The organism is Geobacillus sp. G4 (genome assembly GCF_040327975.1).
Taxonomy (GTDB): domain Bacteria; phylum Bacillota; class Bacilli; order Bacillales; family Anoxybacillaceae; genus Geobacillus; species Geobacillus thermoleovorans.
On the sequence record NZ_JBEPJY010000013.1, the window covers coordinates 1 to 57,671 of the forward strand.

General features: G+C 46.7%; 44 protein-coding genes (1 of these 44 running past the window's edge). 38 read left to right on the forward strand and 6 right to left on the reverse strand.

The window, feature by feature from the left end; genetic code table 11:
• Positions 1 to 47: 47 nt before the first annotated feature.
• From ABS784_RS13540 to ABS784_RS13560, 5 genes are all read right to left on the reverse strand, one after another.
• Positions 48 to 329, reverse strand: a complete 282-nt coding sequence (locus ABS784_RS13540) for a carbon-nitrogen hydrolase family protein (protein ID WP_352512832.1) — start codon at positions 327 to 329, stop codon at positions 48 to 50.
• 1 nt (position 330) lies between these two features.
• A complete protein-coding gene (locus tag ABS784_RS13545; RefSeq protein WP_023633841.1) occupies positions 331 to 1,704 on the reverse strand; it encodes a purine-cytosine permease family protein in 1,374 nt (457 codons plus the stop codon).
• 78 nt (positions 1,705 to 1,782) lie between these two features.
• Positions 1,783 to 3,243 (reverse strand): aldehyde dehydrogenase family protein, encoded by a 1,461-nt coding sequence (locus ABS784_RS13550; protein ID WP_352512834.1) that lies wholly within the window; start codon positions 3,241 to 3,243, stop codon positions 1,783 to 1,785.
• A 32-nt stretch (positions 3,244 to 3,275) separates the two neighbouring features.
• Entirely contained in the window at positions 3,276 to 4,250 is a 975-nt protein-coding gene (speB, locus tag ABS784_RS13555) for an agmatinase (RefSeq protein ID WP_023633843.1), read from the reverse strand.
• 210 nt (positions 4,251 to 4,460) lie between these two features.
• Positions 4,461 to 5,855, reverse strand: coding sequence for a sigma-54 interaction domain-containing protein (locus ABS784_RS13560; protein ID WP_023633844.1), 1,395 nt, complete (start codon positions 5,853 to 5,855; stop codon positions 4,461 to 4,463).
• A 166-nt stretch (positions 5,856 to 6,021) separates the two neighbouring features.
• Here ABS784_RS13560 and gabT point away from each other — a divergent pair, with 166 nt between their 5' ends.
• The 4 genes from gabT to ABS784_RS13580 all read left to right on the forward strand — a co-directional run bounded on the left by gabT (position 6,022) and on the right by ABS784_RS13580 (position 12,180).
• Complete coding sequence (gene gabT, locus ABS784_RS13565; RefSeq protein WP_047757952.1) at positions 6,022 to 7,368, forward strand: 4-aminobutyrate--2-oxoglutarate transaminase; 1,347 nt, start codon at positions 6,022 to 6,024, stop codon at positions 7,366 to 7,368.
• Positions 7,369 to 7,763: 395 nt separating this feature from the next.
• Entirely contained in the window at positions 7,764 to 9,083 is a 1,320-nt protein-coding gene (locus ABS784_RS13570) for an aspartate aminotransferase family protein (RefSeq protein WP_128082646.1), read from the forward strand.
• A gap of 146 nt (positions 9,084 to 9,229) precedes the next feature.
• The gene (locus tag ABS784_RS13575; protein WP_352512837.1) at positions 9,230 to 10,648 is read left to right on the forward strand and encodes a sodium:solute symporter family protein; all 1,419 of its coding nucleotides are present in this window, start codon (positions 9,230 to 9,232) and stop codon (positions 10,646 to 10,648) included.
• 104 nt (positions 10,649 to 10,752) lie between these two features.
• The gene (locus ABS784_RS13580; RefSeq protein WP_068895162.1) at positions 10,753 to 12,180 is read left to right on the forward strand and encodes an aldehyde dehydrogenase family protein; all 1,428 of its coding nucleotides are present in this window, start codon (positions 10,753 to 10,755) and stop codon (positions 12,178 to 12,180) included.
• Between the two features lie 95 nt (positions 12,181 to 12,275).
• On the opposite strand, the gene ABS784_RS13585 is transcribed toward ABS784_RS13580, so the two are convergent.
• Positions 12,276 to 13,733, reverse strand: coding sequence for an ArnT family glycosyltransferase (locus ABS784_RS13585; protein ID WP_014195991.1), 1,458 nt, complete (start codon positions 13,731 to 13,733; stop codon positions 12,276 to 12,278).
• A gap of 188 nt (positions 13,734 to 13,921) precedes the next feature.
• Here ABS784_RS13585 and ABS784_RS13590 point away from each other — a divergent pair, with 188 nt between their 5' ends.
• The 34 genes from ABS784_RS13590 to ABS784_RS13755 all read left to right on the forward strand — a co-directional run.
• Complete coding sequence (locus tag ABS784_RS13590) at positions 13,922 to 14,686, forward strand: enoyl-CoA hydratase (RefSeq protein WP_011231403.1); 765 nt, start codon at positions 13,922 to 13,924, stop codon at positions 14,684 to 14,686.
• Between the two features lie 335 nt (positions 14,687 to 15,021).
• A complete protein-coding gene (locus ABS784_RS13595; protein ID WP_352512838.1) occupies positions 15,022 to 16,029 on the forward strand; it encodes a substrate-binding domain-containing protein in 1,008 nt (335 codons plus the stop codon).
• A gap of 33 nt (positions 16,030 to 16,062) precedes the next feature.
• Positions 16,063 to 17,838 (forward strand): cache domain-containing sensor histidine kinase, encoded by a 1,776-nt coding sequence (locus ABS784_RS13600; RefSeq protein ID WP_352512879.1) that lies wholly within the window; start codon positions 16,063 to 16,065, stop codon positions 17,836 to 17,838.
• Between the two features lie 153 nt (positions 17,839 to 17,991).
• Positions 17,992 to 19,200, forward strand: coding sequence for a response regulator transcription factor (locus ABS784_RS13605; protein ID WP_138187012.1), 1,209 nt, complete (start codon positions 17,992 to 17,994; stop codon positions 19,198 to 19,200).
• Positions 19,201 to 19,378: 178 nt separating this feature from the next.
• On the forward strand, positions 19,379 to 20,458 hold the full coding sequence (chvE, locus tag ABS784_RS13610) for a multiple monosaccharide ABC transporter substrate-binding protein (RefSeq protein WP_138187010.1): 1,080 nt from the start codon (positions 19,379 to 19,381) through the stop codon (positions 20,456 to 20,458).
• Positions 20,459 to 20,529: 71 nt separating this feature from the next.
• On the forward strand, positions 20,530 to 22,071 hold the full coding sequence (mmsA, locus tag ABS784_RS13615) for a multiple monosaccharide ABC transporter ATP-binding protein (protein WP_352512841.1): 1,542 nt from the start codon (positions 20,530 to 20,532) through the stop codon (positions 22,069 to 22,071).
• Position 22,072: 1 nt separating this feature from the next.
• Positions 22,073 to 23,296 (forward strand): multiple monosaccharide ABC transporter permease, encoded by a 1,224-nt coding sequence (gene mmsB, locus ABS784_RS13620; RefSeq protein WP_407067059.1) that lies wholly within the window; start codon positions 22,073 to 22,075, stop codon positions 23,294 to 23,296.
• Between the two features lie 303 nt (positions 23,297 to 23,599).
• Complete coding sequence (locus tag ABS784_RS13625) at positions 23,600 to 24,694, forward strand: GntR family transcriptional regulator (RefSeq protein WP_352512843.1); 1,095 nt, start codon at positions 23,600 to 23,602, stop codon at positions 24,692 to 24,694.
• Positions 24,695 to 24,788: 94 nt separating this feature from the next.
• A complete protein-coding gene (gene araD, locus ABS784_RS13630; protein WP_044731465.1) occupies positions 24,789 to 25,475 on the forward strand; it encodes an L-ribulose-5-phosphate 4-epimerase in 687 nt (228 codons plus the stop codon).
• 16 nt (positions 25,476 to 25,491) lie between these two features.
• Complete coding sequence (locus tag ABS784_RS13635) at positions 25,492 to 27,186, forward strand: ribulokinase (protein WP_013145166.1); 1,695 nt, start codon at positions 25,492 to 25,494, stop codon at positions 27,184 to 27,186.
• A 16-nt stretch (positions 27,187 to 27,202) separates the two neighbouring features.
• Entirely contained in the window at positions 27,203 to 28,693 is a 1,491-nt protein-coding gene (araA, locus tag ABS784_RS13640) for an L-arabinose isomerase (protein WP_352512845.1), read from the forward strand.
• Between the two features lie 462 nt (positions 28,694 to 29,155).
• The gene (locus ABS784_RS13645) at positions 29,156 to 30,466 is read left to right on the forward strand and encodes an ABC transporter substrate-binding protein (protein WP_020279027.1); all 1,311 of its coding nucleotides are present in this window, start codon (positions 29,156 to 29,158) and stop codon (positions 30,464 to 30,466) included.
• Between the two features lie 147 nt (positions 30,467 to 30,613).
• Positions 30,614 to 31,522: a carbohydrate ABC transporter permease gene (locus tag ABS784_RS13650; RefSeq protein ID WP_031212609.1), complete on the forward strand. Its 909-nt coding sequence runs from the start codon at positions 30,614 to 30,616 to the stop codon at positions 31,520 to 31,522.
• 3 nt (positions 31,523 to 31,525) lie between these two features.
• Entirely contained in the window at positions 31,526 to 32,371 is an 846-nt protein-coding gene (locus tag ABS784_RS13655) for a carbohydrate ABC transporter permease (protein ID WP_020279025.1), read from the forward strand.
• Positions 32,372 to 32,397: 26 nt separating this feature from the next.
• Positions 32,398 to 33,906 carry an arabinosylfuranosidase ArfA gene (gene arfA, locus ABS784_RS13660; RefSeq protein WP_352512847.1) on the forward strand — a complete coding sequence of 503 codons (1,509 nt, stop codon included), beginning with the start codon at positions 32,398 to 32,400 and terminating at the stop codon, positions 33,904 to 33,906.
• Positions 33,907 to 33,968: 62 nt separating this feature from the next.
• A complete protein-coding gene (locus ABS784_RS13665) occupies positions 33,969 to 34,964 on the forward strand; it encodes a Gfo/Idh/MocA family protein (RefSeq protein WP_352512849.1) in 996 nt (331 codons plus the stop codon).
• Positions 34,965 to 34,980: 16 nt separating this feature from the next.
• Entirely contained in the window at positions 34,981 to 36,033 is a 1,053-nt protein-coding gene (locus tag ABS784_RS13670; protein ID WP_352512851.1) for an aldose epimerase family protein, read from the forward strand.
• 4 nt (positions 36,034 to 36,037) lie between these two features.
• The gene (locus ABS784_RS13675; protein ID WP_352512853.1) at positions 36,038 to 36,859 is read left to right on the forward strand and encodes an HAD-IIA family hydrolase; all 822 of its coding nucleotides are present in this window, start codon (positions 36,038 to 36,040) and stop codon (positions 36,857 to 36,859) included.
• The gene (locus ABS784_RS13680; RefSeq protein ID WP_352512855.1) at positions 36,856 to 38,070 is read left to right on the forward strand and encodes a sn-glycerol-1-phosphate dehydrogenase; all 1,215 of its coding nucleotides are present in this window, start codon (positions 36,856 to 36,858) and stop codon (positions 38,068 to 38,070) included. The genes ABS784_RS13675 and ABS784_RS13680 overlap by 4 nt, the downstream gene beginning before the upstream one ends.
• Entirely contained in the window at positions 38,067 to 40,007 is a 1,941-nt protein-coding gene (locus ABS784_RS13685) for a glycoside hydrolase family 127 protein (RefSeq protein ID WP_352512857.1), read from the forward strand. Before ABS784_RS13680 ends, ABS784_RS13685 begins: the two co-directional genes overlap by 4 nt.
• Positions 40,008 to 40,226: 219 nt before the next feature.
• The gene (locus ABS784_RS13690) at positions 40,227 to 41,948 is read left to right on the forward strand and encodes a sensor histidine kinase (RefSeq protein WP_021321570.1); all 1,722 of its coding nucleotides are present in this window, start codon (positions 40,227 to 40,229) and stop codon (positions 41,946 to 41,948) included.
• A complete protein-coding gene (locus tag ABS784_RS13695; protein WP_020279017.1) occupies positions 41,948 to 42,727 on the forward strand; it encodes a response regulator transcription factor in 780 nt (259 codons plus the stop codon). Before ABS784_RS13690 ends, ABS784_RS13695 begins: the two co-directional genes overlap by 1 nt.
• A 104-nt stretch (positions 42,728 to 42,831) precedes the next feature.
• Positions 42,832 to 44,157, forward strand: a complete 1,326-nt coding sequence (locus ABS784_RS13700; RefSeq protein WP_013145179.1) for an extracellular solute-binding protein — start codon at positions 42,832 to 42,834, stop codon at positions 44,155 to 44,157.
• A gap of 62 nt (positions 44,158 to 44,219) precedes the next feature.
• Positions 44,220 to 45,089: a carbohydrate ABC transporter permease gene (locus ABS784_RS13705; RefSeq protein ID WP_013145180.1), complete on the forward strand. Its 870-nt coding sequence runs from the start codon at positions 44,220 to 44,222 to the stop codon at positions 45,087 to 45,089.
• A 14-nt stretch (positions 45,090 to 45,103) separates the two neighbouring features.
• Positions 45,104 to 45,970 carry a carbohydrate ABC transporter permease gene (locus ABS784_RS13710; protein ID WP_015374982.1) on the forward strand — a complete coding sequence of 289 codons (867 nt, stop codon included), beginning with the start codon at positions 45,104 to 45,106 and terminating at the stop codon, positions 45,968 to 45,970.
• 115 nt (positions 45,971 to 46,085) lie between these two features.
• Positions 46,086 to 47,132 carry an aldose epimerase family protein gene (locus tag ABS784_RS13715; RefSeq protein WP_352512860.1) on the forward strand — a complete coding sequence of 349 codons (1,047 nt, stop codon included), beginning with the start codon at positions 46,086 to 46,088 and terminating at the stop codon, positions 47,130 to 47,132.
• A 23-nt stretch (positions 47,133 to 47,155) separates the two neighbouring features.
• Positions 47,156 to 47,770 (forward strand): polysaccharide deacetylase family protein, encoded by a 615-nt coding sequence (locus tag ABS784_RS13720; protein ID WP_352512862.1) that lies wholly within the window; start codon positions 47,156 to 47,158, stop codon positions 47,768 to 47,770.
• Between the two features lie 72 nt (positions 47,771 to 47,842).
• Positions 47,843 to 49,960 (forward strand): glycoside hydrolase family 52 protein, encoded by a 2,118-nt coding sequence (locus tag ABS784_RS13725; protein WP_352512864.1) that lies wholly within the window; start codon positions 47,843 to 47,845, stop codon positions 49,958 to 49,960.
• 2 nt (positions 49,961 to 49,962) lie between these two features.
• Positions 49,963 to 50,958 (forward strand): endo-1,4-beta-xylanase, encoded by a 996-nt coding sequence (locus tag ABS784_RS13730; protein WP_352512865.1) that lies wholly within the window; start codon positions 49,963 to 49,965, stop codon positions 50,956 to 50,958.
• Positions 50,959 to 51,443: 485 nt separating this feature from the next.
• Positions 51,444 to 53,093, forward strand: coding sequence for an extracellular solute-binding protein (locus ABS784_RS13735; protein ID WP_352512867.1), 1,650 nt, complete (start codon positions 51,444 to 51,446; stop codon positions 53,091 to 53,093).
• Positions 53,094 to 53,201: 108 nt separating this feature from the next.
• The gene (locus tag ABS784_RS13740) at positions 53,202 to 54,149 is read left to right on the forward strand and encodes an ABC transporter permease (RefSeq protein WP_352512869.1); all 948 of its coding nucleotides are present in this window, start codon (positions 53,202 to 53,204) and stop codon (positions 54,147 to 54,149) included.
• Positions 54,150 to 54,164: 15 nt separating this feature from the next.
• A complete protein-coding gene (locus tag ABS784_RS13745) occupies positions 54,165 to 55,055 on the forward strand; it encodes a carbohydrate ABC transporter permease (RefSeq protein ID WP_015374977.1) in 891 nt (296 codons plus the stop codon).
• Positions 55,056 to 55,072: 17 nt separating this feature from the next.
• Complete coding sequence (locus ABS784_RS13750) at positions 55,073 to 57,112, forward strand: alpha-glucuronidase family glycosyl hydrolase (RefSeq protein ID WP_352512871.1); 2,040 nt, start codon at positions 55,073 to 55,075, stop codon at positions 57,110 to 57,112.
• 15 nt (positions 57,113 to 57,127) lie between these two features.
• Positions 57,128 to 57,671, forward strand: the 5' portion of a protein-coding gene (locus ABS784_RS13755; protein ID WP_352512873.1) for a GH39 family glycosyl hydrolase. 968 nt of this gene lie beyond the right edge of the window; 544 of the gene's 1,512 nt are visible here — the first part of the coding sequence; it begins with the start codon at positions 57,128 to 57,130; its stop codon lies beyond the right edge, outside the window.

The window sequence follows — 57,671 nt, forward strand, 5'->3', positions numbered from 1 at the left end:
TCCGTATCGCGTAAGGGGTACCCTGTTTGTCTCTCTAACCATGGAAATTATTGTAATGAAAAATGCTCATCTACAGTATACAATTGAAATTTTTGAGCAAGTTGGCTCATGTGTTGGAACGTAGAGCCGTCCCATGTCTGGGCCGCCTCTTTTAGCATTTCTGACAGTACGTAACCAGTGGTGCAAAGTTCTGGGAACAGAAGAAGGCGGACATTAGGGAACTTTCGTTTGCACTCATTGATGATAGCTTCCATTTTGGCCAAGTTGGCGCCAATGTCGCCGTTCGCCGGCGTCATCTGCGCCAACGCGATGTCAAACGATCTGTTCATATCATCCCTCCAAGTGAGTGGGAGATTCAAGCTCGACCGTATTCGTGCTCGCAGATATTTGTTTTGTCCATTTCATCAACCCCCAATAAACAGCTCCCGATAAAAGAAACGTTAGCATGGTGGAGCCGACGGCAAGCGGATGAATGTACGTAAAATAATAGGCGAAGACAGCTCCAACGATATAGGTGATGTAGGCGGCGATGTTGACTCCTTTTTGATAACGATATTGACCTTTTGTATCGTACAAAATATCTTCCGCGTCGTATACCCCTTTTTTGATAAAAAAGTAATCAACGAGCACAATCGCAAACACAGGAATGAACAACGTGGCAATCAGCATAATGAAGTTAAAGAAGTGGGACATCAGTACTTCTTTCAGCAAGGCGCCAAGCGTGCAAATCACTCCCATGATCAATGTCGGTTTCCAAAAGCCTGCGCGCGGGAAGACGTTCATAAACGACATCGTGGCGCTATATAATGCCATGACATTGGTCGAGAGTACAGAAAAGAAAACGACGATGGATGCGATCAATCCAAACCCGTAAGCCGCAAGGAGAATGGTGGGATCATAAGTCCGTTCCATGTCCGAGGCAATGCTAAAGCCGCTGACGACGGCCCCAAGTCCCATCGCGACAATGGAAGCGACAAGATAGCCAAAATACGTTCCCCAAAACCCGCTTGTTTCTGAGCGGCAGTTGCGGTTGAAATCGCAAACCGTCGACATCCAAGAAAAAGCGGTGGCGACGACGATATCAAAGGCAAGGATCGTACTGATGGATGGATGCTCGCTCAATTTCATTTCTACTAGTGTAGAAATGTCGTAAGTCGTAAAAATTTTGTAAAAAACAAGGAAAGATAAAATCAACATGGCGATCGATATATATTTTTCAATTCGTTCCACCCCTCGGTGGCCAAAAATCGTAATGATCACAACAAGAAGTTCCGTCAAGATCACAAATAGATTAATATTGCTGTATCCAGTGGTGTAATGGACGGCATAATTCAGACTAAGGCCAGCCATATAGGCTTGAATCCAGCTCCAGCCGATTAAAATGATGGTGTTGACAAGGGCGGGAAGGATGGCTCCTTTTTGTCCAAAGGCCGCTCTTGTTATCACCATTGTAGGGAGCCCGGTGCGGATGCCGATGTTTCCGGTAAGGGCGAGCGGAATGGCGCCGATCGCCGAACCGACAATAATCGCCAGCATGGCGTTGGAGAAGGAAATGTCAGGAACAAACATCATTCCCGTCATTACTGTAGTAATCACAACATTTGCCGCAATCCAAAGAGTAAACGTGCTAAAGAAGTTCATGCTCCGTTCGTTCATCGGGGTCGGCCGAATATCATCATGACCCAACCGTTCTGTCCATTTCATGAGGATCATTCCTCCTTGATTTTTTATTTTAAATATTCAGAACAATTCACTTACACTGATTTCGTCCTAAGGACGAAATCAGGAGTACGACGAATACCATCCGAGTTGTTTGCCATGTTGGCTGATGTTGACATGTTTTGTTTCGGTAAAAGCAGCGAATCCTTGCGGCCCAAGCTCCCGGCCGATTCCGCTTTGTTTAAATCCTCCCCAAGGGGCATCGACATAAGGAGTGTGATAGCTGTTAATCCAAATCGTTCCTGCTCTCAATTTTCCGGCGATTTGTTCCGCCCGTTCGAGATCTCGGCTGAATATGCCAGCTGCTAGTCCGTATATCGTATCGTTCGCCAGGCCGATGGCTTCTTCGTCATGTTCAAACGGTTGTACGGTAATGACAGGACCAAAGATTTCTTCTTGTACGAGGCGCATGTCTTGACGGACATGGGCGAAAACGGCAGGGGTGAGATAATACCCCCGTTCTTTGATTCGTTCTCCTCCCTGTAGCAGCACTGCCCCCTCCTGCAAGCCGATCTGGATATATGTTTCCACTTTTTCTAAATGTGAGGAGCTGATTAATGGTCCCATCTCAGTGTTTTCCTCGAAAGGATCTCCAATATGGAGGGAAGCCAGCCTTTTGATCAACTGATCGATAAACGAATCATAAACGCGTCGTTGAACAAGAATTCGCGAAGCAGCCACACACACTTCTCCTTGATTGAGAAAGGAAGCAAACAGTGCCCACTCGATGGTGCTCGTAAGATCCGCGTCGTCAAAAATGAGCAGTGGGGATTTTCCACCGAGTTCCAAAGACACTCGCTTCAAACGACGAGCGCATTGTTCGTAAATCCATCGTCCGGTTTCCGTTCCGCCGGTAAACGATATTTTTTCCACATCAGGATGTGTCACCAATGTTTCTCCAACGGGCGAACCGCCTCCAGGAACAAGATTAAACACGCCCGGCGGGAGACCGATGGAATCGATCAGCTTTGTGAGTTCTAGCAAAGATAATGGCGTTAATTCTGATGGTTTGAACACAATTGTATTCCCCGCCGCAAGTGCAGGGGCGATCTTCCATATTCCTAATAATAGAGGAAAATTCCAAGGAACAATCAGCGCGCATACCCCGATTGGCGCCTCGATCACTTTACTTGTGGTGCCATCGGCTCTTCTCTTTTCCTGAACGGTTCGTTGCTCAACGAAATCGGCATAGTAACGAAGACAGTGGATCGAATCGCTGACATCGAGGCGCGACTCGCGAATCGGTTTCCCCGTATTCAACGTCTCGATCGAAGCGAATGTTTCGGCGCTTTTTTCCAACAGATCAGCCAGTTGCCGAAGTGCGGCAGTTCTTCTTGCCGGATTGGATGGCCAATCGGTGTATCGAAAGGCATGACGGGCTGCTTGGATCGCTTCTACGGCTTGTTGTTGGGATGCTTCATTGATTTCTATGATGACTTCCTCATTCGAGGGATTGATCATTGCTCTTTTTTCTCCTTCTCCTTTGCACCATTTTCCGTTGATATACACATGGTCCCGAGACATCGAAAGCCGCTCCTTTTTGTTTGTGAGTGTTTTTAGGGTGTTGTCGTTGCCGACAGGTTTTTCAGCTGCAATCGTTTTTTCTTTAACGCAACGAGTGTGATCATCTCATAGATAATGGAGGAAGCCAGTACAGCGGTAATTTCTCCGCTGTCGTAAGCAGGCAACACTTCGACAAGGTCAAATCCGACAATATTTAACCCGTCAAGCCCCCTTACGTATTCGAGTGCTTCATAGCTGGTCGGTCCGCCTACTTCCGGTGTGCCAGTACCCGGGGCAAAAGCAGGATCGACAAAGTCTATATCGTAGGAAATGAAAACGGGTTTGTCCCCGACGCGTTGATGGATGCGGCGCATTACTTCCGAAAAGCCCATTTGCCGGACCTCTTTCATCGGAATGACTTCAAAACCAAGCCGTCGTGCGTCCTCGATATCATCGGCACTGTAAAGCGGTCCGCGCATCCCGATTTGAATGGAATGATCTACATCGAGCAGCCCTTCCTCGACAGCGCGGCGGAACGGCGTGCCATGCATATATTTTTCTCCATAGTAATGGTCCCAAGTGTCGCTGTGAGAGTCAAAATGAACGAGTGCGACTGGTCCAAAGCGTTCGCAAAAAGCCCGCAAGTGTCCCAATGTAATGGAGTGATCGCCGCCCATCAGAATCGGAACGATATCTTTCTTCAACAATGGTCGCAGCTCTTCGACGATACGATCATACGTGCGCAACGCATTTCCGGGAATGACATCAATATCCCCGTAATCGACACCCGAACAATAGGCAAAAATATCAATATCCATGTCCGGGTTGTAAGGGCGAAGCAGGACAGAAAAATTGCGAATGTGTTGCGGACCGTACCGTTGTCCGATGCGATTCGAGGCTGCAGTGTCGAATGGAACACCGAGCACGACAAAATCAACGTTATCTGTCGTTTTGATCTGTTCTAACCGCATAAAGGTTCGAACTCCGCAAAAGCGGGGAGACTGAGATGAATCTTTTGGTTGATACATGCCAAAAACCCCCTTAAGAAATGAAAATGTTCTGAATAGATTTAGATGCAAAAAGCGTGCCAAAAAAGAGGAGATGTTGGGCAAAGAAAACATTTGTGAATAGGACTGCTTCCTTCTCTGTTCGTAAAATGAATTGTTTTGCCATCTTCTATTTCTCGTTGATTGATGCAAAAATGAATTGAATATAAAAAAATAATTCAAAAATGGATTTTAATCCATTTTTGAATTAATGCGATACTTTTTTAGCTTTCGTACGACCGTCGGCTGGCTGATGCCAAGATAATCAGCCATCTCGTATGTTGTTTTGCACTGTTTGGCTGCACGCAGGAGCCATTGCCGTTCCACTTGTTCAATGGCTTCTTTTAATGTCGACGGTTCGTTCCGTTTTTCCAACGATTGATGGGTTGTGATCACCTCTGGATGTTTCTGGATCGAAAAAGGGAGATATTCCGGATAAATGGCTTTTGTTTCGGAAGTAATGACCAATCGTTCGATCATATTTTCCAACTCTCGCACGTTGCCAGGCCAGTCATAATGGACGAGATGGTCCACAATGGATGGATGGAGATATTTATCCATATGGTATTTTTTATTAAACTTTTCTAAAAAGTATTGCGCTAACATAAAAATATCTTCTTTTCTCTCGCGTAAAGAAGGAACATAAATCGGGATCACATGCAAACGATAAAATAAATCTTGGCGGAACTTCCCTTGCTTCACCATCTCTTCTAGATTCTGATTCGTCGAGGCGATCAGGCGAAAATCGACCGTTCGTTCTTTAATGCCCCCAACGCGTGTGACTTTTTTCTCTTGTAAAACTTTTAGCAGTTTCGCTTGCATCGAAAAGGGAAGCTCGCCAATTTCATCAAGGAAGAGAGTTCCTTTGTCGGCCAGTTCGATCAGCCCCGGTTTTCCTGTTTTTTGCGCACCGGTAAAGGATCCCTTTTCATAGCCGAACATTTCCGATTCAAACAACGATTCAGGAATGGCGCTGCAGTTTACTTCGATAAACGGTTCATTTCGCCGCGGGCTATTGAGGTGAAGTGAACGGGCGAATACGTTTTTTCCGACTCCAGACTCGCCGAGGAAAAGAACAGTCGCATCCGATTGGGCCACGCGGTGCACGAGCTTCCAAATTCGTTCCATCTCCTTGCTTTGAATGACAATATTTTCTGGTTTCAATTCCCCTATTTCGATTTGATAATGTTCCATCTGCTTTCTCAGCTTTTCATAGTCTTCTTTCAAGCGTTCCAACTCTGTTAAATCATGGGAAAAACTGATGACCCGAACAAGGTGGTTCTGTTGGTCAAATACAGGCACGCCTGTTGCCATGACAACCCGTCCGGTTGCGGTTTGCTGCATCAATTGGACCTCTTTTTTCTCCCGTAATACTCTAGCTGTAACCGAAGGGCAAAAGACGTTTTCTTTTTCTAATTGATAGACCGATTTTCCGACTAAATAAGAAACATCTTTCCCATAAATGGACAAGCAATTCGGGCTGGCGCGAAGAACAATGCCGTTTTCGTCTGCAATCACAATATTGTCATGCGATGATTTCAATATCGCGTCTAACTCGAATTCCAAGACGTCGGTTGCACGCTGCATGGCTTTTCCCTCCTAGTAGTCTGTCAGCGCTTCTATTACTAACTTTATCAAAGAAGTGAAAAAATCCTCTTTCCTTGTCATATGATTTTCCATGAAGTTTTTGGCATGTTTTTTGCATCTCTAAAAAGATGGATCACGATGCACAATGGGACGGAGGGAGAAAAAGATGAAGACAGAAACAAAGAAATATATCCAAGTAAAAACAGCGATTCCGGGACCAAAAGCAAAGGAGCTATTAAGAAAAAAAGAACAGAATGTTCCGCGGGGGCCGTTTAACACCGTACCGACGTTTGCGGTAAAAGGAGAGGGAGCGCTCTTAACCGATGTGGATGGAAATACGTTTATCGACTTGGCCGGGGCGATTGGAAGCCTCAATGTCGGCCATTGCCCGCCGAAAGTGGTGGAAGCGATCCAAAAACAAGCGGAGCAGTATATTCATCCGTGTTTCCATGTCATGATGTATGAGCCATATATTGAGTTGGCCGAGACATTAAACCACATCACGCCAGGCGCTCATCATAAAAAGACCTTTTTCTTGAACAGCGGGGCAGAAGCGGTCGAAAATGCCGTCAAAATTGCTCGAAAGTATACAGGGAGAAAAGCCATTCTCTCTTTTGAAAGAGGGTTTCACGGACGGACCTTGCTGGCGATGTCGCTCACGAGCAAAGTGAAGCCATATAAATTCGGATTCGGCCCCTTTGCGCCAGATACGTACAAAATGCCGTATCCCTATTATTACCGAAAGCCAGCGGGCATGACCAACGAGGAATTGGACGCCGAGCTTTTGCGGCGGCTTGAGGACTTTTTTCTCTCGGAAGTTCCGGCAGAAGAAGTAGCCGCAATCATTATGGAGCCTGTGCAAGGGGAGGGCGGGTTTATTGTTCCGTCGAAAACATTTGTTCAAGGGGTCAAACAAATTTGTGAAAAATACGGGATTTTGTTTATCGCCGATGAGATCCAGACCGGGTTTGGACGAACGGGGAAGATGTTCGCCATTGAACATTTTGACGTTGTGCCCGATTTAATGACCATGTCGAAGTCCATCGGGGCAGGTGTGCCGATCAGTGCGGTGACGGGAAGAGCGGAAGTCATGGATGCACCCAACCCAGGAGAAATCGGCGGGACATACGGGGGCAGCCCGCTTGGTTGCGTGGCTGCTTTGGAAGTGATTCGTATGTTGCAACAAGAACAGTTGGTTGAACGGGCCAATGTCATTGGACAAATAGCCATCAATCGGTTCAGACGGCTGCAGGAGAAATATGAGACGGTCGGGGATGTACGGGGGCTTGGGGCCATGGTGGCCATCGAATTTGTCACCGATGCAAAGACAAAAGCGCCGAATAAGGAATTAACGGCCGCCATTTTGCGAGAATGCCATCAACGTGGTGTCATCGTCATGAGTGCGGGCCTATACAGCAATGTCATTCGTCTATTAACGCCGCTTGTCATCACAGACGAACAGCTGGAGGAAGCATTGGATGTCATCGAAGAGGTCATTGCTGAATTGGCATGATAAGTGATTCCTGACCAAACTACTCATGAAAACTTCGCGATGCAGTCGAAAAAGGTGATGGCGACATCCTGTTTTTTGGACCGTGCCACCTTTTTGTGGTGCGGTTTTTTAATTTGAAAACCATCTCTTTGCTACGAGGAAATGTTTCTTGGAAGAAGAACCATCTGTGTTAATTCAAGAATGAATTTTTTGATTCAAAAATGAATGATATCGGGGATGGTAAACAAAGTCATGATAGGAGTCTAAAACAGAAGAATAAGTTGGAGGTTAATGCGAGGTATTGGCTAAAAATATAGAATAGTTTAAATGATGGCACAAAAATTGCGTCTTTGTGTTTTCGATGAACAAACATGTCTGAACCAAAGGAGGAGTTGTGCGTGACACAGAGCAACTGGATGCCTCTCTTTCACAAAATGCCCGACCTGCTCGCGCCAACGATGGCGAAAGACCATCCGAATCTGCCGGTTGTCAAGGAAGAAGGATGCTACTATTACGGATTAGATGGAAAAAAATACCTTGATTTTACTTCCGGTATTGCCGTGGCCAATACGGGTCATCGCCATCCAAAAGTCGTGCAGGCCATCAAAGAGGCCGCAGACCGCCTGATGCACGGGCCGAGCGGCGTCATCATGTATGAATCAATTCTGCGTTTGGCCGAAGAGCTGATGAAAATTTTGCCGGAAGGACTTGACTGCTTCTTTTTTGCCAACAGTGGAACAGAAGCGATCGAAGGTGCGATCAAATTAGCGAAACACGTGACGCGAAGGCCATACGTCATTTCATTTACCGGATGCTTTCATGGCCGTTCATTAGGGGCGCTTAGTGTCAGCACATCGAAAAGCAAATATCGGAAGTACCTGCAGCCAAACGGGTTGACGTATCAACTTCCATATGCCAATCCAAAGGATTGTCCGGCTGAGGAGGATCCAGATGTGTACTTTGCCAATAAGCTTGAAAACGACGTGGCTTCTTTGTTTGCCCATCAAGTGACTCCGGAAGAAGTGGCATGCATGATTGTAGAGCCGGTGTTGGGAGAAGGAGGATATATTGTGCCTCCCAAAGGGTGGCTTCACAAGATGAGGGAAATTTGTGATCGCTATGAAATTTTGCTTATTTTCGATGAAGTACAGACAGGTTTTGGTCGTACTGGCGAGTGGTTTGCCGCTCAAACATTCGGTGTCACTCCAGACATTATGGCAATTGCGAAGGGCATTGCTTCCGGTCTTCCATTAAGTGCAACAGTGGCTTCGAAAGAATTAATGAAACAGTGGCCGCTCGGCAGCCATGGGACAACCTTTGGCGGCAACCCCATCGCATGCGAGGCGGCGCTGGCGACTTTAGAAGTATTTAGGGAAGAAAAATTGTTGGAAAATTGCAGGGAAGTTGGGGAATACGCGCGAAAAAAACTGGAAGTTTTAAAAAGGAAGCATCCCGTCATTGGAGACGTGCGTTCGATCGGTCTGATGATCGGCATCGAGATCGTCCATCCGCATACTGGCGAACCGAATGGGGAGGGAGTGATGAATATTTTGAATCGTTGCCTGCAAAAAGGTGTTCTTTTCTATCTATGCGGCAATCAAGGAGAAGTGATTCGCATGATCCCACCGCTGATCGTGACAAAAGAACAGATTGACGAAGGATTAAGCATGCTCGACGAGGCGTTGACCGAATATGAAGCGGAAATCGGTGTGCATTCGTTCGCTTCTGGAAAATGAAAAAAGAGGGGGCACATGTCGATTGCAATTTGGAAATTGGGTGTATTCAGGAACCGATGTCGTGTCTCGTTGAAGGAATGTCTGCCTTTATGAAAGGATCTCGAAGGAGATCGATTTCTGAATTATAAGAGGATGGGGGAATGGTTATGAACGCACTGGATACTGGGGTTCTCTTATGTTATTTTCTCGTATTGATCGTCGCAGGGATTTTGGGGGCGAAGCGGGCGAAAACCGCCGAAGATTTTGCGTTGGCAGGCCGAAATCTCGGACTATTTGTCTATCTTGGATGTCTGTCTGCTGTGATTTTGGGCGGCGCTTCAACGATTGGGACGGCGAAGTTAGGGTATCAATTTGGGATTTCGGGTATGTGGTTTGTTTTTATGATTGGCTTGGGCATTGCTGTGCTCGGTCTGTTTTTTACAAACCAAATTTACGGCGCCCATGTGACCACGATCAGCGAACTGCTTGGCCGCCGTTACAATCAGAAAACGCGTTTGATCAGCGCGTTGGTTGCCGCGATTTATACGCTGATGGTTTCGGTGACACAAGTCATTGGGATGGGCACAATCATTCATGCTGTTTTAGGTTGGAGCATGACCGTTTCGATGTTAGTCGGCGGGGGGATCGTGCTGTTTTACACGATTCTCGGGGGCATGTGGAGCGTTACGATGACGGACATCATTCAGTTTATCGTCATGACAGTCGGCATTTTCTTCGTAATGTTGCCAATGAGTTTGTCCCATGTCGGCGGATGGACATCGCTTTTGGAGCGATTGCCAGCGTCGCATTTTGATCTGACGTCCATGGGATGGGCAAATATTTTCCAATACTTCTTGCTCTATACGTTAGGAATGGTGGTATCACAAGATATTTGGCAACGGGTGTTTACGGCCAGAACACCGAACATTGCCCGAGGCGGCGCAATATATGCTGGTCTCTACAGCGTTGCTTATGCCGTAGCGTTAAGCGTCATTGGCATGTGCGGGGTGATTGTTTTTCCGAATATGAACGATCCGCAAAACGTATTTGCCAACATGTCATTAGAGATTTTGCCACACGGCTTGTTAGGGCTCATTTTGGCCAGCGTATGTTCTGCTCTCATGTCAACGGCCTCCGGAACATTGCTTGCCTCGTCTACTCTGTTATCGCATGATATTTTGAAGCAATATTGGCTCAAAAATATGAGCGATCGACAGTTTGTCCTTTTGTCCAGAATGATGACGCTAGCGGTTGGGATTGTCGCCATTATCTTTGCTATTTGGATTCAGGATGTTCTTGTCGCATTGGATGTAGCCTATGCCATTTTGTCAGGCGCCATTTTCGTACCAGTGGTTCTCGGTTTCTTTTGGAAGCGAGCAACAGCGAAAGCTGGTTTTTATTCCATCGTGATTAGTTCCGTCGTTGTGCTGGCTGGTTTAACGGTGGAGGGATTGAGTTCGACCAATCCGATTATGTATGGAATTGGGGTGAGTATCGTTTCTATTGTGGTTTTTTCTTACCTCTTTCCATCCTCCAATTTGAAAGAGGGGAATAAAATGATAGAGGATCAGCAACATGCCCTATAAACGGATCAGAAAAGAGGATTCTAGCAAATTTGTGGCGAAATAAAAAATGTATTGACACAGGCAATGTTTGGGTTGCGAATACTAGTTAGGGAAAGGATGAGAACATGGCGGAAAGAAAAAAACTATACATCAACGGCGAATGGCGGGAAGCCAAGTCGTACACTGAGCTGAAATCGCCATACTCACGCGAGACGATTGCCGAAATTCCGACAGCGACAGAAGAAGAAGTCGATGAAGCCATTGCCGCGGCATACGCCGCGCGGCAAACGATGACTGCCATGCCAGCGCATGAACGAGCCGCCATTTTAGAGCGGGTCGTCGAGCAGCTGAAAGAGCGGCAGGAAGAAGCGGCGAAGTTGATCGCCTTGGAAGCAGCCAAACCGATCACCACGGCGAAAGGGGAAGTCGCCCGCACGATCCAAACGTACAAATTCGCCGCCGAAGAAGCCAAACGCATTCATGGGGAAACACTGCCGCTCGACGCCGCGCCGGGTGGGGAAAATCGCATCGCCTTGACGGTCCGCGAGCCGATCGGCGTCATCGGGGCGATTACGCCGTTTAACTTCCCGATGAACTTGGTCGCCCATAAACTTGGCCCGGCCATCGCCTCGGGCAACACAGTTGTGTTAAAACCAGCCAGCCAAACGCCGCTGTCCGCCTATTTTATCGCCGAATTGTTCGAAAAAGCCGGTTTGCCGAAAGGGGCGCTCAACGTCGTCACCGGAAGCGGCCGCACGGTCGGCGACAAAATCGTCACCGACCCGCGCATCAGCATGATCACCTTCACCGGCAGCCCGGAAGTCGGCATCGCGATCCGCAATAAAGCAGGCTTAAAGCGGGTGACGTTGGAGCTTGGCTCCAACTCGGCCGTGATCGTCGACGAGCAGGTCGATCTTGACCGCATCATCCCGCGCTGCGTATTTGGCGCGTTCACGTTCCAAGGACAAGTATGTATTTCGCTCCAGCGCGTCTATGTCCATGAAAAGCGCTATGACGAGTTCGTCGAAAAATTTGTCGCCGCCGCGAAACAGTTGAAAACAGGCGACCCGTTGGATCCAACCACCGATGTATCCGCCTTGATTACGCCAAACGATGTCGACCGGGCGCTCTCTTGGATCGAAGAGGCAAAACAAGGCGGCGCAAACGTCGTCCTCGGCGGCGAGCGCGACGGCAATATCTTGCTTCCGACGGTCATTGTGGACGCCGAACCGACGATGAAAGTGTCTTGCCAAGAAGTGTTCGCCCCGATCGTCTTGATCAACCGCGTCCGTTCGATCGATGAAGCCATTGAACTTGTCAATGACTCGCGCTACGGCTTGCAGGCGGGCATCTACACCGACAACGTCCATACCGCGTGGAAAGCGGCGAAACAACTGCACGTTGGCGGCGTGTTGATTAACGACATCCCAACGTTCCGCGTTGACCATATGCCGTACGGCGGCGTGAAAGAAAGCGGGTTTGGCCGCGAAGGGATTCGCTATGCGATCGAGGAAATGACGGAGTTGAAATTGATTATTTTTAACCAGAATTAAGCGGGATGAGAAGAGATTGGAGTAAAGTTTGTTCCTAAAATTCTAGAAGAATAGTTGCGCAGCCTTGGAGAGAGTGGCACTCCAAGGCTGTATGTTTAAGCGTGCTTTTCCAAAATATATCCCCAACGGTTCGAGGCGAGAACAGACAGGTGGTATTTATGCTCGAGCTGTTTGCTGAACCATGCTTTTTTCACGAGAAGCAGGCTTCGGCTTGTATGCAAGAACGTTTTCAGCCCTCCGTGCCGAGGTTTGAGGTCATTCGCAAGCTCTGCTGTCAAGACCGCATTTTGCGGCCAGCGACCCTTCTCGTGCAACGGATGGTACATAAACAGTTCGTATCCATGAACAGGCATTTGGGCGGTCTGCTGAAGCAATGCCAGTTCGAAATTTGGCTTGGGATGATGGATATAATGTTGAATATTCGTTTCGTAAAACGATGCGACGAACAACAGTCCAGTCAGCAACACTCCCCGCGCTCCCCACGTTCCTTTTCTCCATAATTGACTTGCGCAAATGCCAATCAACATGCAAAGCGGCGGATAGACAGGGAGGATGTACCATCTGATTTTCGTCTTAGCTATGGTAAACATGAGAAGCGGGACGCAAATCCAAAGCAAAATCCCGATCACATCTTCTTTCAATCGATGGTCTGTTCCTTCAAACGCTAAAAGACGAACGCCTTGCATGTAACTGATGACCATGATTCCGACCAAGAGCGCCAGCCACCAAAAGAAAAAATGAACAAGAATGATGCCGTAGTAGGTTTCATCGCCGATATGACCTTCAATGGGCCGAGTGGAGCGCAACAACAAGTCATATCCGATCATTTGTTTAAAAAAACTGAATCCATCATAGTGATAGCGGGCAAAAGCCCAAGCGAGCACAGGAACAACGAAGGTGAGCGCTGCCCTCCACCATGCGCGCCAGCGTCCTGACTCCCACTGCCTAGTGATGAGAAAATATAAGACCATGATCAACAGAATGTTCCCCGCATGCCAACTTTTCGTTAAAAAAGCAAGTGAACAGGCAAGGCCCGCTGCATACAACCATCGCGTCTGCCGTCTGGCGGCCAGCAAAGAAAGGATGGATAACGTAAAGAAGAATACAAAGAGCGAATCCGCATCTCCTGTGCGAGCGCAATGGTTGAGAAGATATTGGGTGCTAGTAGACAAGGCAAGCAATGAGACGATCGCGGCCATGCTTCCAAACCGTTTTTTCACAAATAGCGCAATGGCAACGGCCGTGAGCGTAGCGCAAATGCCAGACATCAGCCGCAAACCAAGCGCGTTCATCCCAACGAGTTTATAGCCAATCATGATCGCCCAGTAGCTAACAGGAGGCTTTAAATTCCAGTAATCAGGATGCCCAAGGTATGTGTTGACGATCAAGTTTCCATGCCTCAGCATTTCGTATGCATTGACGCCATGACGCGCTTCGTCCCAGCTTGAAATCGGGAATGTTCCTAGATGATAAAAGACGTTGTAGACCATCATCGAGAAGATCAAAGCCGCCGCTGCATAAAACGAGATGTTTCGTACACTTGGATTTCTCATGCGATCCACTCCTTTATCGGCACGCTGTGCTTCGAAAAAAAGCAACACCGACATAGAAGCTATTACAAGTAGATGAAGATGTCAAGCATGGATGTGTTGGAGAACATGATATTTTTGCCGCCAACAAGGAAAAAACAATCTTCATGGCGAATGAAAAGAAATGAATCATCATTCAGAGGAGGAGAGCCATGGAAACGGTTGTGCTGACATTTGACCAAAACAAAGCGATATTGGAACTGAACCGCCCGCAGGCGTTAAATGCTATGGATGTGCAAATGCTAACGGAACTCGTCGACGCGCTGCGGAAAATCAAGGAAAGTGATGCTTCCGTTGTCGTCATCCGCGGCAAAGGGAGAGGATTTTCTGCGGGTGGCGACATTAAGACAATGCTGGCGGTTGATGACCCGAGCCAATTTCAAACCGTGATGAAAACGATTCAGGAGATGATCATGCTCTTGTATACGATGCCGAAAATCACCGTTTCGCTCATCCATGGCCCAGCGGCCGGCCTTGGGTTCAGCTTTGCCTTGGCGAGCGATTACCTCATCGCCACGAAAGAAGCGCGCTTGGCGATGAATTTCATCGGCATCGGCCTCATCCCAGACGGCGGCGGGCATTTCTTCTTGGCCCAGCGGGTCGGCACGGCGAAAGCCAAACAGATCATTTGGGAAGGAAAACCGATGAGCGCGGACGAAGCGCAGCAGCTCGGGCTGATTGACTTCATCGTCGAAGATGAACAACAGGCGGAACAAGCAATCGCTTCCTTGCAAGAAAAACCGCTTCAAGCCATGATCGCCACGAAAATGTTGTACGTCGAACAAACAAAAGAAGATTTGCTTCGCGTGCTCGAACTCGAAACCGACGCCCAACAGCGCATGCGGCAAACCGAAGACCACCGCGAAGGCGTCCGCGCCTTTTTAGAAAAGCGGAAGCCGGTGTTTCGGGGGAGGTAGGAAAAGACAAAAAAGCAGGAAATGCCCCTCTGTTTTTTTAGTCTAAAGGGGCTGACCCAAAAGGCCGTCTGTCTTCAGGATAGACACAAAATATAGTGGGGAAGAAGCGGTTAGTTCATAGCGGTTAGTTCGTAGACGAAAGGGGGTGTCCGATCTTTTGGGCCCCCCATTTTTATGTATAATCTAACTCTCAATTGATGGATGTCAAATTGATTTGAATGACTAGTGTAAATCGTGGTAAATTGTTGTATATCAATTTTATTGATACGTACAATTACAGCGATTAAGATATCATTTGTATAAAAAATAGAACGCCAAAGGCGAGGGGATAAGCAATGAAAATAAGAACTTTAATTGCAATGTATGCATGTTTGTTATCCATCTTTATCGCGTATGCCTACTACTATCAACAAGATATATCCCGCATTCGTTCTCTTCAGGATGAGATTTCTTCTCTCCACGGCAAACCTGATGAAAAATATGTCATGGTCACCTTCCAATCAGGCATGGATTATTGGAAACGGTGCCTCAAAGGGTTTGAAGATGCGGCGGAATCATTAAATGTTTCTGTCGAATATCGTGGAGCAACTCAATATGACGTCAATGAACAAGTGACGGTGCTCGAACAAGTGATTGCAAGGAAACCCGCAGGGATCGCTATTTCGGCCATTAATCCGACTGCGCTGACGAAGACCATCAATAAAGCGGTGGAGGAAGGGATTCCGGTTGTATTATTTGACTCGAACGCTTCGGGAAGCAAGGCGTTTTCATTTCTAGGGACGAACAATTATAGCGCTGGGGTAACGGCAGCTCACGAAATGGCCAAATTGTTGAAAAGTGAAGGGAAAGTGGCGGTCATTACCTCCCCTCATCAGCTCAATCACCAAGAGAGAACGAGAGGATTTGTCGAAACAATTTACCAAAAGTATCCTCGCATGCAAGTCGTGGCTGTAAAAAACGGAAAAGGTGATGCTTTGGCTTCTAAACAAGCGGCGATGGAGGTCTTAAATGATTATCCAGATGTGCAAGGCATTTTTGCTACGGAAGCAAATGGGGGAGTCGGCATGGCGGAAGCGGTGGCAGAGTTGAATAAGAAATATGTCAAACTAATTAGTTTTGATACGGAAAAACAAACGTTGGATTTGGTGAAGGAAGGTGTCATTGACGCGACATTGGCGCAAGGGACATGGAATATGGGATATTGGTCATTGCAATTTTTATTTCATCTCCATCATCATCTTACATCTCCATCACGCTCAGGGGATGCGCTCTTGCCTGCGTATGTCGATACAGGCATTACGGTTGTTACACGGGATAATGTCGACCATTTTTATGCCAAATGACTACGAAGAAATGAGTGATCAACGTTGTCAAGGATGAAACATTGGCGGATCAGCCATTGGCCGATACGATACAAATTTGTTTCGTTGTTGCTGGCTTCGATGATTGTACCTGCGCTTGGTTTAGGGAGTTTGGTAGGGTGGGCGGTTGACCGAATCGTTGAGCGTCAAGTCAATGAAAATACATTGCAATTGATCGGTCAAGTCAACCAGACGTTGGAGTTTTATGCCAATAACATGCAAAATGTAACGTATTTGATTGCTTTTAATCCGCAGGTAAGGTCGTTTTTGAATCGTGCAACGCCTCGCGATGATTATGAGATGCGTCAATTTTTGCAAGGTATTACTACGTTGTATCCTGAAATTGCAGGAGTTTTAGTTGTGAATGAATATGGCGATTATATCAGCAACGAAATGTATACTCGTTCTTCTGATCCGTTGACAGAGGAAACATGGTATCGTGAGGCGGTGAAAAATAAAGGGATTTTCACCATGATCGGTCATCCTGTCGGGCGGCATGTGATTTCTCATGCCCATTATACAAGCGAAGAAGTTGTATCCGCGGTGCGAGCTATTGTGGACCCTGAGACGCAAAAGGTAAGAGGAGTTGTTCTGATTGATTTAAAATTACGGGTCATTGCGGAAACGGTGAAAAACATCCATCTGGGGAAATGGGGATATTTGATGGTTGTAGATGAAAAAGGGAAAAGCATCTATACGCCGAGCCGCTCGGTGCTGACCGCTGTTCCATTGCATCGGATCAAAGGGGACAGCGGTACATTTTCCCAAAACATCCATGGACAACACGTTCAGTTTATTTATCAGCGCTCCCCCTTTACCCACTGGACAACGATCGGAGTGTTTCCTAGCGATGAATCAGCGTTAGAAGTGAAGGAAACCCATTTTTATATTATCAGCTTTATTTTTTTCGTTTGCTTTATCGCGATCGGTGCCTCTTACTATTTTTCTTTTTCCTTATCGCGGCCGATCAGCCGATTGACGATGTTGATGAAAAAAGCACAAGCTGGTGATTTGACGGTCCGTTATGATGAGGAGCGGATGGATGAAATCGGAATGCTGGGACGAAGCTTTAACCATATGTTAGATCAAATTCAGCGTTTTATTGCTCTGGCTGAATGGCAGGAGCGGCAGCGATGGGAGGCGGAACTGAGGGAATTGCAAGCGCAGATTAAGCCGCACTTCTTGTACAATACGTTGGACACAATCCAATGGATGGCTCGTAAAAAGGGGGCGGATGATGTGGCCGAAGTGGTCGGGGCGCTGGCCAAGCTGTTTCGCATCGGGTTGAGCAAGGGAAAGGAGATGATTTTGTTGGCTGAGGAGATTGAACATGTGAAAAGTTATTTGCACATCCAAGAAGTTCGTTATAAAGACAAGTTGCATTACACCTTTGACATACCAGAAGATTTGCAGAAATTCTATGTGTTAAAGTTGCTGTTGCAACCGATTGTCGAGAATGCCCTTTATCATGGCATCAAACAGCGGAGAGGACCAGGACATATTTGGATTCAAGCGCGAGAACATGAAGGAGTGATGTATATTTGTGTGAAAGACGATGGCGTCGGAATGACGACAGAGCAGCTGAAAGATTTACGGGAAAGTTTGGATATTGACTTTACATCAGGAGATCAAGAAGGCAGAATGAAAAAAGTAAAAGGATATGGAATGGTCAATGTTCAAGCTCGGTTGCAGCTGACTTTTGGTCCGTCTTACCGGCTTCATATCGATAGCGAGGAAGGGAAAGGAACGGTCGTGACCATTGTGCATCCGATTATTCCTTATCTTCCTTAAAAGATGGTGATGTGGCAAAAAGGTAAAGATGTACAGCGAAGTTTTTATATTTTTATATCCGTAAAATGATGACAGAATGTTTGCTTTCCTTGTGCTTTTCTATAGACTGAGCGTGTTTGTTGCTTGTTACAGCCTTCTGAGGAGGGGATGATGGTGTGGAAGGTGCTGATTGCAGATGACGAAGCGATCATTCGTGAAGGGATTCGGGAGTCGATCGATTGGAATGAATTTAACATGGAAGTTGTTGCAGAAGCAGAAGATGGGGAAGAGGCGTTGGAATTAGCTTTACGGCATCGAGTGGATGTATTGTTTGTCGATTTAAGCATGCCGATTATGGACGGGCTTACGCTGATGAAATATGCGCGGGAGAAGTTGCCAAATTGCCATATGATTGTGATTACTGGCTATGATGAGTTTTCGTATGCACAGGAGGCAATTCGCCTTCAAGTGGATGATTATTTATTAAAGCCAACCGATCCGCAACGATTGCGCGAAGTAGTCGCAAAAGTGAAAGAGAAGCTCGAACAGGAGCAAAAGGAAAAACAATATAGGGAATTGTTAACGAACCAAGTACAAAAGCATATTCACGTGCTTCGCCAGCAATTCGGGATGGAATGGGTGGCAGGGCGACTGACGGAGGAGGATATCATGGGACAACTGTCATTGCTCGGACTTTCACGGTCTTGTCCTGCGCAAGTCGTGGTGATTCAATGGTTTTCATTTAAAAATCAACCCATTGTGAGCGATCGGGATCGGCAGTTGCTTTTATTTGCCATTGAAAAGGCCGTCTCTGAATTATTGGGGGATGGTGAAAAAATTGTTTTTCGTGATTCAAACGAGTTTATTGTTGTGATCAGCTGGAAACCGATTAGTGAAGAACAGTGTAGGCAGATGGAAACGGCACTGAAACAACATTTGCACATTAGAGCCAGTGTATATATAGAAACGGTGGAAGGAGGAATGGTCGGGGTGGCGACGGCATATGAAAAATGCAAAGAGCAAATGGTGGAAGAAAGCCGCCTTTCTCCGATTGTCCGTCGTGCTAGGCAGTATATACAGAAGCATTTTAGCCAATCGGATTTGACGCTTGAGTCCGTTGCTGAGTTTCTCAATGTCTCTCCGGTTTATTTAAGTCGAATGATCAAGCAAGAGCTCGGTATTTCGTTCATCCATTTGTTGACGAAAATCCGGATGGAGAAGGCGGCGGAATTGCTTTTGTCTACCGAACTGCCGATCCATGAAATTGCGGAACGTGTCGGTTATGATACGCAACATTATTTCAGCACAGCTTTTAAAAAAGCGATGGGTGTATCACCGAATCAATATCGAAGAACGCGCATGATCAGTGAATATACAGATTGAGAGCAAGCACTTACAGAACGGTCTTTTTTGGTAAAGATCGTTCTGTTTTTTTGAAAACGCTTCAACAAAGTTAAATTTTTATAAAAACGGTTAATGGATTGAAAAGACGAACAATTCGTTCGATGATATAGTAAAGCTAGAAATTAAATATACGTACAAATTTAAAGGGGGAACGAAAATGAAAAGGCTTTTATATGTGCTGACATTATTGGTATTTGTATTATCTTTGTCTGCTTGTGGGGGACTTGGAGCAAGCGGCGGAAAAGATGCAGGGTTTGTTGGCATTTCCATGCCGACGAAATCATCCGAGCGCTGGATCCATGACGGGCAAAATATGGTGAAAGAGTTCAAAAAACTCGGTTATAAAACGGATTTGCAATATGCTGAGGACGTAGTCGAAAACCAGGTATCGCAAATTGAAAACATGATCACCAAAGGGGTTAACGTGCTAGTGATTGCCCCGATTGACGCGGAAGCGTTGACGGACGTGTTGGAAAAAGCGCATAAACAAGGGATTAAGATCATTTCGTACGACCGTTTGATTAAAAACAGCAAGTATGTCGACTATTATGCAACGTTTGATAACTTTAAAGTTGGTGTGCTGCAAGGGCAGTACATTGAACAGAAGCTCGGATTGAAAGAAGGAAAAGGACCGTTCAACATTGAGTTGTTTGCCGGTTCTCCAGATGACAATAACGCCTATTTCTTCTTTGATGGAGCGATGTCCGTATTAAAGCCGTACATCGATTCCGGAAAATTAGTAGTGAGAAGCGGCCAAACGAAGTTTGACCAAGTAGCGACATTGCGCTGGGATGGAGCGACGGCTCAAGCGCGCATGGACAACTTGTTGAGTGCGCATTATACAAACGCACGTGTTGATGCGGTTTTGTCCCCGTATGATGGCATTAGCATCGGCATCATTTCTTCCTTAAAAGGGGTCGGTTACGGAACTCCGAGCAAGCCGATGCCGGTGATTACTGGGCAAGATGCGGAATTGGCTTCGGTGAAATCGATTATCGCAGGGGAACAAACGCAAACAGTATTTAAAGACACAAGGGAATTGGCGAAAAAAGCGGTTGAGATGGCGGATGCGGTGTTGAAAGGGAAAAAGCCGGAAGTGAACGATACGAAAACATATAATAACGGGGTCAAAGTTGTCCCAGCGTACTTGTTGGAACCAGTTTCGGTTGATAAATCCAATTATGAAAAAGTGTTGATTGACAGCGGTTATTATAAAAAAGAAGATTTGACGAAATAGACTCGAGGGAAGGACACGGATATAAGGGAAACCCCTTATATCCGTACTCTCGTCCAAGGAGGCGGAAAGTGATGTCTGAATTCATTTTAGAGATGAGGGGGATTACGAAACAGTTCCCGGGAGTCAAAGCACTTGATAATGTCAATTTTAAGGTGCGTGAAGGCGAAATTCATGCGCTTTGCGGGGAAAACGGGGCAGGAAAGTCAACGTTGATGAAAGTATTAAGCGGTGTTTATCCGTATGGGACGTATGATGGGGAAATTGTATTTAAGGGAGAGGTATGCAAGTTTAAGAACATTAAACAGAGCGAACAATTAGGGATTGTCATCATCCACCAAGAGTTGGCCTTGATTCCCTATCTATCCATTGCCGAAAATATTTTTTTAGGAAATGAACGGGCGAAAAGAGGCATCATTAACTGGAATGAAACGATCGCTCAAACAAAAAAGCTGTTGCAGAAAGTCGGATTAGATGAGTCGCCGCATACACTGGTCGGCCAACTTGGCGTCGGCAAGCAGCAACTCGTAGAAATTGCTAAAGCATTGGCCAAAGAAGTCAAATTGCTTATTTTGGATGAGCCGACAGCGGCATTAAATGAAGATGACAGCGAAAATTTGCTGAATTTGCTTTTGGAATTGAAAAAACAGGGTTTATCGGCCATTATTATTTCCCATAAATTAAATGAAATTACCAAAGTCGCTGATTCGATCACGATTTTACGAGATGGAAAAACAATTGAAACGTTGGATATGAAACATGATGAAGTGACCGAAGACCGGATTATCCGTGGAATGGTCGGACGCGATTTAACGAATCGCTATCCTTCAAGAACACCGAAGATAGGCGAAATCATATTCGAGGTCAGGAATTGGACAGTATATCACCCTGTTTATTCTGAGCGCAAGGTGCTTGATCACATCAATCTGTCGATTCGTCGAGGGGAAATTGTTGGGATCGCAGGCCTCATGGGGGCGGGACGAACCGAATTGGCCATGAGCATCTTTGGTCGGTCATACGGAAAGAAAATTAGCGGAGAGATATGGAAAAACGGAGTCAAAATCGATGTCAGCGATGTCAGCAAGGCCATTGCCAACGGGATTGCCTATGTAACAGAAGATCGAAAAGGAAATGGCCTCATCCTAATGGAAGACATTCGGAAAAATATTACGCTTTCCCGCTTAGGGAAAATCTCAAATCATTTTGTGGTCGATGAAAATCAAGAAATTGTTGAATCGGAGCGATTCCGTGACCAATTCAAAATTAAAACGCCAAGCGTATTTCAAAAAGTAGAAGCCCTTAGTGGCGGGAATCAACAAAAAGTGGTGTTAAGCAAATGGATTTTTGCTGAGCCAGATATTTTGATTCTCGACGAACCAACACGGGGGATTGACGTCGGCGCGAAATATGAAATTTACACGATCATTCAGCAGCTAGCCGATGCAGGGAAAGGTATTTTAATGATTTCGTCCGAACTCCCAGAAATTCTTGGCATGTGTGATCGGATTTATGTCATGAGTGAAGGAAGAATTACAGGAGAGGTGCTGAGAGAGGAAGCAACGCAAGAAAAATTGATGAGACTCATGACCAAAACAGCGATTCAGGAGGGAGCGTAAGATGGAAGCACCAATGCAAAAAGCAATGCGCCATTCCTCAGACCCATCTGTAGAAAGTCAACGGTTATCGTTAAGACAGATGATGAAAAACAATATAAGAAGCTATAGTATGGTCATTGCTCTTGTTCTGATCATGTTCCTGTTTCAAGTGTTGACAGGAGGTATTTTGTTAAGGCCGCTAAATATTACGAACTTGATTTTGCAAAACAGTTATATTTTGGTGCTGGCTGTTGGCATGATGCTTGTTATTATCACTGGACATATTGATTTGTCCGTCGGATCGGTGGCAGCTTTTGTCGGGGCATTGGCTGGCATTCTGATGGTTCAGCACCATGCATCAGTATGGTTGACGGTGCTCATTTGTTTATTGCTCGGTGCCTTGATTGGCGCATGGCAAGGATTTTGGGTGGCGTACGTAAAAATTCCATCATTCATTGTTACATTAGCAGGGATGTTGCTGTTCCGAGGATTGACGATGGTTATTTTGGAAGGACAGTCGATCGCCCCGTTTCCGAAAACATTCCAAAATATGAGTTCTGGGTTTCTCCCTGACGTATTTCATGGAGGAGAGATCCATCTGTTCACCATTGTGATCGGTTTCGCCGCTTCTCTCTTATTTGTTGTACTGGAATGGAGAAAACGAAACAGTCAGAAAAAATATGGGTTTGCGGTCACCCCTGCGGCGATGTTTGCCTTGAAGCTGGCTGTGATTGCCGCTGTGATCATGATTTTTACTTATATTTTAGCGACGTATGAAGGAATTCCGACGATTCTAGTGATTTTGGCTGCGTTGATCATTGCTTATTCCTTTGTGGCGAACCGGACGGTCGTCGGCCGCCATATTTATGCGATTGGTGGTAATGAGAAGGCTGCGCAATTGTCCGGGATTAAAACGAAACGTGTCACGTTTTGGGTGTTTGTCAACATGGGCGTGTTGGCCGCTTTGTCCGGATTGATTTTTGCCGCTCGCCTCAACGCTGCGACGCCGAAAGCGGGGAACTTGTTTGAGCTCGATGCCATTGCGGCGTGCTTTATTGGAGGCGCATCCGCTTATGGAGGAATCGGCACGATTAGCGGAGCGATCATCGGCGGTCTAGTCATGGGTGTCATGAACAACGGGATGTCCTTGCTGGGGCTCGGTATTGACTGGCAACAGGCCATTAAAGGGCTTGTATTGCTTATTGCTGTGGCTTTTGATATTTACAACAAAAATAAAGCTGCTTAATGCGAAAGCGAAGGGCCAAGCGCATTGCTTGGCTTTTTTGTCAAATGGTCAAAAGATGGACACAAGGCTTTTATGCCCGAAAAGAGTTCGATCGGTTCATATGATCCATATGCCGAGTCGCATTTCAAGTGGTTTTGGGAGGTTGGAGCGTTTTCTCCCATTGTTCTCTTTCGCTCGAAAAAGGGCGTGTACAGGCGCCTCATATATTTTCCGCCGTCTGCTCTTAGCGCAATGATACGGACAAATAAAAACTGCTATAATAAAATTAATTTGTATCTCATTATTTTATCGTTGAGGTGGACTATGAAGGAGAAAACGCTGCCGAAATATCTGCAATTGAAGCAAGAAATTTTATCTTGGATCATTTCCGGACAAATGAAGCCGGATGAGAAAATTCCGACCGAGCATGAGATCGCCAACCAGTTTCAACTAAGCCGACATACGGTTCGGCAGGCGCTAGGGGAACTCGAGAAGGAAGGATGGCTGTACAAAATCCAAGGGAGCGGCACATTTGTGTCCCGGCCGAAGCCGAAAGAACAGGTGGATACGAAAACGATCGGGATCGTGACGACCTATATTTCCGATTATATTTTTCCCCATATCGTCCGAGGGGCGGAGGAGACGCTGCGGGAGAAAGGATACCGTCTTTTGCTTGCCAGCACGAATAACGACAAACAGAGAGAGAAAGAACAGCTTGAGCAGATGATTCGGGAGCCGTTGAGCGGGCTGATCATCGAGCCGACCAAAAGCGCGCAAGGGAATCCGAACCTTGGCTATTACTTGTCGCTCAACAACCTTCACATCCCGTACGTCATGATTAACGCCCGTTATTTGGAAGTGAGCTGTCCATGCGTGAAAATGGACGATGAGCAGGGAGGATTTTTGTTGACCGATCATCTCATTCGTTTAGGGCATCGCCGAATTGCCGGTTTCTTTAAAACTGACGATTTGCAAGGGGTGGATCGTTTGCGCGGCTTTATTCGCGCCCATCAGCAACACGAGGTGCCTGTGGCCACGGAGTATCTTCTTTCCTACGCAACAGAGGAGAAATGGACAAAGCCGCTTGAGGTGGCGCGGGAGTTTTTGCAGCGGCCGAAAGAGGAGCGCCCGACAGCCTTTGTCTGCTACAACGATGAGCTGGCGATTTTGCTTCTTGAAGTCATTCGCCAACAAGGGCTGTCAGTTCCCGATGATCTTTCGATTGTAGGGTTTGATGACTCGACGTTTGCGACAGCGACGGAGGTGAAATTGACGACGATTCGCCATCCGAAAACAGAAATGGGCGTTCAAGCGGCTGAGATGCTCATTCAAATGATCGAACAACGATCAGTCGATAAAATTGGCGATATCATTTATCGACCAGAGCTAATTGTCCGTAACTCAACAAAGGAAATTTAAAAAATGTACGAGGCATCAAAAAAGTTATAGAAAAATTGTACGTACAATAATATAATGGAGGTGAGGAGTTTTTTTATAGAGGGAGTGGAGGCTGATGCTTGAGGAATTGAAACGAGCCGTATTAGAGGCCAACCTGCAGCTCCCGCAATACCGCCTCGTGACGTTTACGTGGGGAAATGTGAGCGGGATTGATCGGGAGCGCGGGTTGGTTGTCATTAAGCCAAGCGGGGTGGCGTATGACAAGTTGACCATTGATGATATGGTGGTCGTGGATTTAACTGGAAATGTGGTGGAAGGGGACTTAAAACCGTCGTCGGACACCCCTACCCATCTTTGGTTGTATAAGCAATTTCCGGGGATCGGAGGAATTGTTCATACCCATTCGACTTGGGCGACTGTTTGGGCGCAGGCCGGAAAAGGAATTCCGGCATTAGGAACGACACACGCAGACTATTTTTATGGGGAAATTCCGTGCACCCGTCCAATGACCAATGAAGAAATTCAAGGAGCCTATGAACTAGAGACTGGAAAGGTCATTACGGAAACGTTCCGCTTTCTCGACCCGTTGCAAATGCCAGGTGTTTTGGTGCACGGCCATGGCCCGTTTGCTTGGGGCAAAGATCCAGCGAACGCCGTTCATAATGCCGTTGTCTTGGAAGAAGTGGCGAAAATGGCGGCAAGAACGTACATGCTCAATCCAAATGCAAAGCCGATCAGCCAAACGTTGCTTGATCGCCACTATTTGCGCAAGCATGGCGCAAACGCTTACTATGGGCAGTAAAGGGAGGGAGACCGAGATGGGGAAAAAGTACGTCATTGGCATTGACTATGGCACCGAATCGGGACGAGCGGTTCTTGTTGATCTAGAAGGAAACGAAATTGCGGACCATGTCACTCCGTATCCTCATGGAGTCATTGATGAAGTGCTGCCGGAATCGAACGTACAACTCGAGCCAGACTGGGCGCTGCAACACCCGGCTGATTATATTGAAGTATTGGCGACCGCTGTCCCGACGGTATTGCAAAAGTCAGGGGTCAACCCAGCCGATGTGATCGGGGTCGGCATTGATTTTACTTCATGCACGATGCTGCCGGTCGATGCTTCTGGCGAGCCGCTTTGTCTAAAGCCAGAATTCAGGAACCGTCCGCACAGTTGGGTGAAATTGTGGAAGCACCATGCCGCTCAAGATGAGGCGAACTTGCTCAATGAAATTGCGGCCAAACGAGGCGAAGCATTTTTGCCGAGATACGGCGGAAAAATTTCATCCGAATGGATGATTGCGAAAATTTGGCAGATTCTAAACGAAGATCCGGAGATTTACGAACAAACTGATCTTTTCCTCGAGGCGACTGATTGGGTCATTTTCAAAATGACCGGCAATATCGTCCGGAATAGCTGTGCGGCGGGCTATAAGTCCATTTGGCATAAACAGGACGGCTATCCAAGCAAGGAGTTTTTTCGGTCGCTTGATCCGCGGCTGGAACACTTAACAGAAACGAAACTGCGCGGCCCGATCGTTCCGCTTGGTACGAGAGCAGGTGTGCTGACCAATGAAATGGCCGCTATGATGGGCCTCCTTCCGGGAACAGCCGTTGCCGTCGGAAATGTCGATGCCCATGCGGCCGTACCAGGCGTCGGGGTTGTCGAGCCCGGCAAGCTGGTGATGGCGATGGGAACATCGATTTGCCACATGTTGCTTGGCACGGAAGAAAAATATGTCGAAGGCATGTGCGGCGTTGTGGAAGACGGCATCATTCCAGGATATTTCGGCTATGAAGCCGGCCAGTCGGCGGTGGGGGACATTTTTGCTTGGTATGTTGAACAAGGCGTCCCGGCTTATGTGAAAGAAGCGGCGGAAAAAGAAGGGGTTAGTGTCCATGAGTGGCTGGAAAAGCGCGCTGCTGCCTACCGACCGGGAGAAACTGGTTTGCTTGCGTTGGACTGGTGGAACGGCAACCGCTCCGTGTTGGTCGATACCGATTTAACAGGGCTCATCATTGGCTATACGTTGCTAACGAAACCAGAAGAGATTTACCGTGCGCTGCTTGAAGCAACGGCCTTTGGCACGCGCAAAATTATTGATGCGTTTGTTGAAAACGGTGTCAACGTTGACGAGTTGTACGCATGCGGCGGATTGCCGCAAAAAAATAAGCTGCTCATGCAAATTTATGCCGATGTGACCAACCGCGAGATCAAAATCGCGGCGTCGAAGCAAACCCCGGCAGTGGGGGCTGCCATGTTCGCGGCGGTCGCGGCCGGCAAAGAGAACGGCGGTTATGAATCAATCGTTGAGGCGGCGCGAAACATGGGAAAAGTGCGTGAAGAGACGTTCAAACCGATTCCGGAGAATGTCGCGATGTACGAGCAGTTGTACCAAGAATATACGAAGTTGCATGACTACTTCGGCCGTGGGGAAAACGATGTCATGAAACGGCTTAAACATTGGAAAGAAACCGCACGAGCGGCGAAAGAATCTATGACTTTATCGTGAACGGGGAGGAGCAATGATGCTGTCATTACGTCCTTATGAATTTTGGTTTGTAACGGGAAGCCAGCACTTGTACGGAGAAGAAGCATTAAAGCAAGTTGAAGAGCATTCAATGATGATTGTCAATGAGCTGAATCAAGATTCAGTGTTCCCGTTCCCACTTGTTTTCAAATCAGTTGTCACAACGCCAGAGGAAATTCGGCGCGTTTGCCTTGAGGCGAATGCGAGCGAACAATGCGCTGGGGTCATCACTTGGATGCATACATTCTCGCCAGCGAAGATGTGGATTGGCGGCCTTTTGGAGCTGCGAAAACCGTTATTGCATCTTCACACTCAATTTAACCGTGATATTCCGTGGGACAGCATCGATATGGACTTTATGAACTTAAACCAATCGGCTCACGGTGACCGGGAATACGGATTTATCGGCGCGAGAATGGGCGTGGCCCGGAAAGTGGTGGTCGGGCACTGGGAAGACCCAGAAGTCCGCGAGCGGCTGGCGAAATGGATGCGGACGGCTGTCGCGTTTGCGGAAAGCCGCAACCTAAAAGTGGCTCGTTTTGGCGACAACATGCGTGAAGTGGCTGTGACGGAAGGGGACAAAGTCGGAGCGCAAATTCAATTCGGCTGGTCGGTCAACGGCTATGGCATCGGGGATTTGGTGCAATACATCCGCGATGTTTCTGAACAAAAAGTGAACGAGTTGCTCGATGAATACGAGGAGCTGTACGACATTGTACCCGCCGGCCGCCAAGAAGGGCCCGTTCGCGAATCAATTCGTGAACAGGCGCGGATTGAACTCGGGCTGAAAGCCTTTTTGCAGGATGGGAACTTTACCGCTTTCACGACGACGTTCGAGGACTTGCATGGGATGAAGCAGCTCCCGGGACTTGCCGTTCAGCGACTCATGGCGGAAGGATACGGCTTTGGAGGCGAGGGAGACTGGAAAACGGCTGCGCTTGTCCGGCTAATGAAAGTGATGGCTGATGGAAAAGGGACGTCATTTATGGAAGATTACACGTACCACCTTGAGCCGGGTAATGAAATGATTCTTGGCGCCCACATGTTGGAAGTATGCCCGACTATTGCAGCGACCCGGCCGCGAATCGAAGTCCATCCGCTTTCCATCGGTGGAAAAGAAGATCCGGCCCGTCTTGTGTTTGACGGCGGCGAGGGTGCGGCGGTCAACGCGTCATTGATCGACTTAGGGCACCGTTTCCGACTCATCGTCAATGAAGTCGATGCGGTGAAACCGGAACACGACATGCCGAAATTACCAGTCGCCCGCATTTTATGGAAGCCTCGCCCGTCGCTCCGCGACTCCGCTGAAGCATGGATTTTAGCTGGCGGCGCCCACCATACGTGCTTCTCATTTGCGGTTACAACAGAACAGCTGCAAGACTTTGCGGAAATGGCAGGGATTGAATGTGTCGTGATCAATGAACATACGTCCGTCTCCTCATTCAAGAACGAACTAAGATGGAATGAAGTATTCTGGCGGGGACGGTAAGGTGAAGCCAGCGTGCAAATCCATACGGCACAACACCAAGGACATGGGCTGGAAGGAGGGCTCATGTCCTTCGTTTTTATCATACATAAAAGTTGGCCATTAACAGAAGAGAGGTAATTTCGAATGTGTAAGCAAAGTCATCAACGTAACGGAAGTTATATGGACAACTTTCGGTATCAATTTTAAGGTGGATAAAAATTATTTCTTGATTTTTTTAAATTTTGTATTGAAAAAAATATATACAATGGTACAATGAAGTTAAAAGTTATACGTACAATATAAAACGGTATTAGGATAAAACATACTATTTGTAAGGTCAAATTGTTTTCAGATCCTTATAAAAAGGATTTGAAATAAACAAAGGGGGAGAGGTGGTTAGTTTTAAAAGCGTTTTCAACGATAGTAGCAACATGGCGTAAACAGTAGTTGACCCGCGCTTGAAATCAGGGGGGAGGTAAACCGATGAAAAAGTGGTCTTTATTGCTACTAGTCTTATTTATGGCTGTATCAACGTTTTTAGCTGGTTGTTCAGGTGACTCAAGCAATTCTGGTCAATCGAGCAAAGGCGCAAATGGTGCCACTAAACTGACATTATGGACATTTGGAGAGCAACATGCAAAGTTTTTCGAGTTTATGGCTGATGAGTGGAATAAAACACACCCTGACAAAAAGATTCAGCTAGAAACTACCACTTATCCGTATGATGACATGCATAACAAACTGCTTTTATCTTTGCAATCCGGAGTAGGAGCGCCGGACATTGTAGATATTGAGATTTCTCGTTTCTCCAACTATTTAAAAGGAAAACCGCAGTTAGTAGAGTTAAATGACATTATAGACCCCGTAAAAGACAAAGCTATTCAATCAAGATTCGATATCTACTCTAAAGATGGAAAGTACTATGGAATTGATTTTCACGTCGGTGCGACCGTCATTTACTATAATAAAGAATTATTGGATAAAGCAGGGGTAAACCCCGACGAAATCGTTACATGGGATGATTTTAGAGAGGCAGGTAAGAAGGTAGTTAGCGCTACAGGAAAGCCGATGATGACAATTGAAACAGACGGTCCATGGACTTACTGGCCCCTAGTTGTACAACAAGGATCTGATTTTTACGATAAGGACGGAAAGGTAATTTTAGATAACGATATCAACATAAAAACATTAACATTTTTGAAACAACTGTTAGATGAAAAAATTGCTATAGCTGCTCCGGGTGGGAACCATCATGCAGAAGAATATTATGGGTTTATGAATAAAGGCGGGGCTGCATCTGTTGTGATGCCGATGTGGTACATGGTGCGGTTTACCGACTACATGCCAGATTTAAAAGGGAAAATAATCATTAAACCGATGCCAAAATGGACGGCAGATGGAAAGCGGTCAGCAGGCATGGGCGGCACTGGAACCGCTATCACTAACCAATGTAAGAATGTAGAGCTGGCGAAGGAGTTTTTAGCGTTTGCTAAATTATCTAAGGAAGCTAACATCCAAATTTGGAAACAACTTGGATTTGATCCGATTCGTTGGGATGTTTGGAGTGATCCTGCGCTGAAAGAGCCGAATAAATATACAGAATACTTTGGTGATTATATTTTCGATGTTCTTATGAGTGTGAAAGACGAAATCAATTCGCCGACAGTGACTGAAAACACTCCAAAAATGAATGAGTTAGTGGTCCAAACGGTTTTGTACAAGGTTTTAAAAGAAAAGAGCATGTCCCCAGAGCAAGCTCTGAAAAAAGTGGCAGATGAAATGAGAAAACAATAAACAGGAGTAGCTTGAATGATAGAGGGGAGATTTGATTGATGCCGTGGCACGACGTCTCCCCTCACCACTCTATGTTTTTTGGCTCGGGGATGATACAACGATTAAATCAGGAGGGGTATCGCGGTGGAAAATAAACCAGGCTGCTCAATGCAAACAGTACCCCGGAAACGAACAGGAAACGGGATTATTTTTTCTCAAAAGGCTGCTCCGTATATTTTTGTATCACCGTTTATCCTGTCCTTTTTACTATTTTTCCTTTATCCTTCCATTTCGACGATCATAATGAGTTTTCAAGAAGTATTACCTGGAGAAACAAAATTTATTGGGGTAGAAAATTACAAAAAATTACTCAATCCGCATTTTTATGCAGCCTTGCGTAATACAACAATTTACACTATTTGGACACTAATTATTCTGATCCCGCTTCCTTTAGTGCTAGCGGTCATCTTGAATTCTAAGGCTATACCGGGACGTAATTTTTTTCGCTCTGCCTATTTTATACCGGCTTTAACTTCTACCATCGTAGTTGGTGTAGTGTTCCGCTTAATCTTCGGGGAGTTGGAATCAGCTCCTGCGAATACGCTCTTGAAATGGCTAGGGCTGCCAGCCCAGCAGTGGACAATGCATTGGGGAACGGGAATGTTTTTAATGGTATTTTTAGCGTCTTGGAAGTGGCTAGGGGTGAATATTTTGTATTTTCTCTCGGGGTTGCAAAATATCCCGAAGGAACTTTATGAGTCGGCAGAAATGGACGGAGCTGGGGCATTTAGGAAGTTTTTTTATATTACACTTCCACTTTTAAAGCCAGTGGTAATTTATGTGTTAACGATTAGTATTTTTGGCGGTTTTAGAATGTACGAGGAGAGTTTTGTGTTTTGGCAAAATCAGTCTCCTGGTGATATTGGACTTACTTTAGTAGGTTATATTTACCAAGAAGGCTTTATGAACAATGATATGGGATTCGGTTCTGCTGTCGGGATTGTGCTGCTAATCATCGTATTTGTTATTAATATTATTCAGTTGAAGGTTACCGGAGCCTTCAGGAAGGAGGGATAGAGAATGACAGAGACAGCAAAAATTCACCCAGTTGCAAAGGCGGTAGTCGTATTAATGTTGTCGCTTTTTGCTGTTGTCGCACTCTTCCCGTTTTTTGCGTTATTACTGGCATCCTTTAAGCCGTCTACGGAGCTGCTTAGATATGGGTTAAATTTAAAATTACAGGCACATTTGTTGTCATTCAAGAACTACATTTACCTCTTCCAAGAAGGGGCAAAATATCTGACTTGGTATAAAAATAGTTTGATTATTACTGCTGTCGGAACTGTGTTATCTTTACTATTTTCCTCTATGGTTGGGTATGCGTTGGCAGTATACAATTTCAAGGGCAGAAATGTAATTTTTATTCTTGTTTTGACTGTCATGATGATTCCGACTGAAATTTTGATGTTACCTTTATACAAGTTGATGGTGTCCTTCAAAATGATTAACACATACTGGGGAGTTATTGTTCCTACCATGGTAGCCCCTATCGCTATTTTCTTTTTTAGACAATACGCGTTAGGTTTGCCAAAGGAATTGCTTGATGCAGCTAGAATAGATGGGTGTTCGGAATTTAGAATTTTTTTCAGCATTATGGTTCCGTTGATGAAGCCCGCGTTTGGAGCGATGGCTATTTTACAGGCAATGGGTTACTGGAATAGCTTTCTATGGCCAACAATTATTCTGCGAACGGAGGATATGTTCACCTTGCCAATCGGTTTATCTGGGTTGTTAACTCCTTATGGCAATAACTATGATATTTTAATTGCGGGATCTCTGTTAACGATTCTTCCGATTATTGTATTATTCATGTTCTTCCAACGTTACTTTATTTCTGGTTTAACGGTTGGAGGAGTGAAAGGGTAATCGACTATAGAAGGGGGTTGAGTGATATGAGTATGAAAAAAGCAACCATGATCATCGAAAAAGACTTCAAAATCGCCGAAATCGACAAACGCATCTATGGCTCGTTTATCGAACATCTCGGCCGCGCGGTATACGGAGGGATTTATGAGCCCGGCCATCCGCAAGCCGACGAAAATGGGTTCCGGCAAGATGTCATCGAGCTGGTCAAAGAACTGCAAGTGCCCATTATCCGTTATCCGGGCGGGAATTTTGTGTCCGGTTACAACTGGGAGGACGGAGTCGGGCCAAAAGAAAAGCGGCCACGGCGGCTTGACTTGGCGTGGAGATCGGTGGAAACGAATGAAATTGGCTTGAATGAATTTATGGACTGGGCCAAGATGGTCGGGGCTGAAGTGAATATGGCCGTCAACTTAGGGACGCGCGGCATTGATGCGGCACGCAACTTGGTTGAATACTGCAACCACCCATCGGGCTCGTATTACAGCGATTTGCGCATTGCCCACGGCTACAAAGAGCCTCATAAAATTAAAACGTGGTGCTTGGGCAATGAGATGGACGGTCCGTGGCAAATCGGCCATAAGACGGCGGTTGAGTACGGACGAATCGCTTGTGAAGCGGCCAAAGTGATGAAATGGGTAGATCCGACCATTGAACTTGTTGCGTGCGGAAGTTCAGGCAGAAATATGTCGACATTTGCGGAATGGGAAGCGACTGTTCTTGACCATACGTATGACCATGTCGACTATATTTCTCTCCATCAATACTATGGAAACCGGGACAATGATACGGCCAATTATTTGGCGTTGTCGCTGGAAATGGATGATTTTATCCGTTCGGTTGTCGCCATCGCCGATTATGTGAAGGCGAAAAAACGAAGCAAGAAGACGATTCATCTTTCGTTTGACGAATGGAACGTATGGTACCATTCGAATGAGGCGGATAAGCAAATTGAACCGTGGACGGTGGCGCCGCCTCTGTTGGAGGATATTTATAACTTTGAAGATGCGCTTCTTGTCGGCTGCATGCTTATTACGCTCATGAAACATGCCGATCGGGTGAAAATTGCCTGCTTGGCTCAATTAGTGAATGTCATTGCACCGATCATGACGGAAAAGAACGGTCCGGCATGGAAGCAAACGATTTACTATCCGTTTATGCATGCCTCGGTTTACGGCAGAGGAGTAGCGTTGCACCCAGTCATTTCAAGTCCGAAATACGACAGCAAAGACTTTACGGACGTGCCGTACTTAGAGGCGATCGCGGTGTACAATGAAGAAAAAGAAGAAGTAACGATTTTCGCCGTCAACCGTGATATGGACGATTCGTTACTGCTTGAGTGCGATGTCCGCAATTTTGAGGATTATCGCGTTATTGAACATATCGTATTGGAACATGAAAACGTGAAACAAACGAATTCCGCGCAATCTTCCCCGGTGGTTCCGCACCGCAACGGCGATGCTCAGCTGTCCGCTGGAAAAGTGTCGGCGACGCTGCCGAAGTTATCGTGGAACGTTATTCGTTTAGGAAAACGATAAGGAAATGAAGGCTGGTCTGATGGCCAGCCTCTCCCTTTGCAAACGGAAAGGAGAGACGAAACGTGGGGCGTAAAGTCCGTTTTGGTATTATGAGTACAGCGGCCATTGCCAAATACGTGATGATTCCCGCCATTCGCCGGACGGATCACGCCGAAGTCGTGGCGATCGTCAGTGAAAGCAGGAAAGCCAGCGAAGCAGCGCGGGAGCTCGGCATTCCGAAGGCATATGACCACTACGGACAGCTACTTGATGACCCGGACATCGACGCGGTGTACATTCCACTGCCGAACAGCTTGCACGCCGAATGGACGATTAAAGCGGCGAAGAAGAAAAAGCACGTGCTTTGTGAAAAACCTGCCGCTTTATGCGCAGAAGATGTCCGGCGCATGATTGAGGAATGCGAGAAAAATGGCGTTTTATTCATGGAAGCGTTCATGTACCGGTTCCACCCACAGCACGAACGGGTCAAACAGCTTTTGGCCGCTGGCGAGATCGGCGAAGTTAAGTACATGCGCACCCATTTCTCCTTTTACTTGCAAGACCGGGAGACGAATATCCGCATGAACGATCAGCTTGGCGGGGGAAGTCTGTTCGATGTCGGTTGCTATTGTGTGCATTCGACGAGACACATTCTTGATACCGAGCCCGTTGAGCTGTTCGTCCAATCTTGTTTTGATCCACACTATTCGGTTGATTTAACGACGAACGGATGGATGAGGATGGAAAACGGTGTTCTTGCGCAGTTCACGTGCAGTTTTGATATGCTTTTTCAGAACGAATACGAAGTAGTGGGTACGAAGGGAAAAATCGTTGTCTCGCGGGCGTATCGACCGGATGTGGATGGTGGCGAGGGGCGAATTACGGTCGCAACGGCTGATGGGAACGTACGCGAGGAAACGGTGGCAGGCGACCAATACGCGCTACAAATCGAGCACTTTTCCCGCGCCATTCTCGAAGGGACGCCGCTGTTGTATTCGCCGGAGCGCATGATCAAACAATCGCGGGCGCTCGACGCTTGCCGCACATCGATGAAAACGGGAGCGATCGTGCGGTTATGAAGGAAGGGGAATCGAGATGAACATTACATACGAAAAGTGGTCCGAACTGAATGGAAACGATATTCTCTTGTTCACCTTGACAAACGATCGCGGCATACAATTGTCCGCGACGAACTTTGGGTGCATCGTGACCAAACTGCTGGTTCCTGACCGGATGGGCAACATTGAAAATGTGGTGCTTGGGTTTGACCGATTTGAGCCGTATGTCGAGAACGCCCCTTATTTCGGCGCCGTGATTGGCCGGGTGGCGGGGCGCATTCAAGGGGCGAGTTTTGAGCTTGAAGGGGCCACGTACGAGTTGGCGAAAAACGAAAACAACAACCATCTGCACGGCGGCCCGGGCGGATTCCACCGCGTGCTTTGGCAGGCGGAACCGGTTTGGGGCGATGATGCGGTCGGGGTCGTCTTTTCGTACACAAGCCCGGACGGGGAAGAAGGGTATCCGGGAACGGTTGATGTGCAAGTGGCGTATTGGCTCAACAATGACAACGAATGGACCGTCACCTACCGGGCTCGTTCGGACAAAACGACGCTTGTCAACTTGACGAACCATACGTATTTTAACCTAAGCGGCAACGGCAAGCGCGATATTTTAGACCATACGCTGGCCATCCAAAGCTCTCGCGTACTCGAATTGAATGACGAGCTGATTCCGACCGGGCGCGTCTTGGATGTTGTTGGCACGCCGTTTGACTTACGGAACGGAACGATGATACGGGAGGCGGTCGAATCCGGGCATCCGCAGATCGAACTCGTCGGCGGGGGCTATGACCATCCGTTTTGGCTCGACCTCCATCATGACATGGAAATTGTGCTTTCCGACCCAGAGAGTGGACGAACGTTGACGGTGGAGACGGATGAAGCTGGCGTCGTCGTGTACACGTCGAACCAGTTGCCGGAAGGGCTGGATTTGGGTGGTGTGCCGTCGCGGAAGTATTTAGGCATCTGCCTGGAAACACAAGGGCTGCCCGATGCGGTTCATCATCCGCAATTTCCATCGATCGTATTGTCAGCTGGTAAGGAGCGAGTATCCACAACGATCTATCGATTTGGCGTGCGATCGTCGTAAGCGGATGGGAGGCGGATGGTTCGTGATCGAGGACATTGAAGGGGTGTTGATCGATCTTGACGGGACGATATGGAGAGGAAATGAACTAATTCCCCGTGCGGATGAGGCGGTTGCCTACCTCCGTTCGCTTAGAAAACGAATCGTGTTCGTCAGCAACCGTGGTAATTGGTCAAGACGTATGTGTGATGAGCGGCTTCGGCAGCTAGGAATTGCGGTCACCGAGGAGGAAATCGTTTTATCTTCAACGGTAACGGCCCAATTTTTGCGCGCGCATTATCCGCTATGCCAAGTTTGGACGTTAGGCGACGAAGGGCTGCACGAAGAGCTGCAGCATTACCAGGTGCCATTGGCGCCAGCTCCCGAAGACGCGGATTTTCTCATCATCACGCTGCATGAAACGATGACGTACCGCGATTTGGATTTGGCATTTCGTGCGGTCCATCATGGGGCGCGAATCATTGCGACCAACATCGATAAAACGTTTCCGAGTGAACATGGGAATGCCATTGATGTCGCCGGGATGGTAGGAGCGATTGAAGCGGCGGCGAGCCGAAAAGTGGAACTTGTGTTAGGGAAGCCTTCTTGTTTTATGGTCGAAGCGGCTTTGCGCCAGCTGAAGGTGCCCCCTAACCGCTGTCTCGTCATTGGTGACAGCGTGGAATCCGATATTCGCATGGGGAGAATGTACGGCATGAAAACCGCTCTTGTGCTGACAGGAAATACGAAGCGCAACGAATTGAAGGCATTGAGGGAAAAAGAACGGCCGGATTATGTGATGGATTCCATTTATGACATCGTGGGGCTTGGAAAGGAGATCGTGCAGTGAACCCAATAATAGAAGAGATCGTGCCATTGGTGAAGCAATGCGATTGTGGCCATCTTCATTATGACATTCCAATTGAACAGATGACGGTGGGATGCGACGCGTTTGAGCAGCTCGTTGCTTATTTGCGCCATAAGCGGTATGAGAAGGTGGCCGTGGTGGCCGATGAGCGGACGTTTGCGGCAGCAGGGGAGTCATTGTGTGATGAACTGGAAAACAAATCAATCCGCTATACAATATGCCTCGTGCAACCGGACGAAAATGGGGATGTCATCGCCGATGAACGTTCGATTGTGCAAGTGCTGTTGGAAACGCCGAACGATGTTGATGTTTTCGTTGCCGTAGGGGCGGGGACGATTCACGACATTACTCGTTTTAGCAGTCATAAAATGAAGGTTCCGTTTATTTCGGTTCCTACTGCTCCATCGGTGGACGGATTTACGTCAATGGGAGCTCCGCTCATCATTCGTGGGGTGAAAAAAACCATTCAAGCACAGGCGCCGGTCGCTGTATTTGCCCATACGGATGTGTTGTCCCAAGCTCCAAAAGAGATGATCGCCGCTGGATTTGGCGATATGGTGGCGAAGTATACGTCATTGGTCGACTGGCAGTTTGCCCACTGGATGGCCGATGAGCCCTATTGTCCATTTGTTCACCAGCTTACCGAACAATCTCTCAAAGCATGTGTCGACCATATTGATGACATTGCCGATGGCGGTGAACAAGGGATTCGTGTATTAATGAATGCGTTGCTGCAGTCGGGCATTGCGATGTTGCTCATGGGGCAATCGTACTCGGCATCGGGAGCGGAACACCATCTGTCCCACTACTGGGAAATGGAATTTTTGCGTCGGAACAAACGGCAAGTGCTGCACGGGGCGAAAGTTGGCGCAGCGACTCCGATTATCATTGAACACTATCAACGCGTCTTTTGGACGTTATGGAACGAACTAGAAGAACGACCGAAATCAATAGACGAAGCTGCATGGGAACGACTCAAAGCCAATGCGGCTTCTATTCAGAAACTGCTTGAATCATTGCCCTCTCCAGGGCGTGTTCGAACCATTTTAGAGAAAGTAGGAGGGGCCGCTCTCCCGGAACAACTCGGCATCGATCTTCCGTTGGTTGAACGGAGTCTGCGGGAGGCTCATCGATTGCGTCCGAACCGCTTTACGATTCTCTACTTTTTAAATGAATGGGTTTTAGGAACATGATAGGGGGAATCAAAGTGGAAAAAGCTACAATAAGGGCAAATGTCAAGGATCGGTTTTGGAAACGATATATCGATGTCGTCCGGAACGAAGTCGTTCCTTACCAGTGGGAAGCGCTTAATGACCGCATCCCAGGCGCTGAACCAAGCCATGCAATCGAAAATTTCCGCATCGCCGCTGGCGAATCAGATGGAGAATTTTACGGGATGGTCTTTCAAGACAGTGATGTGGCGAAATGGCTCGAAGCGGTGGCGTATTTACTCGAGGAAAAGCGCGACTCGGAATTGGAAGCACTCGCGGATGACGTGATTGAGCTGCTTGGCCGCGCTCAGCAGCCGGACGGCTATCTCAACACGTATTATACGGTCAAGGAGCCTGGAAAACGATGGACAAACTTACGGGACAATCATGAACTGTATTGCGCCGGCCATTTGATCGAAGCGGCAGTTGCTTATTTCCAGGCTACAGGCAAACGGCGCTTTTTAGACATTATGTGCAAATATGCCGACTATATCGGTACGGTATTCGGCCGCGGGGAAGGCCAAATTCCTGGATACGACGGACATCAGGAAATTGAGTTGGCGCTGTTGAAATTGTATGAGGCGACTGGAAACGAGAACTATTTAAAACTGAGCCAATATTTTATTGATCAGCGCGGGCAGCAACCTCATTACTTTGATCAGGAAAAAGAAGCAAGAGGGGAAACGAAGCCATTTTGGTATGACGGCGGGTATCGTTACCATCAGGCGCACATTCCGGTCAGGGAACAAAAACAAGCTGTTGGGCATGCGGTGCGGGCGCTCTATATGTATACCGCCATGGCTGGACTGGCGGCGAAAACGGGAGACGAATCGTTGAAACAAGCATGCCAAACGTTATGGGAAAACGTGACGAAACGGCAAATGTATATCACGGGCGGCGTCGGCTCGAGCGCTTTTGGCGAATCGTTTACGTTTGATTTTGATTTGCCGAATGATACGGTCTATGCCGAGACGTGCGCGTCAATTGCGTTAGTGTTTTGGGCCCGCCGCATGCTGGAACTGGAGATGGACGGGAAGTACGCGGATGTGATGGAACGGGCGCTATACAACGGAACGATCAGCGGCATGGATTTGGACGGCAAGAAGTTCTTTTACGTCAATCCGCTTGAAGTGTGGCCGAAGGCATGTGAACGCCATGACAAACGCCATGTGAAACCGGTGCGGCAAAAATGGTTCAGCTGTGCGTGCTGCCCGCCGAACTTAGCTCGGCTCATCGCCTCGATCGGCCATTATATTTATTCACAAACATCGGATGCGTTGTTCGTCCACCTTTATGTCGGCAGCAACATTCAAACGGAAATAGGCGGTCGGTCAGTCGAGATCGTGCAGGAGACGAATTATCCTTGGGATGGAACGGTTCGATTGACGATTTCGCCGGAATCAGCCCAGGAATTTACACTTGGATTGCGCATTCCTGGATGGTGCCGGGGAGCGGAGGTAACGATCAATGGGGAAAACGTAGACATTGCGCCGCTGACCAAAAAAGGGTACGCTTATATCCGTCGAGTGTGGCGGCAAGGGGATGAAATGGTCCTTCACTTCTCGATGCCGGTCGAGCGGATTAAGGCGCATCCCCAAGTGCGCGCCAATGCCGGCAAAGTTGCGTTGCAGCGCGGGCCGATTGTGTATTGTTTGGAAGAAGTCGATAACGGACCGAATTTGGCAAATTTGTTCCTTCCGCGCGATGCCCAGTTGGAAGCGCACTTTGAGCCGGACTTGCTAGAAGGGGTTGTAGTGATCACCGGAACCGCCGAACGAATGGATGAATCAGCATGGAATGATGAATTGTATCGCCCGATTGAACCCCGAACCTATCAAGTTCCGTTCCGTGCGATTCCTTATTATGCCTGGTGCAACCGTGGGGAAGGGGAGATGACGGTGTGGGTGAATGAGAAATAGACCTATCGATGTTGCTGGTCACCACATAGAATGCTGTGGAAATCAAGACGAATATGAAGTTGAATGAGCTGGTCGGATGGTTGATGAACCGGACACGACCAGCTTTTTGTTTCGACAATCTTTGTTTGTGTTCTATACAAATTATGTAGAAGCCACTATACTAGTAATTAAAGAGATTTGTCTTTCACATACTCTTTTCCGTTAGGAAGGGACATCGCCATGCTTAGCTACTTAAAAAAATGGAACACGTTGCGAAATCAGATATTGGTCGTATTCCTATTTGTCATGGTGATTGTGCTGTCTCTCGTCAGCATGATCACGCTCAAGCAAGTGTCCCTGTTGATTCGGAACAACGCTGAAAACCAAATCAAGCAGACAGCTATTGAAGCGAGCGGTCGGATTGATTCATTGTTTGAACAGTTGAATACAGCGACAAAGTTTGTGATGACCAATCAAGAAGTCCAGCGATTATTCGAACGAATCCATGCGGGAGAGAATGTGACGTTTCCAGAATTGCAAAGGTTAAAAAGTGTGGTTAATAATATCCAAGCCAACTCTGAGGGCATTTACTCTGTCGAACTCTATACAGAAGATTTAAAGCAAGTGTTTCCCCTAGACAGTTCTATGAAGATGTTTCAACGTCTCAACGTGAAATGGATTTATGAAGCGGATCGCGCGAAAGGCAGACTTGTATGGATCGGAGAAGATCCGCGAAACCCGCAATTTTATTTAGCGATACGGCGCATTACGTTGATGGAGCGTCATTTTGCCAACGGGGGATACTTGCTTGTGCGAATTTACAAGCCGTATTTCGCGATTACTGAGGTGAACACGGGGCAATACGTATTGGTTTCCGATCCGGAAGGAAAGGTTATTTTTTCAAATAATTCCAGCTTAACTGATGTATCTTCATTAAATCAACGGTCAGCAACGGTAATAAATCAAACCGAATACATGGTAACAAAGCAGTCTTCCAACAAAGGGTTCACCGTTTTCATATTAACGCCTGTCAGTGCCCTGACCAAGGGAGTGAACAGCATTCGGTTTGGGATCATTTTCGCTGGCATTATCGGGATGCTTGTTTACTTTTTATGTTCGCTGCTTCTCTCGACCATCATTACACGGCCGATTGTTCAATTAACGAAAACGATGCGGCTGGCGAATGAGCGGTTATTAACAGTTGATCCGAAAATGGTTACGGTCAATGAGATCAGGGAGCTGAATAGCACCTATAACCAATTGGTGAGAGAAACGAATCATTTGATCAAAATGGTGTATCAAAAAGAGATTGTTCGCAGCCAAAGTGAATTGAAAGCGCTTCAAGCGCAAATCAACCCTCATTTCTTGTACAACACGTTGGAGTCGCTGCGATGGTCATTAGAAGAAAAGGGAGAAGAAGAGTTGGCAGATGTCGTTGTGTCCATGTCAGAGCTGTTTCGCTACACCATCAGCCGAAATGTGAACGATGATTGGGTCACATTGAAAGAGGAATTTCGCCATATCGAAAATTATATGGACATTATCAAATTTCGGTTTGGCGATCGCATCAAGTGGCATTTGTCGCTGCCTGAGGAATGGGAAAATGTCAAAATCCCAAAACTGTTGATTCAACCGTTAGTCGAAAACGCGGTCGTGCATGGTTCGGAAAACCGGACAGCCCCTTGTACCATTACCGTGGCTGTCAAACCGGTTTCGGATCGTCATCTTGAGATCATGGTGGAAGATGATGGAGTTGGAATGGATGAAGAAAGGCTCGAGGCGGTGAAACAGGCTATGCATACAGGAGAAGCGAAAGGAAAAGGAATGGCATTGTATAATGTGAAAAAACGTCTCCAACTTTATTATAAGAAAGAAACGAGCGATGGCATAACAATTGAGAGCCGTAAAAACAAAGGTACAAAGGTCACGCTTCGAATTCCTGTTAACGGAGGTGAAAGATAATGTATGAGAAGACCATTTTGGTTGTGGATGATGAGCCGAGGGCGAGGGAAGGGATGAAGCGGTTGTTGGAAAAATGGGCCTCCGGCAAACACCGAATCATAACGGCTGCCAACGGCCAAGAAGCGCTTGACATTTTGCGGCAAGAGCGGGTGCACGTGTTATTGACAGATATTCGGATGCCGGAAATTACCGGGCTTGATGTGTTAGAGGAAATGAGAGAAAAAGACGATTCTCCGGCAGTGATCCTCATTTCTGCTTACCCTGATTTCGATTATGCGCAAAAAGCCATCAGCCTTGGTGTATTAAACTATTTGTTGAAGCCGGTGAAAAAAAGCGAATTATTCGAAGCGGTAGAAAAAGCGATCCACGTTTCCGAGCAAAAGGAAAGGGAACGAGTGATGAAACAATTGATTGACGATAAACTCATCGATGCCCTTGACCGTCACCCCCAAACTCGTGAACCGATTCGCGAGGCCATCCAGTTTATTGATCGGCATCTAAAAGATGATATATCACTAAAAGAAGTGGCGGAGCACGTCCATTTGAATCCAAGCTATTTTAGCACGCTGTTTAAAGAACAAATGAAACTCACATTCAGCGAATATCTCACAAGAAGAAGAATGCAGCGAGCTAAAGAACTGTTGATGACGACTGATATGGCTGTATCAGAGATTGCGGAAGAGTGCGGTTACAAAACAGCGAAATATTTTATTCATTTGTTTAAGGAAATGGAGGGAAAGACTCCGAGCAGCTATCGAAAAAGTCAAAAAGAAAAGTAATCTAAAAATACTGGTACTTTTCCTAATGGTTGTTGCCTTTTTCCCCCTTCATGATGATGGTAGACTGTATTTGCAAGCAAAGAATAGAGAAGGGGGTAAAGTTTATGAAAAAGAAAGCGTTCACATGGTTGGTTTTGCTAATGTTGATGGCGGGGATTGTGCTGTCTGGTTGTTCTTCTTCGTCGAGCGATTCTGCGAGCGAGGGGAAATCCGGAGACGGGAAAATTCATTTGAAGTTTATGCACGACTGGCCAAAAGGCAGTTCAACCGCTTACTACAATCTTGTAGAGGAGATTATTAAAGACTATGAAGCGAAGCATCCGAATGTTCAGATTGATGTAGAGGTATTAAATCCGGATCAATATCGGGATAAATTAAAAGTGTTGGCCGCTTCGAATGAATTGCCTGACGTAGGGTTGACGTGGTCGAACGGTTTTGCCGAACCATACGCCACTGGAGGACAATTTGCGCCGCTAAATGATATTATCGAAAAAGAATTTAAAGACCAGTTTGTACCTGGAACGGTAGAAGCGTATACCTTTAACGGCAAATCGTATGCGCTTCCAATGGAGATGAACATCACGTATATTTTCTACAACAAAGAGATTTTCAAAAAATATGGTCTTCAGGAACCGAAAACCTTTGAAGATTTGAAAAACATTGGGAAAACGTTGATCAAGCATGGGGTGATTCCAGCCACAGTCGGTTCAAAAGACGGATGGCCGGCATCGATGTGGTTTATGTACCTCGCTGACCGGATTGGCGGCCCGACGATTTTGACCGATGTCATTCAAGGAAAAGTGAAAATGTCTGACCCAGCTATTGTCAAAGCGGCAAAAGAAGTTCAAAATCTTGTGGATATGGGGTTCTTTGTCAAAGGGAACACTGCCTTCTCGAATGATGATGCTAAAGGTTATTTCCTAAACGAAAAGGCAGCCATGTTCTTAACGGCCACATGGGAGTTGCCGAACTTTACAACCAGCCCGGATGTGCCGCAAGAGTTTAAAGAGAAGGTTGGTTACTTTAAATTCCCACTGTATGAAGGCGGCAAAGGAACGGACATCAACAGTTATGTTGGCGGTCCTGGGTTAGGCGCGTTTGTCGCGGAAAATTCAAAGCATAAAGAACAAGCGAAAGACTTCGCGGCGTACCTTGTCAAAGAATGGGGCAAACGGTCAGTGGAAGGTGCAGGCATTTTACCAGCTACAAAGGTGAATACAGAAGGGTTGAACGTACCGAAGATGTACCTGGATGTCTTGCATGACATCAATAACGCGACAAACATTACGACTTGGTTTGACACCCAAGCAAGCCCGAATGTTTCTGAGCTGCACCATGACTTAATGACGGCCCTGTTTGGCAAACAAATCACGCCAGAAGAATTTGCGAAACAACATGATGACGCGTTGGCGGAGGAAGCCAACAAATAAGAATTTTGGGGGCATCTGGAACAACACATGCCCCCTTATTTGTAAAGAAGGAGTTATCAGCGATGAAAAACGTTATGTCCAATAAAACAGCCATCATTCTTTATGTCCTGCCGTCGCTTCTCCTTGTCTTGTTTTTAATTTATATCCCGATTGCGCTGACGGGATATTATGGATTGATGGATTGGAGCGGGGTAGGCCAGATGAAGTTCATCGGCTTGGAGAATTATAAAAAGCTTATTCATGACAAGCTGTTTTGGGAGAGCACCTGGCACTCCGTCTTGTTGGCGTTGTTTTCCGTTCTCAGTTTGATCGGCTATTTAATCGTTTCTTTAATATTAGCGAGCAAAATTAAGGGAGGGAATTTGTTTAGAAAAATTTACATTATTCCCATGCTTATGTCGTCTGTCGCCATCGCTCAACTTTGGATTAAGATTTTTGATCCGATGAATGGGCTGATTAACAGTTTATTGTCTATGTTTGGGATAAAAGAGACTCCACTTTGGTTGGCGGATCCGGATATGGCGCTATATTCGGTTTTCATCCCGATCGTTTGGCAGTATGCGGGGTTTTACATCATTATTATGTATGCGGCTTTGATCAATGTACCCCAAGAATTGATTGAAGCTGCAAGAATCGATGGTGCCAATGCCTTTCAAATTGCCTACAAAATTAAGGTGCCCCTTATTTCTGGGGTGTTAAAAGTATTGGTGATTCTAGCCGTTGTCGGGTCTTTGAAATATTTTGATTTGATTTACGTCATGACCGGAGGCGGCCCGGGGCATGCCACGGAAGTGATTGCTTCTTATATGTATAAAGAAGCGTTTGGGAAATTCAACTTCGGGTATGGAAGTGCGATTGGTTTTGGGTTGCTCATCCTTAGCATGGGAGCGACCTGGATGATTCAAAAAATGTTGAGAGTCAATCAAGAATAAAAGGAGAATTGACCATGAAAGAAAAGAAAATCTTAGATTCCAAGCCTCGTTCTCCTTTACGACAAATCGCAATGGGAATTCTTTACTTTATCTTGGTTGTCGTAGCGCTTCTTCAATTATATCCGTTAGTATGGTTATTCTTATTGTCGTTGAAGACGAATCAGGAAGTATTTGGAATGTCTCCGTTCGCTTTGCCGAAATCTCCGCGATGGGAAAATTATATAAATGCTTGGTTTGATGGAGGGATCAACCAATACTTTTTCAATAGTGTCTGGTATACGATCGTCGCTGTTGTATTGACTTTGATTTTAGCCAGTTTTGTCACGTTCGCCTTGACCAGAATGGAGTGGAAATTCAAAGGTGTTGTATTGGCCCTGTTTATGATCGCTTACATGATCCCGCTTCATTCGACGCTCATTCCGTTGTTTAATATTTATAATAAAATGAACTTGATTGATAACCCCGTTTCGATCATCCTTTCGTATACGACCTTTAACTTGCCGATTACGATTATGATTTTGCTGGGATTTTATCAGTCGTTGCCGCGCGAAATCGAAGAAGCGGCGGTAATGGACGGGTGCTCTGTTCATCGCATTTTTTTCCGCATCACATTGCCGATGACAGCGCCTGTTCTTGCGACTACAGCTATTATCAACATGATTTACAATTGGAATGAGTTTGTGTTTGTCAACACGTTCATTAGTTCGGAAAAATGGAAAACGATCACAGTCGGAGTCAATAATTTTGTCGGCCAATATCTCACCGACTGGGGGGCCATCGGCGCGACTTTGGTGATCAGCATTTTGCCGATTTTGATTGTGTACTTATTCTTGAGCGATCGAATTATTGAAGGATTGGTTGCCGGTTCGGTAAAAGGATGATGTCATATGTGATTGTGGTCAAGTTTGTTTGTGTTATATACAAACTAAATGAAATATAGTATGATGAAAATGATCAAATCGTTGCTTTTTCCATCGTTGGAGAGGGGGAGAGAGGTTGCGGATTAGGAAAGAAACATGGTCTCGTTTCAACGGAAAAGAAGTTCTTTTATTTACGTTGACAAACGACCGCGGCATGGAACTGTCCACGACAAACTACGGATGCATCGTGACGGACCTCCGCGTTCCCGACCGGAACGGCAACATCGAAAACGTCGTGCTCGGGTTTGGACGATTTGAACCGTATGTTGAGAACGCCCCTTATTTCGGCGCCGTAATCGGCCGGGTGGCGGGGCGCATTCGCGGGGCGAGCTTCGAACTTGATGGAATCACATATCAACTGGCGAAAAACGAACACAACAACCACTTGCACGGCGGTCCGAACGGATTCCACCGCGTGCTTTGGCAGGCCGAGCCCGTTCAGCGCGATGATGCGGTCGGGGTCGTCTTTTCGTACACAAGCCCAGACGGGGAGGAAGGGTACCCGGGAACGGTTCATGTTCAAGTGGAATATTGGCTGAACAATGACAACGAATGGATCGTCACACACCGGGCTCGTTCGGACAAAACGACGCTCGTCAATTTGACGAACCATACGTATTTCAACCTAAGCGGCAACGGCAAGCGCGATATATTGGACCACACGCTGACAATCCAAAGCTCGCGCGTGCTCGAATTGAATGAGGAGCTCGTTCCGACAGGCCGCGTCTTGGATGTCGCTGGCACGCCGTTTGACTTGCGGCAAGGAAAGGTGATCCGGGAGGCGGTCGAATCCGGGCATCCGCAAATTGAACTCGTCGGTGGGGGCTATGACCATCCGTTTTGGCTCGATCGGCATCATGACAAAGAGATTGTGCTTTCCGACCCGGAGAGCGGGCGGGTGCTGACGGTGGAGACGGACGAAGTCGGCGTGGTGGTGTATACATCGAACCAGCTGCCGGAAGGGTTGGATCTAGGCGGCGTGTCGTCGCGGAAATATTTAGGCATCTGCCTGGAAACGCAAGGGCTGCCGGATGCGATCCATCATCCGCAGTTTCCGTCGATCGTATTGCCGGCTGGCCAAGAGCGAGCATCAACGACGGTCTATCGATTTGGCATCATTTGAATCAATGGAGGAAAGATAGAGGAATGATTGAACATGTAGAGACGCCGCACAAATTGGTCGCCCTGACGTTTGATGATGGACCGAATCCGGTTTATACATTGAACGTATTGGAGATATTGGAGGAAGTATCTGGAAAAGCGACCTTTTTTATGATCGGAAGCCAGATGGAGAAGCATCCGGAAGTTGTAAAGGCGGTCAAAGCACAAGGACATGAAATTGGCAATCATACGTATTCTCACGCTAACCTGACTTCTCTAACGGAAGATGAGGCTTTGAGAGAAATGGAGTGGACGGATGCCATCATTACCGAGATGACTGGAGCGAAGGCCACGATTTTCCGTCCTCCTTATCTTGACTACAATGCAACTGTTGTTTCGATGTGCAACCGTTTCGGATACCAAATGATCGGTGCGCTCAATACGGATGCCCGAGACTGGGAACAACCGGGCGTTGACTATATTGTTCGGAAGAGTCGCCCCCATATAAAAAACGGGAGCATCTTGCTCTTTCATGACGGATTCGGAGATCGTTCACAAACGATCGAGGCTGTCAATATACTCGTGTCCGAATTGTATTCACAAGGTTACAAATTGATCACGGTCAGCGAATTGTTGGAGCTGCAAGCTGGAAGCAGATGAAAAAGTAGCAGTTCTCTGATGCTCTGATGATTGATCGCATGCATAGTAAGAAAAGGGGAGAGTGAGCTATTCATGCCAACCAATTTATTTTTTAACGCCCATCACTCGCCGGTTGGGGCGTTTGCCAGCTTTACGCTAGGATTCCCAGGAAAAAGCGGAGGACTAGATTTGGAACTTGCCCGACCGCCACGGCAAAATGTCTTTATTGGCGTTGAGTCGCCGCATGAGCCGGGGCTGTATCATATCCTTCCATTCGCGGAAACAGCAGGCGAGGATGAAAGCAAACGATATGACATTGAAAATCCTGATCCGAATCCGCAAAAACCAAACATTCTCATCCCGTTTGCGAAAGAGGAGATCAAGCGCGAATTCTGTGTGGCAACGGATACATGGAAAGCTGGGGATTTAACGTTTACGATTTATTCACCGGTGAAGGCCGTACCAGACCCGGAAACGGCAGACGAGGAAGAGCTCAAGCTGGCGTTGGTCCCAGCTGTCATTGTCGAGATGACGATCGATAACACGAACGGAACAAGAACACGACGGGCGTTTTTCGGATTCGAAGGCACCGACCCGTATACTTCCATGCGGCGTATCGATGATACATGCCCGCAGCTGCGCGGGGTCGGTCAAGGGCGGATTTTGAGCATTGTATCCAAGGACGAGGGTGTTCGCTCAGCGCTGCATTTTAGCATGGAGGATATCTTAACGGCGACTCTCGAAGAAAACTGGACGTTTGGGCTCGGGAAAGTCGGTGCGTTAATCGTCGATGTGCCGGCGGGAGAAAAGAAAACGTATCAATTTGCTGTTTGCTTCTATCGTGGAGGTTGCGTGACGGCGGGAATGGATGCCTCTTATTTTTACACCCGTTTCTTCCATAATATCGAAGAAGTCTGTCTTTATGCGTTAGAGCAGGCCGAGGTGTTAAAGCAGCAGGCGTTCCGTTCGAATGAACTCATTGAAAAAGAATGGCTCTCCGATGATCAAAAGTTTATGATGGCGCACGCGATCCGCAGCTACTATGGCAATACACAACTGCTTGAGCATGAAGGAAAGCCGATTTGGGTCGTCAATGAAGGCGAGTACCGGATGATGAATACGTTTGATCTCACCGTCGACCAGCTCTTTTTTGAATTGAAAATGAATCCGTGGACGGTGAAAAATGTGCTTGACTTCTATGTCGAGCGCTACAGCTATGAGGATCGTGTCCGTTTCCCAGGAGACGAGACGGAATATCCCGGTGGCATCAGCTTCACTCACGATATGGGAGTCGCCAACACGTTCTCGCGTCCGCATTACTCGTCATATGAGCTATACGGAATCAGCGGCTGCTTTTCGCATATGACGCACGAACAGCTCGTTAACTGGGTGCTTTGCGCGGCGGTATACATCGAACAAACGAAAGACTGGGCATGGCGCGACAAACGGCTCGCCCTCTTGGAGCAATGTCTTGAAAGCATGGTGCGCCGCGATCATCCGAATCCAGAAAAGCGGAACGGCGTGATGGGGCTTGACAGCACCCGCACAATGGGTGGAGCGGAAATTACAACATACGACAGTTTGGACGTTTCCCTAGGCCAAGCGCGCAACAATTTATATTTGGCAGGAAAATGTTGGGCTGCCTATGTGGCACTTGAAAAGTTGTTCCGCGATGTCGGCAAAGAAGAACTGGCTGCATTGGCAGGGGAGCAGGCGGAAAAATGCGCCGCGACGATTGTCAGTTACGTGACGGAGGACGGGTATATCCCAGCCGTGATGGGAGAAGGAAATGACTCGAAAATCATCCCGGCTATTGAAGGGCTTGTGTTTCCTTACTTTACGAACTGCCATGAGGCGTTAAGAGAAGACGGCCGCTTTGGAGACTATATTCGCGCGCTGCGCCGACATTTGCGATATGTGTTGCGGGAAGGAATTTGTCTATTCCCGGACGGGGGATGGAAAATTTCGTCGACAAGCAACAACTCGTGGTTGAGCAAAATTTACTTATGCCAGTTTATTGCCCGCCGCATTTTAGGGTGGGAATGGGATGAACAAGGAAAACGGGCTGATGCGGCTCATGTTGCGTGGCTCACGCATCCGACGCTTTCCATTTGGAGTTGGAGCGACCAAATTATCGCTGGCGAAATCAGCGGCAGCAAATACTACCCGCGCGGCGTGACGAGCATTTTATGGTTGGAGGAGGGGGAATGAAGATGAACAGCTCCCTCCCCTCCCTCCGCGATGTATTCGCGAATGATTTCCGCATCGGGGCGGCGGTCAATCCTGTGACGATCGAGATGCAAAAACAGTTGTTGATCGATCATGTCAACAGTATTACGGCAGAGAACCATATGAAGTTTGAGCATCTTCAGCCGGAAGAAGGGAAATTTACCTTTCAGGAAGCGGATCGGATTGTGGATTTTGCTTGTTCGCACCGAATGGCGGTTCGAGGGCACACACTTGTATGGCACAACCAGACTCCGGATTGGGTGTTTCAAGATGGTCAAGGCCATTTCGTCAGTCGGGATGTGTTGCTTGAGCGGATGAAATGTCACATTTCAACTGTTGTACGGCGATACAAGGGAAAAATATATTGTTGGGATGTCATCAACGAAGCGGTAGCCGACGAAGGAGACGAATTGTTGAGGCCGTCGAAGTGGCGACAAATCATCGGGGACGATTTTATGGAACAAGCATTTCTCTACGCTTATGAAGCTGACCCAGATGCACTGCTTTTTTACAATGACTATAATGAATGTTTTCCGGAAAAGAGAGAAAAAATTTTTGCACTTGTCAAATCGCTGCGTGATAAAGGCATTCCGATTCATGGCATCGGGATGCAAGCGCATTGGAGTTTGACTCGCCCGTCGCTTGATGAAATTCGTGCGGCCATTGAACGATATGCGTCCCTTGGTGTTGTTCTTCATATTACGGAACTCGATGTATCCATGTTTGAATTTCACGATCGTCGAACCGATTTGGCTGTCCCGACGAACGAAATGATCGAACAGCAAGCAGAACGGTATGGGCAAATTTTTGCTTTGTTTAAGGAGTATCGCGATGTTATTCAAAGTGTCACATTTTGGGGAATTGCTGATGACCATACATGGCTCGATAACTTCCCAGTGCAGGGGAGAAAAAACTGGCCGCTGTTGTTCGATGAACAGCATCAACCGAAACCAGCTTTTTGGCGGGCAGTGAGTGTCTGATGATATTGCTTCACGTCGCGGCGAAGAGGGAGCAGAAAATAAGGGTTCCTCTCTTTGTGAATAATTAAAAGATTTCAGAAAAGTATTGAATGTAAACAGAATTTTCATTATAATAAGAGACAGGGCTAGTATACTAGTATTACTAGTAGTAAAAAACGGCAAATAATTAGGCCGATCCCCCATCTTTGCTACATGGACTTGTGTGTCACTTGAGAGTCCATTCTCTCTTTTGTTGAAATGAAATCATGAGGACGGTACTTGTGGACGTTTTGTATAATGCGTCGTTCCAAACTAGTATACTAGAATGTTTGTAGGGCAGTTGGGGCACAATGAAATGGAGACATCCTTAATAATTGTTGAAATCGCTTTCTCAATAAGAACTTGAAAGGGGGGATTTAGAAGGGGAATCGCTATGTTTTCTTTATCAAAAAGAATGTGATCGCAGCTAAGGGGGATTGTTAGACAATGGGATTGGAGGGAGAAATATGCTAAAAAAAGCGTTTGCGGCTTTAACCGCAACTGCACTGGCGGTTGGAATGCTTGCAGGATGTACGGACAGCCAATCTTCTTCGTCCAACGAGTCTGGAGATTCAAAAGAGAAAAATGGCATTGTAACTATTACAACTGTCCGCACATTAAAGGATGATACGAAATTTCGAGAGGGGGAGGATTTGAACAACAATCCTATCACACGTTGGTCAGAAAAAGAGTTAGGAATTAAATGGAAAACGTTGTGGACAGCTCCAAACGATGAACAGTATCATAATAAAATTCGCTTAGCTTTATCATCCGGACAAAAACTGCCTGACGTATTTAAAGTGTCAGACGGGCAGTTGATCAATGATTTAATTCGTTCTGGAAAAGTGATGCCGGTCGACGAAGCTATTGAGAAATATGCGTCACCGAGATTGAAAAAGATTTATGAGCAATTTCCGGAAGCGTTTTATCCGGCGACTGTCGATGGAAAACGCTATGGAATTCCACGGTTCTCTGGAGGCAATGGTTCTGACTCCTTGCTTTGGATTCGCAAAGACTGGCTTGATAAGTTAGGTCTTCAGCCACCTAAAACAATCGAAGATCTCGAAAAAATCATGGACGCGTTTGTCAACAAAGACCCTGACGGCAATGGGAAAAAGGATACGATTGGCTTGACGCTGGCCAGCAAAAACGGATTGGCGACTTGGTTGGCCGACGGAAGCTTTATTTTCGGTGCTTATGGCAACTATGAACCTGGTTCATGGTCAAAAGGCGAAGATGGGAAGCTTGTTTACGGGTCGGTACAGCCGTCTATGAAAAAAGCGTTGGCTAAGCTGAATGAATGGTATCAAAAAGGATACTTGGACAAAGAAGTTGGTATTTTGGACGAACAGACGGCGATCAAAAGCTTTGTCGCTGGAAAATCGGGAATCATTTCTGCTCCTCCTTGGGCTGCTGGATGGCCAATCGCAGATGCGTTGAAAAATAATCCAGGAGCCGTTGTGGAACCATACCCACTGCCGAGTGGTCCGGATGGCAAAATCGGCCGGCGTGGCGAGGGATTGGTTACAGGCATGTTTTTGTTCAGCAAAGACTTTAAACATATGGATAAATTCTTCCAATACTTAGATGAAGCATACGCCTATGTGTATAATGACTCGAAATATTTTAAATACGGGTTGGCGGAAGGTTATGACTATGTGATGAAGAACGGCAAGCCTGTTTATGATGACAAGGAAATTCCAGGAGGAAGATTGGATCCAGGGGCTTATTTCATTACGGAAGCCATTCCGACCGTTCCGTACATGCTGTATGATCTAGTCGAGGAGTTGTATACAACGAAGCGTCAACCGAAAAACGCCTATGAGTATACACGAATTGTATCTTTAGGTGAGTCGTTTATGAAAGCGGCTACAATCGTCAACCAACAAAATCAATACCGCATTGAAAACGAGTTTACAGGCCCGCCCACTAAAACGATGCAAAAACGCGGAGAGTTTTTGACGAAAATGGAACGTGAAACCTTTGCCAACATCATTTACGGACGGGCGCCGCTCAGTGCATTCGATGACTTCGTGAAAAAATGGGAAGAATCTGGAGGCGAAGAAATAACAAAAGAAGTGAATGAATGGTATCAATCGGTAAAAGGAGCAAAGTAGCGGTTTCAACGATGGTGGGGTGCGGACGGGGGCGAGCAGTGAAAGAGAATTTACATCGATGTCCGCACCTGTTTTTTCAAGAGATGACGCCGAAAGGAGGAAACGGGTATGCAGTCGGCCGTCGATGTCAAAGGACAAACAACAGCGGTGGAAGCAAAGAGAGTTCAGAAAAGAAGAGGAACGTGGCAGTTGCATGTTATGTTGCTTCCTGCCCTCATCATTGTGTTGATTTTTCAATATGTTCCGATGCTAGGACTGGTCATGGCTTTTCAAGATTATGAGCCTTGGCTTGGCTTTTTGCATTCTCCTTGGGTTGGTCTCGAGCATTTTAAAACGATGTTTGAATATGAAGACGCTCGTCAAGTCATATGGAATACATTGGTCATTTCAACATTAAAAATCATCTTTAACCTCGGTGTGCCTTTGGCGTTTGCGTTGCTTCTCAACGAAGTATACGTGATGAAGTTTAAGCGGACGGTTCAAACGATCGTGTATTTGCCGCACTTTTTGTCATGGGTGATTCTGGGCGGGATTTTGATTGACATGCTTTCTCCTGAAGGGGGGATTGTTAACCGTTTTTTATCAATATTCGGTGTTAAGCCTATTTTCTTTCTTGGAGACAACGATTGGTTTCGTACCGTTGTTGTCGTTACAGATGTGTGGAAAGAATGCGGATTTAACACGATTGTATTTTTAGCTGCCCTTACTTCCATTAACCCATCGTTGTATGAAGCGGCTATCGTGGATGGAGCCAACAGGTGGCAACAAACTATTTACATTACGTTGCCTTCCATGTTGCCGATCATCATTGTGGTTGGAACGTTGTCGCTCGGAAACATTTTAAATGCCGGATTTGATCAAATTTTAAACTTGTACAATCCGCTTGTTTACAAAACGGGTGATATCATCGATACGTATGTTTACCGTGTCGGTCTCTTGAACGGGGATTTCAGTTATGCGACAGCTGTTGGATTGTTTAAATCGGTTATCAGCTTTATTCTCGTAGTCACAGGGTATCGTCTCGCTTATAAGTATGCGAACTATAAAATCTTTTAAAGGGAGGGGAGGTCTATGCATCATCACTACCAAAAAAGCTTGTCTTATAAACTATTCACTGTGTTTAACTATACTCTTTTAACGATCATTGCCGTTCTTTGCCTTTTGCCTCTCATCCATATTTTAGCCGTCTCATTCAGCGGCAGTGCAGCGGCGACCGCTAATCTGGTCGGACTGTGGCCCGTTGACTTTACGTTGGACGCTTATGAGAAAACGATTGGGAATGAAAATTTTTTGCGTTCCCTTTGGAATTCGTTTTTGCGTGTTGTATTGGGAACAGTCATTTCCATGGGAGTCATGTTATGCGCTGCCTATCCGCTGTCCAAAAGCGACGACGCCTTTCGCGGCCGGAAACTCTATATGTGGATTTTTGTGTTTACGATGTTGTTCCATGGCGGTCTCGTTCCGACTTATATGGTGGTGACGAAGCTCGGGTTGACAGATACGATTTGGGCGTTGATTTTACCGCCAGCTGTCAGCGCCTTTAACTTAATTTTGCTTGTGAACTTTTTCCGAACTTCGGTGCCGAAATCGCTTGAAGAGGCCGCTTTAATGGATGGCGCAAATCATTTCACGATTTTTTGGAAAATTTATTTGCCGATTTCGGTGCCTGCCATTGCGACGATTTCGCTCTTTACGATGGTTTTTCATTGGAACTCATGGTTTGATGGGTTGATTTATATGTCCGATGTGAAACATTACCCGTTATCTACGTTCTTACAAACGATTATTGTTCAACAGGATTTTACGAAAATGAGCGTCGATGCAGAAACATTGAAAAACTTATCTGAACGGACAGTGAAGGCGGCACAAATCTTCATCGCAGCTTTGCCGATGCTGATTGTTTATCCGTTTGTGCAAAAGTTTTTTGTGAAAGGGATTGTGTTGGGGGCGGAAAAAGAGTAACAGGAGGAGAATTCGACATGACGGCGGGATACGAACCTTGTTGGCTGCGGTATGAGCGGAAGGATCAATATAGTCGATTACGGTTTGAGGAGATTGTGGCGAAAAGAACATCGCCAATTTTTCAAGCAGCCGTGGAAGAACTCCAAAAAGGGCTTCGTTCGATGATGGAGATTGAGCCGCAAGTGGTGCAGGAAGTAAATGAAACAGCTAATTCGATTTGGCTTGGGACGCTTGAAGATGAAGAGTTCGAGCGACCATTAGAGGGAACGCTTGTTCATCCTGAAGGGTATGTGATTCGATCGGATGTCGACGATGGCCCGTTCCGTATCTACATTATTGGGAAAACAGATGCTGGTGTGTTGTATGGTGTCTTTCATTTCCTCCGATTATTGCAAATGGGTGAGAACATCGCCCAACTGTCCATCATCGAGCAGCCAAAAAACCGGTTGCGCATGATCAATCATTGGGACAATATGGATGGCAGCATTGAGCGTGGATATGCTGGTCGGTCGATTTTCTTTGTCGCTGACCAGTTTGTGAAACAAAACCAACGGATAAAAGATTATGCACGATTGCTTGCTTCTGTGGGTATTAACGCCATCTCCATCAACAATGTCAACGTACACAAAACCGAAACGAAACTCATCACCGATCACTTTTTGCCTGACGTGGCGGAAGTAGCGGATATCTTCCGAACCTACGGAATCAAAACATTTTTAAGTATCAACTACGCAAGCCCGATTGAGATTGGCGGGCTTCCAACAGCAGATCCGCTTGATCCCGAGGTGCGAAGGTGGTGGAAGGAAACGGCGAAACGCATTTATCAATATATTCCTGATTTTGGCGGCTTTGTAGTCAAAGCGGATTCCGAGTTCCGTCCTGGCCCCTTTACGTATGGGCGCGATCACGCGGAAGGGGCAAACGTGTTGGCGGAAGCGTTAGCGCCGTTTGGGGGGCTCGTCATTTGGAGATGTTTTGTTTATAACTGCCAGCAGGATTGGCGTGATCGGACGACCGATCGGGCAAAAGCGGCATATGATCACTTTAAGCCATTGGATGGACAGTTTCGTGAGAATGTCATCTTGCAAATTAAAAACGGCCCAATGGATTTTCAAGTAAGGGAGCCGGTTTCTCCGTTATTTGGCGCCATGCCGAAGACCAATCAAATGATGGAAGTTCAAATCACCCAGGAATATACGGGACAGCAAAAACATTTATGCTTCTTGATTCCACAGTGGAAAGAAGCGCTTGAATTTGATACGTATGCGAAGGGCAAAGGGTCGAAAGTAAAAAAGGTAATTGATGGCTCGCTATTTGACTATCGATACAGCGGGATCGCAGGGGTATCTAATATTGGCAATGACCCAAACTGGACTGGGCATACGTTGGCGCAAGCAAACTTGTATGGATTTGGGCGGCTCGCTTGGAATCCGGATTTGTCTGCCGAAGAAATTGCCAACGAATGGGTTGTGCAAACGTTTGGGGATGATTCACGAGTCGTCGAGACGATCAGTTGGATGCTTCTATCTTCGTGGAGAATTTATGAAAACTACACCTCTCCGCTTGGCGTCGGCTGGATGGTGAACCCAGGGCACCATTATGGTCCTAATGTGGATGGATATGAATATTCGCATTGGGGGACGTACCATTATGCCGACCGCGACGGGATCGGTGTTGACCGGACGGTTGCTACGGGAACAGGATATACGGCACAATACTTTCCAGAAAATGCAGCGATGTATGAGTCGCTCGACACTTGTCCGGATGAGCTGCTCTTGTTTTTCCATCACGTTCCGTACACTCATCGGCTGCATTCAGGGGAAACGGTCATTCAACATATTTACAATACTCATTTTGAAGGGGTTGAGCAGGCGAAACAGCTGCGGAAACGATGGGAACAACTGAAAGGGAAAATCGACGAAAAACGGTATCATGATGTATTGGAACGATTGACGATCCAAGTGGAACATGCTAAAGAATGGCGAGATGTCATCAATACGTACTTTTACCGGAAGTCAGGAATAGATGACCAATACGGGCGGAAAATTTATCGGTGAATAGGGGAGAGGAGTATGAAGGTTGTAAACGTGCCAAGCAACGGGAGGGAGAAGTTTAAAAAGAATTGGAAATTTTGCGTTGGAACTGGGCGGCTTGGCCTTGCTTTGCAAAAGGAGTATTTGGACCACTTGAAACTCGTGCAAGAGAAAATAGGGTTTCGATACATCCGAGGTCATGGCTTGCTTTCCGATGATGTCGGAATTTATCGAGAAGTCGAAATCGATGGGGAAATGAAGCCGTTTTATAACTTTACGTACATCGACCGAATTGTTGATTCTTATTTAGCGTTGAATATCCGGCCGTTTATTGAACTTGGGTTTATGCCAAGTGCGCTTGCTTCAGGAGATCAAACCGTCTTTTATTGGAAAGGCAACGTTACACCCCCGAAAGATTATAACAAGTGGCGTGATCTTATCGTAGCGGTCGTTTCCCATTTCGTTGAGCGATACGGGATTGAGGAAGTGCGGACATGGCCATTTGAGGTGTGGAATGAACCTAATTTAGTGAACTTTTGGAAAGACGCCGACAAACAGGAGTATTTTAAGCTGTACGAGGTGA

Bases quoted from the DNA above. Each gene is read 5' to 3' on its own strand.
- ABS784_RS13540 (WP_352512832.1), bottom strand. From the start codon at position 329: ATGAACAGATCGTTTGACATCGCGTTGGCGCAGATGACGCCGGCGAAC.
- ABS784_RS13545 (WP_023633841.1), bottom strand. From the start codon at position 1,704: ATGAAATGGACAGAACGGTTGGGTCATGATGATATTCGGCCGACCCCG.
- ABS784_RS13550 (WP_352512834.1), bottom strand. From the start codon at position 3,243: ATGTCTCGGGACCATGTGTATATCAACGGAAAATGGTGCAAAGGAGAA.
- speB (WP_023633843.1), bottom strand. From the start codon at position 4,250: ATGTATCAACCAAAAGATTCATCTCAGTCTCCCCGCTTTTGCGGAGTT.
- ABS784_RS13560 (WP_023633844.1), bottom strand. From the start codon at position 5,855: ATGCAGCGTGCAACCGACGTCTTGGAATTCGAGTTAGACGCGATATTG.
- gabT (WP_047757952.1), top strand. From the start codon at position 6,022: ATGAAGACAGAAACAAAGAAATATATCCAAGTAAAAACAGCGATTCCG.
- ABS784_RS13570 (WP_128082646.1), top strand. From the start codon at position 7,764: ATGCCTCTCTTTCACAAAATGCCCGACCTGCTCGCGCCAACGATGGCG.
- ABS784_RS13575 (WP_352512837.1), top strand. From the start codon at position 9,230: ATGAACGCACTGGATACTGGGGTTCTCTTATGTTATTTTCTCGTATTG.
- ABS784_RS13580 (WP_068895162.1), top strand. From the start codon at position 10,753: ATGGCGGAAAGAAAAAAACTATACATCAACGGCGAATGGCGGGAAGCC.
- ABS784_RS13585 (WP_014195991.1), bottom strand. From the start codon at position 13,733: ATGAGAAATCCAAGTGTACGAAACATCTCGTTTTATGCAGCGGCGGCT.
- ABS784_RS13590 (WP_011231403.1), top strand. From the start codon at position 13,922: ATGGAAACGGTTGTGCTGACATTTGACCAAAACAAAGCGATATTGGAA.
- ABS784_RS13595 (WP_352512838.1), top strand. From the start codon at position 15,022: ATGAAAATAAGAACTTTAATTGCAATGTATGCATGTTTGTTATCCATC.
- ABS784_RS13600 (WP_352512879.1), top strand. From the start codon at position 16,063: ATGAAACATTGGCGGATCAGCCATTGGCCGATACGATACAAATTTGTT.
- chvE (WP_138187010.1), top strand. From the start codon at position 19,379: ATGAAAAGGCTTTTATATGTGCTGACATTATTGGTATTTGTATTATCT.
- mmsA (WP_352512841.1), top strand. From the start codon at position 20,530: ATGTCTGAATTCATTTTAGAGATGAGGGGGATTACGAAACAGTTCCCG.
- mmsB (WP_407067059.1), top strand. From the start codon at position 22,073: ATGGAAGCACCAATGCAAAAAGCAATGCGCCATTCCTCAGACCCATCT.
- ABS784_RS13625 (WP_352512843.1), top strand. From the start codon at position 23,600: ATGAAGGAGAAAACGCTGCCGAAATATCTGCAATTGAAGCAAGAAATT.
- araD (WP_044731465.1), top strand. From the start codon at position 24,789: ATGCTTGAGGAATTGAAACGAGCCGTATTAGAGGCCAACCTGCAGCTC.
- ABS784_RS13635 (WP_013145166.1), top strand. From the start codon at position 25,492: ATGGGGAAAAAGTACGTCATTGGCATTGACTATGGCACCGAATCGGGA.
- araA (WP_352512845.1), top strand. From the start codon at position 27,203: ATGCTGTCATTACGTCCTTATGAATTTTGGTTTGTAACGGGAAGCCAG.
- ABS784_RS13645 (WP_020279027.1), top strand. From the start codon at position 29,156: ATGAAAAAGTGGTCTTTATTGCTACTAGTCTTATTTATGGCTGTATCA.
- ABS784_RS13650 (WP_031212609.1), top strand. From the start codon at position 30,614: ATGCAAACAGTACCCCGGAAACGAACAGGAAACGGGATTATTTTTTCT.
- ABS784_RS13655 (WP_020279025.1), top strand. From the start codon at position 31,526: ATGACAGAGACAGCAAAAATTCACCCAGTTGCAAAGGCGGTAGTCGTA.
- arfA (WP_352512847.1), top strand. From the start codon at position 32,398: ATGAGTATGAAAAAAGCAACCATGATCATCGAAAAAGACTTCAAAATC.
- ABS784_RS13670 (WP_352512851.1), top strand. From the start codon at position 34,981: ATGAACATTACATACGAAAAGTGGTCCGAACTGAATGGAAACGATATT.
- ABS784_RS13675 (WP_352512853.1), top strand. From the start codon at position 36,038: ATGGGAGGCGGATGGTTCGTGATCGAGGACATTGAAGGGGTGTTGATC.
- ABS784_RS13685 (WP_352512857.1), top strand. From the start codon at position 38,067: ATGATAGGGGGAATCAAAGTGGAAAAAGCTACAATAAGGGCAAATGTC.
- ABS784_RS13690 (WP_021321570.1), top strand. From the start codon at position 40,227: ATGCTTAGCTACTTAAAAAAATGGAACACGTTGCGAAATCAGATATTG.
- ABS784_RS13695 (WP_020279017.1), top strand. From the start codon at position 41,948: ATGTATGAGAAGACCATTTTGGTTGTGGATGATGAGCCGAGGGCGAGG.
- ABS784_RS13700 (WP_013145179.1), top strand. From the start codon at position 42,832: ATGAAAAAGAAAGCGTTCACATGGTTGGTTTTGCTAATGTTGATGGCG.
- ABS784_RS13705 (WP_013145180.1), top strand. From the start codon at position 44,220: ATGAAAAACGTTATGTCCAATAAAACAGCCATCATTCTTTATGTCCTG.
- ABS784_RS13710 (WP_015374982.1), top strand. From the start codon at position 45,104: ATGAAAGAAAAGAAAATCTTAGATTCCAAGCCTCGTTCTCCTTTACGA.
- ABS784_RS13720 (WP_352512862.1), top strand. From the start codon at position 47,156: ATGATTGAACATGTAGAGACGCCGCACAAATTGGTCGCCCTGACGTTT.
- ABS784_RS13725 (WP_352512864.1), top strand. From the start codon at position 47,843: ATGCCAACCAATTTATTTTTTAACGCCCATCACTCGCCGGTTGGGGCG.
- ABS784_RS13730 (WP_352512865.1), top strand. From the start codon at position 49,963: ATGAACAGCTCCCTCCCCTCCCTCCGCGATGTATTCGCGAATGATTTC.
- ABS784_RS13735 (WP_352512867.1), top strand. From the start codon at position 51,444: ATGCTAAAAAAAGCGTTTGCGGCTTTAACCGCAACTGCACTGGCGGTT.
- ABS784_RS13740 (WP_352512869.1), top strand. From the start codon at position 53,202: ATGCAGTCGGCCGTCGATGTCAAAGGACAAACAACAGCGGTGGAAGCA.
- ABS784_RS13745 (WP_015374977.1), top strand. From the start codon at position 54,165: ATGCATCATCACTACCAAAAAAGCTTGTCTTATAAACTATTCACTGTG.
- ABS784_RS13750 (WP_352512871.1), top strand. From the start codon at position 55,073: ATGACGGCGGGATACGAACCTTGTTGGCTGCGGTATGAGCGGAAGGAT.